Source organism: Pseudomonas sp. GD04091, from assembly GCF_029836165.1.
In the GTDB taxonomy this organism is placed as follows: Bacteria; Pseudomonadota; Gammaproteobacteria; order Pseudomonadales; family Pseudomonadaceae; genus Aquipseudomonas.
The window spans coordinates 1-57,671 of sequence record NZ_JAOEBG010000017.1 but is presented as its reverse complement, the minus strand read 5'-3'; the positions used below and the strand labels follow the sequence as shown (position 1 = coordinate 57,671).

The following is a 57,671-nucleotide window of genomic DNA, read 5'->3' as shown; positions in this document are numbered from 1 at the left end:
CGGGCCTTGCACACGCTTAAGGGCAGCGGACGCATGGTCCACGCAGAGGCCGTGGCGGAGCTGGCCTGGGGCGCCGAGCACCTGCTCAATCGAGTGCTGGAAGGACGCATCGTGCTCAGCCGCGAAGGGCTGGTGGCCCTGCAGCAGGTGTTCGCGCGCCTGCCTGACCTGCTGGCCGACTTCGCCGCCGGTCAACTGCCGGCCATGGTTGAAACCGAACAGCTGGCCGGCCACCTGCACGCCCTGGCGCTCAATGACGCGCGCGCCAATGCCCGCGTCGATGGGCTCGATCCGCAGTTGCTGGAGATTTTCCGCAACGAGGCCCAGACCCACCTGGCCGGGCTCGATGCCTTCCTGCAGGGCGGCGACCCCGAGGGCACGCCGGTCAGCGACAGCCTGCAGCGCGCCCTGCACACGCTCAAGGGCAGTGCGGCCATGGCCGGGGTGATGCCCGTGGCGGAGCTGGCCACGGCCCTTGACCGGCTGGTGCGCGAGTACAAGGGGCATCAGTTGCCCCTCAAACTGGCTGAAGTCGAACTGCTGGAAGCGGCGCGCGCGCTGTTCCACCTGGGGCTGGCGCAACTGGACAGCACGCCGCTGGCCGCCATCGCGGGGGCGGCGGAACTGATCGAGCAGGTCGGGCTGACGGTCGATGCCAGGCTGGCGCAGCTGCAGGCCGAGCCGCATCCGCCGCGACGAGCCCGGCGTGACCCGCAGCTGACCGCCACCTTCCTGACCATGGGCATGGACATCCTGCTCGACGCCGAGGCCCGGCTGGCGCATTGGCAGGGTGACCCCTCGCAGCACCACGAGCTGCAACTGCTGCTCGATGAAATGACCACCCTGGGCCACGGCGCGCATCAGGCCGAGTTGTGGCAGGTGGACGAGGTCTGTGAGGGCCTGCTGGACCTGTACGGCGCGGTGGAGGAGGGCAGCCTGGCGGTAACGCCGCGCTTCTTCGAGGTCGCCCGTCAGGCGCACGAAGCGCTTCTCGACCTGTTCGACGAGATCGCCGCCGGGCAGGACCCCAGTGCCCGCCCGGAATGCCTGGCGGCCTTGTACGGCCTGCTCGACGATGCCCTCGACCCGGCCGCCATGGGCCTGATCGGCGCTGACGCGGTGACGCCCCTGATCGTCGCGGGAGAGCTGCCGGACCCCGCTGTCGTCGAACTGTTCCTCGACGAGGCCGGGGACATCCTCGATGGCGCCAACCAGGCGTTGCAGCAGTGGAAGCAGGACCCGGACAGCGTCTCGGCGTTGTCCGTGCTGCAGCACGACGTGCTCACGCTGAAGGGCGGCGCGCAAATGGCGGCCATCGGGGCGGTCGAGGTGCTCGCCCAGGAGCTGGCGCTGCTCTACGAGGGGTTGGTGGATCGGCGCCTGGGCGCTGGGCCGGTGCTGTTCGAGCTGCTCAGGCGTAGCCATGGCGCCCTGGCCGACATGCTGCAGAGCCTGCGTCAGGGCCAGCCGCCGGTATCGGCGGTGGCGTTGCTTGGCGAGTTGCGGGAGTTCCGTCACGGCGCGCCGCCCCCGGGCGCGGTCGAGGCGTCGGCTGATCAGCAGGAGGCCGCCGGCGACAAGGAGCTGCTGGAGGTCTTCCTCGAGGAAAGCTCCGATATTCTCGAAAGCGCCGCCGAGTCTCTGGCGCGCTGGCAGGCCGATCCGCGCGGCACGGTCGAGGTGGAGAACTTGCTGCGCGACCTGCACACCCTCAAGGGCGGCGCGCGCATGGTCGAGATCGCCGCCATCGGCGACCTGGCGCACGAGTTGGAATTCCTCTACGAGCTGCTGGCCGCCGGGCGCCTGCCGCCGACGGCGCCGCTGTTCAGCCTGTTGCAGAACTGCCATGACCGCCTGGCGCACATGCTCGATGCCGCGCGCCTGGGGCAGCCGCTGCACGCGGCGACGGCGCTGATCGACTACATCCGCAACTTCTCCAGTGCCGCGCTGACCGACAGCGTCGCCGGCCAGCCCCAGGCCGAGTCGGCCCCCGCCGAGGCGCCTGCCGCCGCGCCCGAGCGGGCCGGGGACATGGTCAAGGTCGACGCTGAACTGCTGGACGACCTGGGCAACCTGGCCGGCGAGCATTCGGTGATCCGTGGCCGCATCGAGCAGCAGGTCAACGACGCCCAGTTCGCCCTCAACGAGATGGAAACCACGCTGGAGCGCATGCGCGACCAACTGTTGCGCCTGGATATCGAGACCCAGGGGCGGATTTCCAGCCGCCAGCAGCTTGAAGGCGACACCTATGACGATTTCGATCCGCTGGAGATGGACCGTCATTCGCAGTTGCAGCAGCTGTCCCGCGCCTTGTTCGAGTCGACGTCGGACCTGCTCGACCTCAAGGAAACCCTGCTGCAGCGTGCCCAGGAGGCGCACAGCCTTCTGCAGCAGCAGGCACGGGTCAACAGCCAGTTGCAGGAGGGCCTGACCGCCACCCTAATGGTGCCATTCGAGCGCTTGGTGCCACGCCTGCAGCGGGTGGTGCGGCAGGTGGCCAGCGAGCTGGGCAAGCAGGTCGAGCTGGTAGTCGGCAACGCCGAGGGCGAGCTGGACCGCAGTGTGCTGGAACGCATGGTCGCGCCGCTGGAGCACATGCTGCGCAATGCCGTCGACCACGGCCTGGAGTCGCGCGAGGCACGCCTGGCGGCGGGCAAGCCGGAACAGGGCACCATCCACCTGAACCTGCTGCACGAGGGCGCCGATATCGTCATCGAGATGAGCGACGACGGTGCCGGGGTGCCGCTGGAGGCCGTGCGCAACAAGGCGATCAAGCGTGGCCTGCTCGATCCGCAGGCACGTCTGAGCGACCACGAGATCCTGCAGTTCATCCTGCGCCCCGGGTTTTCCACGGCCGAAAAGATCACCCAGATTTCCGGGCGCGGCCTGGGCATGGACGTGGTCCATGAGGAGGTCAAGCAACTGGGTGGCTCGATGAGCATCGAGTCCAGCCCTGGCAAAGGCGCACGCTTCCTGATCCGCCTGCCGTTCACCGTGTCGGTGAACCGGGCGCTGATGGTCCACGTGGAGGACGAGCAGTACGCCATCCCGCTGAATACCATCGAAGGCATCGTGCGCGTTCCACCAGCAGAACTCGAAGCCTGCTACCGGCTCGATCCGCCGCGCTATACCTACGCCGGCCACGACTACGCGCTGCGTTATCTCGGCGAGCTGCTGCAGGGCAGCGGCCACTCCAGCCTGCTGGGCCAGAGCGTGCCGTTGCCCGTGCTGCTCACCCATTCCCATGAGCAGTCGTTCGCGATCCAGGTCGACAGCCTGTCGCCCAGCCGCGAGATCGTGGTCAAGAGCCTCGGCCCGCAGTTCGCTGCGGTGCCGGGGCTGTCCGGCGCGACACTGCTCGGCGACGGTCGGGTGGTGCTGATTCTCGACCTGCTCGGCCAACTGCGTGGCCAGCAACGGCGCCTGGCGCGGCTACCGGGGGCGGCGGGCAGCCGCCACGCGCTGACCGGACCGGCACCCCGGCGGCCATTGCTGGTGATGGTGGTGGACGACTCGGTGACCGTGCGCAAGGTCACCAGCCGCCTTTTGGAGCGTCATGGCATGAGCGTGCTGACGGCCAAGGATGGCGTCGATGCCATGGCGCTGCTGGAGGAGCATCGCCCGGATGTGCTGCTGCTGGACATCGAGATGCCGCGCATGGACGGCTTCGAAGTGGCTACGCGGATCCGCCGCGACGAACGTCTGAAACAGCTGCCGATCATCATGATCACCTCGCGTACCGGGCAGAAGCACCGCGACCGGGCGATGGCCATCGGCGTCAACGAATACCTCGGCAAGCCCTACCAGGAGTCGGTCCTGTTGCAGAGCATCGCCCACTGGAGCCAACCCCATGCTTGAACATATCGCCGGCCAGCGCAGCAGCCTGACGGGGCTGCTGTTGCCGTTGGGCGACCGCACCCTGGTGCTGCCCAACGTGGCGGTGGCCGAGCTGATCGGTCATCGTACCCTCGCCTGCGAGCCAGGCGAGCCGGCCTGGCACCTGGGTTGGGTCGACTGGCGCCAGCAGCGTTTGCCGCTGATCGGCTTCGAGGCCGCCTGCGGTGGTCAGACCGTCTGTGGCGAGCGGGCGCGGATCGTCGTGCTCAACGCCCTGGGCGATACCGGCCTGCGCTACCTGGCGGTGCTGCTGCAGGGTATTCCGCGTTCGTGCAAGCTCGACAGCCAGCTCAACTATGTGGACGTGCCGCTGGCGGGGCTGGAACTGGCGGCGGTGCAGGTGGGTGAGCAGGTGGCGCGGGTGCCGGATCTGGTGGGGCTGGAAAGGTTGGTGCGTGACGCGCAACTGCAACTTGCCGGTGGTTAGGATGTGATGCTGAGAGCCTCTTCCAGCAGGAACCCGCAGCGCCTCAGGAGGTCTTTGCTTGCATGTATTACGGTGAACGTTTCAACGCCTGGACCCACCTGGTCGGCGCGGTGCTGGCCTGCATCGGCGCGATCTGGCTGATCGTCGTGGCCGGCCTGCAGGGCGATCCCTGGAAGATCGTCAGTTTCTCCATCTACGGCTTCACCCTGCTGCTGCTCTACAGCATCTCCACCCTCTACCACAGCACCCGCGGGCGGGCGAAGCGGGTCATGCGCAAGCTCGACCACCTGTCCATCTACCTGCTGATCGCCGGCAGCTATACCCCGTTCTGCCTGGTGAGCCTGCGCGGACCGTGGGGCTGGAGCCTGTTCGGCGTGGTCTGGGGGCTGGCGCTGATCGGCATGCTGCAAGAGATCAAGCCGCGCTCGGAGGCGCGGATCCTGTCGATCGTCATCTACGCGGTGATGGGCTGGATCGTGCTGGTGGCGGTCAAGCCACTGCTGACCAGCCTGGGCGCGGCGGGTTTCGCCTGGCTGGCGGCCGGCGGCGTGTTCTACACCGTCGGCATCATCTTCTTCGCCTTCGACAGCCGGTTCCGCCACTGGCATGGCATCTGGCACCTGTTCGTCATCGCCGGCAGCCTGATGCACTTCGTCGCGGTGTTCTTCTACGTCAGCTAGAAGTCGCCCCACAACTGCTGGGCCACCGACAGCGCCACCACCGGCGCGGTCTCGGTGCGCAGCACCCGAGGGCCGAGGCGGGCGGCGTGGTAGCCACTGGCCTTGGCCTGCTCGACCTCGGCATCGCTCAGTCCGCCTTCGGGACCGATCAGGAAGGCCAGCTTCGCCGGCTTGTCATGGCTGGTCAGCGGCTCGGCCACCGGGTGCAGCACCAGCTTGAGGTCGGCTGCGGTGCGCTCGAGCCATTCGGCCAGGGTGAGCGGCGGGTGGATGACCGGCAGGGTGGAGCGACCGCATTGCTCGCAAGCGCTGATCGCCACCTGACGCCAGTGCGCCAGGCGCTTGTCGGCGCGTTCGTCCTTCAGACGCACTTCGCAGCGTTCGCTGACGATCGGGGTGATTTCGTTGGCGCCCAGTTCGGTGGCCTTCTGGATCGCCCAGTCCATGCGCTCGCCACGGGACAGGCCCTGGCCGAGGTGGATGTGCAGTGGTGATTCGGCCTGGCCGGGCAGGGCCTGGTCGAGGCTGACGCGTACGCTTTTCTTGCCGACTTCGAGCAACTGGCCGAGGTATTCCTGGCCGCTGCCGTCGAACAACTGCACGGCGTCGCCGGCAGCCATGCGCAGCACGCGGCCGATGTAGTGGGCCTGGGCCTCGGGGAGGTCGTGCTCGCCGAGGGCCAGGGGGGCGTCGATGAAGAAACGGGAGAGTCTCATGGTTCTACTCGGAATCTGAATGGGGGCATCGTCCCCTGTAGGAGCGGCCTTGCGTCGCGATAGGGCCGCAAAGCGGCCCCGGCAATTTCTGCTGCGAAGCTGAAAACCTGGGGCTGCTGCGCAGCCCTATCGCGACACAAGGCCGCTCCTACAGGGGCCGTGTGAAGGCATGGGTCTAGCCCGGATCGCGGAAATCGGGGTGGAAGCCGGCCGGCACCGCCACGCTGACGCTATCGCGGGTGGCAATGTCGATCCCTTCACTGGCCACCTCGGCCAGGAAGTCGATCTGCTCCGGGGTGATCACGTAAGGTGGCAGGAAATACACCACGCTGCCCAGCGGGCGCAGCAGCGCGCCACGGGTCAGGGCGTGCTCGAAGACTTTCAGGCCGCGACGTTCCTGCCAGGGGTAGGCGGTCTTGCTCGCCTTGTCCTGGACCATCTCGATGGCCAGCGCCATGCCGGTCTGGCGGATCTCGGCCACATGCGGGTGATCGGCCAGGTGCGCCGTGGCACTGGCCATGCGCACCGACAGGGCCTTGTTGGCCTCGATCACATTGTCCTGCTCGAAGATGTCCAGGGTCGCCAGGGCCGCGGCGCAGGCCAGCGGGTTGCCGGTGTAGCTGTGCGAGTGGAGGAAGGCGCGCAGGGTCGGGTAGTCGTCGTAGAAGGCCTGGTACACCTTGTCGGTGGTCAGGCAGGCGGCCAGTGGCAGGTAGCCACCGGTCAGGGCCTTGGACAGGCACAGGAAGTCCGGGCGGATGCCGGCCTGCTCGCAGGCGAACATCGTGCCGGTGCGGCCGAAGCCCACGGCGATCTCGTCGTGGATCAGGTGCACGTCGTAGCGGTCGCAGGCCTCGCGCAGCAGCTTGAGGTAGACCGGATGGTACATGCGCATGCCGCCGGCGCCCTGGATCAGCGGCTCGACGATCACCGCGGCTATGCTGTCGTGATGCTCGGCCAGGGTCTGTTCCATGGCTGCGAACATGTTTCGCGAGTGCTCTTCCCAGCCCATGCCCTCGGGGCGCAGGTAGCAGTCGGGGCTGGGTACCTTGATGGTGTCCAGCAGCAGGGCCTTGTAGGTCTCGGTGAACAGCGGCACGTCACCCACCGACATCGCGGCGATGGTTTCGCCGTGGTAGCTGTTGGTCAGGGTGACGAAGCGCTTCTTCTGCGCTTTGCCGGTGTTCTGCCAGTAGTGGAAGCTCATCTTCAGCGCCACTTCGATGCACGACGAGCCGTTGTCGGCGTAGAACACCCGGTCCAGGCCTGCGGGCGTCATGGCCACCAGGCGTTCGGACAGCTCGATCACCGGCTGGTGGCTGAAACCCGCGAGGATCACATGCTCCAACTGGTCGACCTGGTCCTTGATGCGCTGGTTGATGCGCGGGTTGGCGTGACCGAACACGTTGACCCACCAGGAGCTGACGGCGTCCAGGTAGCGCTTGCCCTCGAAGTCCTCGAGCCATACGCCTTCACCGCGCCTGATCGGGATCAGCGGCAGCTGCTCGTGGTCTTTCATCTGGGTGCAGGGGTGCCACAGGACCTTGAGGTCGCGTTGCATCCACTGATCGTTGAGGCCCATGGGCACTTCTCCTGGCGTTGCGGCTCGGTTTGACCGCGTAAGCCTAAGCAATGCCGGGGGGCAGGACAACCGCTCAATGACGCCAGGCCGGACGCCATTCCAGCTGACGAATGTGCACGATGCTCTGGGGCAATGTCGAGAGGGTCAGGCGGTCGAGCGGGCCGGGCACGTCATGCCAGAATGGCCCCAGGCTGCTTGGGCCTGGCGTGAACTCGATGTAGTTGCTGTCGTGCAGGGTCAGCCAGTAGGCCGTCGAGGCGGCGTTGCCCAGCGTGTTGATGTTCACCTCCAGCAGCAGGCAGTCGACGGTCTGGCCGAAGCGAATCTCGATATCGCTCTGGCCAAGGATGATCAACTCCGTGCCGATATGCCCTTCGTCGGATTCATAGCTCGAGCTGTAGGCGATACCGTTGGACACGATGCTCAGGCCCGTGGGCGTATGCCAGATGATTTCGGGCATGGGCGCCGAGGATGTCCACTTGGCGAAGTCTTCTGTGTAGATCACCGCTGAGCCCTCGGCCTGGTTCTGGTGTACCTGCCAAGCCTGCACCGCCTGACACCTTCGTGCTACTGACAAAAATGCCAGTTGCCAAAAGCACTTGATGTCACTGCGGTGGCAGGGTGGGCAGAGGTGACGTATTCTTAACGCATCTCCCCGGGGCGTTCTTCCCCGTATCTTCTATCGCTTCTCTAACCGGAGTTCGCCATCATGGCTGCTGCTTGGGTGCGCCTGTGCGCGTTGGTATTGATCGGGGTGTCCAGCGGTGCCGCGCTGGCCAAGGACAAGACGGCGATCGTCGTCGGTGGTGGCCTGGCAGGCCTGACCGCGGCCTACGAGCTGCAGAGCAAGGGCTGGCAGGTCACCTTGCTGGAAGCCAAGTCGGGCATGGGCGGGCGATCTGGCCTGGCCACCAGCGAGTGGATCGGCAACAGCAAGACCCAGCCGGTGCTCAACCAGTACCTCGAGCAGTTCAAGGTCGGTACCCTGCCGGCTCCCGAGTTCGTGCGCACCCCTGGCTACCTGATCGACGGCGAATACTTCAGCGCCGCCGACCTGACCGCCAAACAACCGGCGACGGCCGAGGCGCTCAAGCGCTACGAGAAGACCCTCGATGACCTGGCCCGCTCCATCGACGACCCGCTCAACCCGGCCGCCAACAGCACCCTGTTCGCCCTCGACCAGATGAACGTCTCCACCTGGCTCGACAAGCTGCAGCTGCCGGCCACCGCCCGTCAGCTGGTCAACCAGCAGATCCGTACCCGTTATGACGAACCGTCGCGCCTGTCGTTGCTGTACTTCGCTCAACAGAGCCGCGTGTACCGCAACGTCAGCGACCGCGACCTGCGCGCCGCGCGCCTGCCGGGCGGCAGCCCGGTGCTGGCTCAGGCATTCGTCAAGCAGCTCAAGACCATCAAGACCAGCTCGCCGGTGACCGCCATCGTCCAGGACAAGGACGGCGTGACCGTCAAGGTCGGTGCCGTCGGCTACCAGGCCGATTACCTGGTCATGGCCGTGCCGCTGCGCGCCCTGGCCAGGATCCAGATGACTCCGGGGCTGGATGGCCAGCACCTGGCCGCGCTGAAGGGTACCAACTACGGCTGGCGCGACCAGTTGATGCTCAAGTTCAAGAACCCGGTGTGGGAGAGCCGTGCGCGCATGTCCGGCGAGATCTTCAGCAACACCGGCCTGGGCATGCTGTGGATCGAGCCGGCGTTGAAGGGCGGCGCCAACGTGGTGATCAACCTGTCCGGTGACAACGCCCGCCTGCTGCAGGCCTTTGGCGACAAGCAGATGGTCGACCAGGTGCTGATCCGCCTGCATGCCTTCTATCCGCAGGCCCGTGGCGCGTTCACCGGTTACGAGGTCCGTCGCTACAGCACCGACGCGGGCACCGGCGGCGCCTACCTGGCCTACGGCCCGGGGCAGATCAGCAAGTACTGGCGCTTGTGGGAGCGCCCGGTGCAGCGTATCGCCTTTGCCGGTGAGCATACCGACGCGCTTTACCCTGGCACCCTCGAAGGCGCCCTGCGCAGTGGTCAGCGCGCCGCCAGTCAGGTCCAGGACCTGGCCGCGGGCAAGTCGTTCGACCCGGTCAAGGCCGCGCCGGTCGCCGCCGCGGCCGCAGCAGGGGCGGTAGGGGCCGCCGCGGCGAAGGACAAGGGCGGGTTCTTCTCCAACCTGTTCGGTGGCTCTTCCGACAAGGCCCCGGCCAAGGCGGAGCCGGTGAAGGCCGAGGAGCTCAAGCAGGACAAGCCGGGCTTCTTCTCGCGCCTGTTCGGTGGTGGCGACAAGCCAGAGGCCAAGGCCGCGCCGATCGCCAAGGCCGAGGAAGTCGCCCCTGCGCCTGCCCCCGCATCGGTCGCGCCGGCGCCTGTGGTCAAGGAGGAGCCGGTGAAACCGGCAGCCACCAAACCAGCTCCAGCCAAGCCAGCGGCCAAGCAGGCACACAAGCCTGCGGCCAAACCGGCGCCGGTGAAGAAGGCCGCCGCCAAGTCGGAGCCGGCCAAGAAGCCCGTAGTCAACAGTCAGGCCAAGGCCGGCTGACCTCCGTGTAGCAGCCATCGCGGGACCCCGCGATGGCGTCGGAACTTCCAAACGTCTATCGTTAATGTTTCCTTAATAGGAATCTTTCACACTAAATATCGGATTTCTCGATAATCCGAAGCAGTTTTTTGTGCTTTTATTCGATACGTCACGCGTTAGTCTGTGCACAGCTTTCACGGGGAAATACGCCAACATGCAACTGCGCAACTCACCTTCTCGCTATGGCCTGGTCAGCATCGTCCTGCACTGGGGTGTGGCGCTGGCGGTCTTCGGCCTGTTCGGCCTGGGGCTGTGGATGGTCGGCCTGGGTTACTACGACCCCTGGCGCAAGGCAGGTCCCGACTTGCACAAGAGCATCGGCCTGGTGCTGTTGGCGGTCATGTTGCTGCGTGTACTCTGGCGCTTGGTCAGCCCGCCACCGCCGGCTCCGGCCAACCATGGCAAGGTGACTCGCCTGGCCGCCAAGCTGGGCCACCTGGGGCTTTACCTGGGCCTGTTCGCGGTGATGATCGCCGGCTACCTGATTTCCACCGCCGACGGTGTCGGTATCCCGGTGTTCGGCCTGTTCGAGGTGCCGGCACTGGTCAGCGACCTGCCAGACCAGGCCGATACGGCCGGGGTGATCCATCTGTGGCTGGCCTGGGGCCTGGTGATCTTCGCCGTGCTCCACGGGCTGGCGGCGCTCAAGCACCATTTCATCGACCGTGACGCGACCCTCACCCGCATGCTGGGCCGCAAAGCTTGACTCTCACCCTCAATTGCATAGGAAGGAATAAAGGATGTTGAAAAAGACTTTTGCCGCTCTGGCGCTCGGTACCGCCCTGATCTCCGCCGGCCAGGCCATGGCTGCCGAGTACAAGATCGACAAGGAAGGGCAGCACGCGTTCGTCGACTGGAAGATCAGCCACCTGGGCTACAGCTTCATCCACGGCACCTTCAAGGACTTCGACGGCAACTTCACCTGGGACAGCGCCAAGCCCGAAGCCAGCAAGATCAGCGTCGACCTGAAGACCGCCAGCCTGTGGTCGAACCACGCCGAGCGTGACAAGCACATCGCCAGCAAAGACTTCCTCGATGTGAAGAAGTACCCAGAAGCCAAGTTCGTCTCCACCAGCGTCAAGTCGACGGGTGACAAGACCGCTGACGTAACCGGCGACCTGACCCTGCACGGCGTGACCAAGCCGGTCACCTTCAAGGCCGTGTTCAACGGTGAAGGCAAGGATCCGTGGGGTGGCGAGCGTGCCGGCTTCAACGCCAAGACCACGCTGAACCTGAACGACTTCGGTATCAAAGGCCCGGGCCCGACCTCCCAGACCCTGGACCTGGACATCAGCGTCGAAGGTGTGAAGCAGAAGTAATTAGCGGTAACTGAACGACCGAGGGGCCGCTACGCGGCCCTTTCGCGACACAAGGCCGTTCTCACAAGTTCAGCGCAGCCCTTTGGCGGAGCGCAGTACCTGTGGGAGCGGCCTTGTGTCGCGAAAGGGCTGCATAGCAGCCCCTCGGTGTTTCAATCAGCCCTTGCGGGTCAGCAGCGCCGGGCGCTCACCGCGTGGGCGGCTTGGCAGGTCGTCCAGTTGCTCGGGCGTCGGGTAACGGTCGAGCTTGGATTCCTTGCGGATGATCACCGGCGCGCTCTGCGATTCGCGCGGGTTGCGCACGGCCGGCTCCTGGCGGGGCGAGTCGTCGCGGCGGTTGCGACCGCCGTTATTGTCGCGACGGGCGCCGCCATTGCTGCCACCACCGTTGCGCGGGCGTTTCTCACCCGAGCCCGAACCCGAGCCTTGGCCTTGGCGCTGTTGACCATTGCCACGGCCCTGACCTTGCGCCTGGCCAGCGCCGCTGCGCTGCCCTTGGCCTTGTCCGCCGCTGCCACCGGGGCGGCGGTTGCGACCCTGGTTCTTGGCATTCTGGTAAGGGCTGACGTAGTCGGCGCGGTTGCCGAAATTGTCGACGTCGTCGTCCAGGAACTCTTCCGGATCACGATCGGCCGGTGCCGCTGGGATGGCCTTCTGGCCCTGCGCGGCCTGTTGCTGGCGTGGCTTCTTGTCACGCGGCTTGCGTTGCTGCTGGCCTTGCTGCTGTTTCTCGCCGGACTTGTCCTTGTCGGCCTGCTTCTCGCCTGCGGGCTTGTTGCGGCCCTTGTCCTTGCCTTTGTCCTTGCGTCCGCCACTGCCTTCCTTGCCGCCTTCGCCGCGAGGTTGCTGGTTGCGTCCGCCACGGCCGTTGTTCGGCTGGCGCTCGCGGACTTCCGGCTTTTCGGCCTCGACCGTCGAGGCGTCGAAGCCCATCAGGTCGCCATCCGGGATCTTCTGCCGGGTGACGCGCTCGATGCTCTTGAGCAGTTTCTCTTCGTCCGGCGCGACCATCGAGATGGCTTCGCCCGAACGACCGGCACGGCCAGTACGGCCGATGCGGTGAACGTAGTCTTCCTCGACGTTGGGCAGTTCGAAGTTGACCACATGCGGCAGTTGGTCGATGTCCAGACCACGGGCGGCGATGTCGGTGGCCACCAGTACGCGTACGGTGTTGGCCTTGAAGTCGGCCAGGGCCTTGGTGCGGGCGTTCTGGCTCTTGTTGCCGTGGATCGCCGCGGCGGTCAGGCCGTGCTTTTCGAGGTATTCGGCCAGGCGGTTGGCGCCGTGCTTGGTTCGGGTGAACACCAGCACCTGTTCCCAGGCGCCAAGGGTGATCAGGTGCGCCAGCAGGGCGCGCTTGTGGCTGGCCGGCAGGCGGTAGACACGCTGCTCGATACGCTCGACGGTGGTGTTCGGCGGCGTGACCTCGATACGCTCGGGGTTGTGCAGCAGCTTGTCGGCCAGGTCGGTGATGTCCTTGGAGAACGTCGCCGAGAACAGCAGGTTCTGACGCTTGGCCGGCAGGCGCGCCAGCACTTTCTTGACGTCGTGGATGAAGCCCATGTCGAGCATGCGGTCGGCTTCGTCCAGCACCAGGATCTCGACGTGGGAGAGGTCGACGCTACCCTGGCCGGCCAGGTCGAGCAGGCGGCCCGGGCAGGCGACCAGGACGTCGACGCCCTTGGCCATGGCCTGGACCTGCGGGTTCATGCCGACGCCACCGAAGATACAGGCGCTGATGAAGTTGAGGTCGCGGGCATAGACCTTGAAGCTGTCATGCACCTGGGCTGCCAGCTCGCGGGTCGGGGTCAGCACCAGGACGCGCGGTTGGCGCGGGCCGTGGCGTTGCGACTTGTCGGGGTGGCCGCCCGGGAACAGGCGCTCGAGGATCGGGAGCGCGAAGCCACCGGTTTTACCAGTACCTGTCTGGGCGGCGACCATCAGGTCGCGACCTTGCAACACGGCGGGAATGGCCCGCTGTTGCACCGGAGTGGGCTGGGTGTAGCCCGCTGCCTCGATAGCGCGGACAAGAGCCTCGGAGAGACCGAGGGAAGCAAAGGACATGGGCAATCCTGTTCTCGTGGGGGCTGGGCCCGATGGGGTGTTCTGCCTGGCGCGACGGGCATCGGAGGGATGCGATCGCGTCCGGTCCAGCTGGCGTTCACTGCGCATCCTGGATGCCTGCGGACGGGCACCGAAGGTGCACAGCTGCGGGTCGAGATGCCTGTTGCGAGGCCGAGCGTCCGGGCGTGAGCCGGGCGGGAAGGCCCGAGTATAACAGAGCAATCAGCGTGTGCTGCGTTCCTGCTGCTCAACGGCGAAAGGAAAACCCGGTTTACCGATGTAGCGGGCATTGATCGCGGCGTAGGCCGGCTCCTGCTTGAAGCGCCGCAGCTCGTCGCTGAACGCCTGGGCCAGCCGCTCTCGGCCGGGCTTGCGGGCCAGCCCCAGGTACTGCTGGCGATGACTGATCAGCAGCGGCAGCTCCTCGACTTTCTGCTCCAGCCCCAGCTGGCGGCTCAGGTAGCGACCGACCCGGCGGTCGGTCACCAGCAGGTCGATGCGCCCGAGCAGCAGCTTGCCGAAGTTGGCCTCGTGGCTGGGCGCCGGTTCGCGGCGAAACAGCGGTGAATCGGCGAAGCCGCTGCCATAGACGTAGCCAGGGGAGGTTCCCACGTTCAGGCCGGCGAGGTCCTCCAGCCGCTCGATGGGATGCGGGCGGGAGCGTGCCTGGTAGAGCACGAACTCGACCGGCGACATGGGTTCGTCCGGGTAGATCAGGAATGCCTGGCGCGATTCGACCTTGAAGATGTCCATCACGGCATCCGCCAGGCCCTGCTCGATCATCGCCAGGCAACGTTTCCAGGGCAGGAATTCCCACTGCACGTCGACGCCCAGGCGCCTGAGCACCTCGTTGGCGACTTCGTAGTCGATGCCTTTGGGCTGGCCGTTTTCCTGATAGATGTAAGGGGCCCAGTCATCGCTGACGATGCGCAGGCGTTCGGCATGGGCGGGCAGGCTCAGGCAGGCGAGCAGCGACAGCAGGAGGGAGGGGATGAGCGTGCGCATGGCGGGAGAGTACGCTGCAAGCTTTGCCAATGCCAGTGACCCACGGTCGCTGGGCGCGTTGCCGGCAACGCGAACGAACAAGGCTTTGATCTGCGCCAAAGCCTTGTTCATGACCGTCAGCGCGGCAGCTTCAGGTTGTTCCAGATCGCCAGGCTCGGTTCGGCCTGGTTGAGGGTGTAGAAGTGCAGGCCCGGCGCGCCGCCTTGCAGCAGCTGTTCGCACATGCGGGTGATCACTTCCTCGCCGAAGGCCTGGATGCTGGCGGTGTCGTCGGCATAGGCTTCCAGCTGCTTGCGGATCCAGCGCGGGATCTCGGCGCCGCAGGCGTCGGAGAAGCGCGCCAGCTTGCTGTAGTTGGTGATCGGCATGATGCCGGGCACCACCGGGATCTCGACGCCCAGCTGCTGCGCGCGTTCGACGAAGTAGAAATAGCTGTCGGCGTTGAAGAAGTACTGGGTGATGGCGCTGTCGGCACCGGCCTTGACCTTGTGCACGAAGTTGGCCAGGTCTGCCTCGAAGTTGCGCGCCTGGGGGTGCATCTCTGGGTAGGCGGCGACTTCAAGATGGAAGTGATCGCCGGTTTCCTGGCGGATGAACTCCACCAGGTCGCTGGCGTAGCGCAGTTCGCCGCTGGCCATGCCCATGCCCGATGGCAGGTCGCCGCGCAGGGCGACGATGCGCTTGATGCCGGCGGCCTGGTATTCGGCGAGCAGGGCGCGCAGGTCGTCCTTGCTGTCACCCACGCACGACAGGTGCGGGGCGGCGGGAACTTTCACCTCGCTTTCCAGCTGCAGCACGGTGTTGAGGGTGCGGTCGCGGGTCGAGCCACCGGCACCGTAGGTGCAGGAGAAAAAGTCGGGGTTGTAGCTGGCCAGCTGGCGGGCGACGCCCATCAGCTTTTCGTGACCGGCATCGGTCTTGGTGGGGAAGAACTCGAAACTGTAGCGGCGTTCTTGTGACATCTCTCGTTCCTTCGGCAGTGCGCCTGGGGCGTCTGCCTGCAAATAAAAGCCAGGACGGTGGGGGCCGGCCTGGCTCGGACATCGGATCGAAGCCGTGGCCTGCGCTGGACGCAGGCCACGCACCGCTTAGTAGCGGTAGGCGTCCGGCTTGAACGGGCCTTCGACGGTCACACCGATGTACTCGGCCTGCTGCGGGGTCAGCTGGGTGACCACGCCGCCGAAGCCGCGGACCATTTCCAGGGCCACTTCCTCGTCCAGCTTCTTCGGCAGCACTTCCACGGTCAGGCGCTCGGCCTTCTTCGCGGCAGGCAGTGCGGCGAACTTCTGCTCGAACAGGAAGATCTGCGCCAGGACCTGGTTGGCGAACGAACCGTCCATGATGCGGCTTGGGTGGCCGGTGGCGTTGCCCAGGTTCACCAGGCGGCCTTCGGCCAGCAGGATCAGGTAGTCGTCGTTCTGCGGATCGAAGGTGCCGGCGCCGGTGCGGTGGATCTTGTGCACCTGCGGCTTCACTTCTTCCCAGGCCCAGTGCTTGCGCATGAAGGCGGTGTCGATCTCGTTGTCGAAGTGGCCGATGTTGCAGACCACGGCGCGCTTCTTCAGGGCCTTGAGCATGTTGGCGTCGCAGACGTTGACGTTACCGGTGGTGGTGACGATCAGGTCGATGCGGCCCAGCAGGTCCTTGTTGATGCCGGCTTCGGTGCCGGTGTTGATGCCGTCCTTGAACGGCGAGACCACTTCGAAGCCGTCCATGCAGGCCTGCATGGCGCAGATCGGGTCGACTTCGGTGACCTTGACGATCATGCCTTCCTGGCGCAGGGACTGGGCCGAGCCCTTGCCCACGTCGCCGTAGCCGATCACCAGGGCCTGCTTGCCCGACAGCAGGTGGTCGGTACCGCGCTTGATGGCGTCGTTCAGGCTGTGACGGCAGCCGTACTTGTTGTCGTTCTTGCTCTTGGTGACCGAGTCGTTGACGTTGATCGCCGGGACCTTCAGCTCGCCCTTGGCCAGCATGTCCAGCAGGCGGTGCACGCCAGTGGTGGTCTCTTCGGTCACGCCGTGGATCTTGTCCAGCATGGCCGGGTACTTCTTGTGCAGGATCTCGGTCAGGTCACCGCCGTCGTCCAGGACCATGTTGGCGTCCCATGGCTGACCGTCTTTCAGGATGGTCTGCTCGATGCACCACTCGTATTCCTGCTCGGTCTCGCCTTTCCAGGCGAACACAGGAATGCCGGCGGCGGCGATGGCGGCAGCGGCCTGGTCCTGGGTGGAGAAGATGTTGCAGGACGACCAGCGTACTTCGGCGCCCAGGGCGACCAGGGTCTCGATCAGCACGGCGGTCTGGATGGTCATGTGGATGCAGCCGATGATCTTCGCGCCCTTGAGCGGTTGCTCGGCTTGGTATTTGCGGCGCAGGCCCATCAGCGCGGGCATTTCCGATTCGGCGATGATGACTTCCTTGCGGCCCCAGTCGGCCAGGGAGATGTCGGCGACCTTGAAGTCGGAAAAACCTGCAGGCGTGTTTACAGCGCTCATCGAGAGCCTCCATTCGTAGTGTGCGAATGGGCGCCGTTGTGCGTTGAGCGTCCGCTTGCGCGAACAACGCCCCGACCGAGCCTGACAGGACGAACCTGCTGCAGCGCCCCTCGGTCGGGTGGCGGGATGGCCACCACAGCGGGTGACCATGTGAAACGGCGAGATTATAGCCAGGGCCGTGTGACACACCCAAGACTTTCTGTCGATTAATCGAGACGATAGTCGATGTTCAATGGAGGGTGACCCAGCGGTCTGCCATCATTAGCGCACGTCAGCCAAGCAGGTCAGGAGTACAGATGAACTTTCACACCCGCAAATGGGTTAAACCCGAAGACCTCAACCCCAACGGCACGCTGTTCGGCGGCAGCCTGTTGCGCTGGATCGACGAAGAAGCGGCGATCTACGCCATCGTCCAGCTGGGCAACCAGCGCGTGGTGACCAAGTACATCTCGGAGATCAACTTCGTCAGCGCCTCGCGCCAGGGCGACATCATCGAGCTGGGCATCACGGCCACTGAATTCGGCCGCACCTCGATCACACTCAAGTGCGAAGTGCGCAACAAGATCACCCGCAAGGCCATCCTGACCGTCGACAAGATGGTCTTCGTCAACCTGGGCGAGGATGGTTTGCCGGCCGCCCACGGGCGTACCGAGATCAAGTACATCCAGGACCAGTTCCCCGATTCGGCTGTCGAGTAAACGCTCTGGGGGGCTGCTGCGCAGCCCTTTCGCCGGCAAGCCGGCTCCCACAGGGATCGCGCCAGCCTGCAGAGCGACGCGCTCGGGGTGGGAGCCGGCTTGCCGGCGAAAGGGGCGCAAGGCGCCCCCGGCGGCATCAAGGCTGTGTGCTGACCTTGCGCACCACCTTGCCGACCGTCAGCCCCTGCACCAGGATCGACGACAGCACCACGATGTAGGTGATCGACAACAGCAGGTCGCGCTCGTCGCCCTGCGGTAGCGACAGCGCCAGGGCCACCGACACGCCACCACGCAGGCCACCCCAGGTCAGCACGCGAATGGTGCCCTGCGGCACGCTGCGCCAGCGGCGCAGCAGCATGATCGCCGGCGCCACGGTCAGCAGCCGCGACGCCAGCACCGCCACCGCCAGCACCCCGCCCGCCGCCAGGTGCAGCCAGTTGAACGGCAGCAGCAACAGCTCCAGGCCGATCAGGGCGAACAGCAATGCGTTGAGCATGTCGTCGATCAGTTCCCAGAAACCGTCCATGTAGCGACGGGTCATGTCGTTCATCGCCAGGTTGCGGCCCAGGTTGCCGATGATCAGGCCGGCCACCACCATGGCGATCGGCGCCGAGACGTGCAGTTCGTAGCACATCGCCGAGCCACCGATGACCAGCGCCAGGGTCAGCATCACTTCGACCTGGTACTGCTCGACGCTCTTGATCATGCGATAGGTGGCGTAGCCGATCAGGCCACCGAAGGCGATGCCGCCGAGGGCCTCGCGGGCGAACAGGATGGCGGTGTCGGCGACGCTCGGGGTCTCGCCCAGCTGGATGATGCCCAGCAGCACGGTGAACACCACCACCGCGGTGCCGTCGTTGAACAGCGATTCGCCGACGATGGTGGTCTTCAGCGGTTTGGAGGCGTTGGCGGTGCGTAGCGCGCCGAGCACGGCGATCGGGTCGGTCGGCGAGATCAGCGCGCCGAACAGCAGGCAGTAGATCAGCGGCACGTGCCAGCCAAACAGAGCGAACACCCAATGCGCCAGGTAGCCGATCACCACGGTGGCGATGAGTACGCCGAGGGTGGCCAGCAGGCCGATCGGCCAGCGGTAGCTGCGCAGGTCGGCAAGGTTGACGTGCAGGGCGCCGGCGAACAGCAGGAACGACAGCATCCAGTGCATCAAGAGGTCGTTGAAGTCGATCTGATTCATCAGGCCTTCGACGCGTTCTTCCAGGCCGGGGAAGCCGATCAGGCTCAGGCCCTGCAGGATCAGGGAGAACAGCAGTGCGGTGACCATCACGCCGATGGCCGGCGGCAGGCCGATGAAACGGTAGTTCACATAGGTGAGGAGGGTGGTGAGGCAGATAAACGCGGCAACTAGTTCAAGCATCCCGATTCCTGTGACAGTGGCTTCCAAGTCGTTTCCCGAGTGACTCGGGCAGTTCTTGGATGATCTGACGTGGCGCTCGGGACACAGGGTTTGACCGGATTAATCCAAATCGTTCCCATCTGAAGGGTGGATCGCATACCCTGTGGCGCGGCTTGTCGGGACGCTGAACCGCCATGAACACGGGCGCGGCCCGCGCCATCCGCCGCGTATGCAGCTTCGCGGGCAAGCCCGCTCCCACAACTAAGGATAAGAAGGCGTGCTGGCAACATCCCTCGTACTGGTCGCGGCCCTGCTCCACGCCACCTGGAACACCCTCATCAAATTCAGCGGCGAGCGCCTGCTGGTGATCGCCAGCATGGACCTGGTGGCATTGGTGTTCGCCGTGCTGGCGGTGGCCTTCGTCGATTTTCCTCCCGCGCAAATCTGGCCCTGGCTGCTGGCCTCGGCACTGGCCGAGCAGCTGTACCGCTACCTACTGATCAAGGCCTACCGGGTCGGCGATCTGGGCCTGGTCTATCCGCTGATGCGTGGTTTGTCGCCTTTGGTGGTGCTGGGGCTGACCCTGGCCTTCGCCGGCGAGTCGCTCAGCCAGCAGCAGATCATCGGCATCCTGTTGATCCCCTGCGGCATGGCTTGCCTGTTGTGGCAGGGCGGTGGCGGCGATCGCCTGCCCTGGTCGATGCTGCCGGTGGTGGCGCTGATCGGCCTGTGCATCGGCTGCTACACCTGGTTCGACGGTCAGGCCGTGCGGCTGTGGGGCAAACCGTGGGACTACCTGGTGTGGCTGACCTTGCTCAGTGCCTGGCCGTTTCCGCTGGTGGCCGGCGTGGCGCGGCGCGCGCCGTTCGTGGCGTTCTGGCGCACCCAGTGGCGCCTGGGCCTGGCGGTGGGGCTGTGCGTGCTGTTCAGCTACGCTCTGGTGCTGTGGGCCATGCACCTGGGGTCGGTGGCCGAGGCGGCGGCGCTGCGCGAGCTGAGCGTGATCCTGGTGGTGCTGTTGGGCATGCGCTACCTCAAAGAACCTTTTGGCGGACCGAGACTCCTAGCTTGCGGGCTGGTCCTGGCAGGCATGCTGGTGATGAAGCTCTGAACCGATCCTCTGTGAACAAGGAGTCCTGTCCATGACCGTTGCCCTGTGGTGCATCCTCATCGCCCTGTGCCTGCCGCCGCTGTGTGCCTTGATCGCCAAGGTCAGCAGTGGGCGATTCGGCTTGCGTGACAACCACGACCCGCGGGCTTTCCTCGAGACGCTGTCCGGCCTGCCCAGACGGGCGCACGCGGCGCAGCAGAACAGCTTCGAGGCGTTCCCGGCGTTCGCCGCGGCCGTGCTGGTGGCGGATATCGTCGGCAATGCCGAGCAGGTGACCCAGGACGTGCTGGGCGTGCTGTACATCACCAGCCGCCTGCTCTACATCATCTGCTACCTGGCGGACTGGGCAGCGCTGCGTTCGGTGGTGTGGTTCGCAGGGTTGGCGCTGATCGTGTCGTTCTTCGTCGTTTCGATCTGAAACCGAGTTGCCTCCTTCGCGGGCGAACCCGCGAAGGGGCGGCGCCGATCAAGGCACCTTCGGCACTTCGGGCAAGGGCTGCCCCTTGGGCCACAGCATCCAGATCTGCCCCTGCTGCTTCATGTTGCCCGCCAGTTCCCCAGCCTCGGGCCCGGTGCCCCAGAACAGGTCCGCGCGTACCTCGCCGGTGATGGCGCCACCGGTGTCCTGGGCGCCGACAGGGCGCACCACCGGGCTGCCGTCCGGACGGGTGGTGGACAACCACAGCAGGCTGCCCAACGGAATCACCTTGCGGTCGATGGCCACGCTGTAGCCGGCGGTCAATGGCACGTTGAGCGAGCCGCGCGGACCTTCGTTGCTGTCCGGACGGGTGCTGAAGAACACGTAGCTCGGGTTGCTGGCCAGCAGTTCCGGGACGCGTTGCGGGTTGGCCTGGGCCCAGGCGTGGATGCTGCCCATGGTCACCTGTTCCTTCGGCAACTGACCCTGGTCCACCAGCCAGCGGCCGATCGGGCGGTAGGGGTGGCCGTTCTGGTCGGCGTAACCCAGCCGCAACTGGCGGCCGTTTTCCAGCTGGATGCGGCCCGAGCCCTGGATCTGCAGGAACTGCAGGTCCATCGGGTCGGTCAGCCAGGCCAGCACCGGCGCCTTGGCGCCGTCGCGGTTGATCACCTCGGCGGTGTCGTAGGGCTTGAGCACCCGCCCTTCGAGGCGCCCGCGCAGGCGCTTGCCCTTGAGCTCGGGGTACACGCTGGCGAGGTCGACCACGATCATGTCCTCGGGCACGCCGTACACCGGCACATGCGCGCTGTCACTGCGCGCCAGGCTGCCGGGATAGACGGGCTCGTAGTAACCGGTGATCAGGCCGCTGGCGCTGTTCTGCGCCGAACGCAGGCCATAGACCTCAAGGTTCTGTTCGAGGAAGGTGCGCACCTGGGCGGCGCTGGCCGTTGCCGACCCTGCCGCTTCGCAGGTGGCGGCCCAGACTGGGTCGCGCTTGAGCTTTTCGCAGCCATTGCGCCAGGCGTAGAAGCCGGCCAGCAGGTCCTCGTCGCTGACCTGAGGCAAGTCCTTCCAGGTGGCTGGTGCGTAGGTGGCGATGGCATGGGGTTCGGGCTTGGCGCTCTCGCCGCCGTTGCAGCCGGCCAGGAGCGCCAGGGCGGGCAGTGCCCAGGCGAGGTGGCGCAATGCAGATTTCATGTGTTCGATCCTGTGTGGGGCAAGCATGAAGATTCGCCCCTGTTTTCTGTGTGGCTATTGGTCTTTGCCCAAGGGGCGGCGATACTGGCCGCCCGTTTTCCTGGCCGAAGAGACCGTGATGTTCAAGCGATTGACCGTAGTACTGCTCGCCGCCCTTGCCCTGAGCGCCTGCGATGGCGTCGATCCCAACTCGCCGCTGGGCCAGCGCAAGGCGATCTTCAAGCAGATGCTCAAGACCAGCGAGGACATGGGCGGCATGTTGCGTGGCCGGTTGCCGTTCGACGGGGCGAAGTTCGCCGACGGCGCGGTGAAGCTCGATACCCTGGTCCATGAACCTTGGCAGCACTTCCCGCAGGTCCGCGACGACGGTGACAGCAGTGCGCGTGCAGAGGTCTGGGAGCGTCAGGCGCGGTTCCACGACCTGGCCCGGCAGCTGGAGGGGGTCACCGGCGAGCTGGTCGCGGCGACTCGCGGCCAGCCGCTGGACGCCGCGCAGGTGAAGGCGCCGATGGACAAGGTCGAGGCGGCGTGCAAAGCCTGTCATAGCGAGTTTCGCAATCACTGAGCCGAGGGGCTCTCGTGGGAGTGCTCGCACAGGATGGCGTTGGGCTAGCGCTCGAGTTCGTCCACGGCTTCCTGCAGTTCCTTCTTGGCCTCGGCCAGCTTGTCCTTGCGCTTGTTGATCTTCTCCGCGTCACCTTTCTTCATGGCCTTGTCCAGGTCCTTGGTGCGCTGGTTCACTTCGTGACGGGCGTCGAGCACCTTCTGCTCGCGCTCCTTGCGCAGACCGGCGTCGGTGCAGTGCTCGGTGACTTCGCTCAGGGCCTTTTCCAGGCCGGCCTGCTGGGCGCTGTTGCCATGGGCGCGGGCTTGTTCGATCTGTTCACTGATGGCCTGGCGCTTGGCCGCGCAGCCGGTCAGGCCCGGCTGCTCCTCGGCGGCCAGCAGCGGGCTGGCGGCGAAACCGAGCAGGGTGGACAGGGCGAGGGACGAAAGCAGTTTCATCGGGGGCTCCATTCGGGGCGGGGCGGCAGAAAGCGAAATGCTGCCCTGATCCGCGCAAATTAGAAACCCTCGATTGCATGGGCACGCAGTTGCAGGGCCAGCGCCTGCACCTGCTCATTGGCGAAAAACGCCTGCAACTGGCCGGCTCGGCCGGGTCCTACACCGGGTTCGGCAAGCCATTGCTCGATGTTTCTGGAGGCCAGGGTGGACCAGTCCATCTCCAGCCTCACGCTGGCCGGAGCGGGTAGGCCCATGCCGCGCAGCCAGCGTTCGAATGGCTGCCGGCGCCCCAGTTCGAAGGCTTGCAGTAGCTGGTCTGCACGTGCCCGGGCAATGCCCGGCACGCCGAGCAGGTCGTCGCGTTCCAGTTTCAGCCAGTCGGCCAGGGTGGTGACCCGTCCACTGTCCAGCAAGGTTTTCCACAGGCCTGGGCCGGTGCCTGGCATGTCCAGGCCTTGCTTGCCGCTCAACCAGGTCAGTCGTGCAAGGAACTGTTGCTGGCAGGCAGCGCTTGCCGTCCAGCAGCTCAAGGGGTGATGCGCCGCAGGGTCCGGCGCAGGCACGGCGGGGCGCACCGGGCTGCGGTGAACCACGCTCTCCAGGCGTGGAATGGTCAGCCCGGCCAGGCTCACCGCGACCTGATCGCCCGGGCGGATGTCCAGCCGCTGCCAGCGGGCCAGCGAGCCCAGGCTCACCTGGCCGATCCGCCGGTCGTCCACGGTTACCGGCTCCAGTTGCAGCAAGGGTGTGATGCGCCCGGTGCGCCCGATGCGAAAGTGAACGTCGCGAACCTGTGCCAACACCTGGCGCAAGGGATACTTCCAGGCCGCTATCCAGTACGGCGCCTGAGCCCGCCAGCGTCGCGCGGGAGGGCGACTGCCCTGGCGCAGGATCACGCCGTCGGTGGCGAAGGGCAGTGCGTGGCGATACCAATGTTGGCGCCAGTACGCGGCGTCGTCGAAGCCGTCGATGGCCACGCTCAGGCGCTGGCTGTCGCTGAAGCCCAGCGCGGCCAGGCGTGCCAAGCGCTCGGCCTGGGTGTCCGGTCCGTCCGGCCAGTCCCAGACGAACAGGCCGATGCCCGCGCCCTGTTCCTCCGTCAGTTGCCTGCGCGCCAGCAGGCCGGCGATGACGCTGCGGGCATTGGCGCCGCCGGCCTCGACTTGCACGTGATCGTCCAGGCGCCAGTACAGCTCGCCCTGGAACACCGTATCCAGCGGCTGGGGCAGTTGGCGCACGACGCTGCCCAGCACGGCGATGTGGCGGCTCCAGTCATGCCCCTGGGTACCGTCGCCTCGGCTGAGCAGGCGTACCAGACGGCCTTGCCGGTAGATCAGCGAGACGGCAACGCCATCCACCTTTGGCTGGATCCATACCTCCTGCCTGCCATGCAGCCAGCGGCGCACGGCCTGTTCGTCGGCAAGCTTGCCGACCCCGGTATGGGCCACGGGATGGGCCACCGTGCCACGGGCGCTAGCCAGCGGATTGTCACCCGTATCGGGCAGGGCGGAGCAGGCCTGCAGGTCCTGCAGACGCTGGCGGCTCTGGTCATAAAGCTCGTCGGCCACCAGCGCCACGCCCTGGCGATGGTAGTGATCGTCCCAGCGGGCGAGGGTCAGGCGTAGTTGCCTCACTTCCTTGTGGGCGCGCTCTTCGGGCCAGTCGGGACAGGTTCGAGCGCCAGCAGGCAACCAGGGAAAGAACAGCAGCAACAGCAGTAGCCCGAACGGCATGGCCGGCATCCTTGCGGGGCGGAAAGGAATGCTCAGCCTAGGCATTGGCGCCAAAGCGCGTGGCGGCGGATTGTCAGTCGATATGTCATGAAAAAGCCCCTGCCGATCGCTCGGCAGGGGCTTTCCTGTACCGCTGTGGGACCTATTACAGGCCGGCGGCGTCGCGCAGGGCGGCAGCGCGGTCGGTGCGCTCCCAGGTGAAGGTGGTGAAGGTGTCGTCACCCACGGTCTTCTGCTGCGGGGTACGACCGAAGTGACCGTAGGCAGCGGTTTCCTGGTACATCGGGTGGAGCAGGTCGAGCATGGTGGTGATGGCGTATGGACGCAGGTCGAAGCATTCGCGCACCAGCTGCACGATCTTTTCGTCGGAGACCTTGCCGGTGCCGAAGGTGTTGATCGAGATGGAAGTCGGCTGGGCCACGCCGATGGCGTAGGACACCTGGATCTCGCAGCGCTCGGCGAGGCCCGCGGCAACGATGTTCTTGGCCACGTAGCGACCGGCGTAGGCGGCGGAACGGTCGACCTTGGACGGGTCCTTGCCGGAGAACGCACCACCACCGTGACGGGCCATGCCGCCATAGGAGTCGACGATGATCTTGCGACCGGTCAGGCCGCAGTCGCCCACCGGGCCACCGATGATGAAGTTGCCGGTCGGGTTGATGTGGTACTGGGTGTCCTTGTGCAGCAGTTCGGCCGGCAGGGTGTGCTTGACGATCAGCTCCATCACCGCTTCCTGCAGGTCTTTCTGCGAGACTTCAGGATTGTGCTGGGTGGACAGGACGACGGCGTCGATGCCGACCACCTTGCCGTTTTCGTAGCGGCAGGTGACCTGGGACTTGGCGTCCGGGCGCAGCCACGGCAGCAGCTTGGACTTGCGTGCTTCGGCCTGGCGCTCGACCAGGCGGTGCGAGAAGCAGATCGGCGCTGGCATCAGCACATCGGTCTCGTTGCTGGCATAGCCGAACATCAGTCCCTGGTCGCCGGCGCCCTGGTCTTCGGGGCGCGAGCGGTCGACGCCCTGGGCGATGTCCACCGACTGCTTGCCGATGATGTTCATCACGGCGCAGGTGGCGCCGTCGAAGCCGACGTCGGAACTGTTGTAGCCGATGTCGATGATCACCTTGCGCACCAGCTCTTCCAGGTCGACCCAGGCCGAGGTGGTGACTTCACCGGCGATGATGGCGACACCGGTCTTGACCAGGGTCTCGCAGGCCACGCGGGCGTACTTGTCCTGGGCGATGATGGCGTCCAGCACCGCGTCGGAGATCTGGTCGGCGATCTTGTCCGGATGCCCTTCGGACACGGACTCGGAGGTGAAAAGGGAGTATTCGCTCATCTCGATGGGTTCCTGAAATTTACCGATGTTGTGTGTCGCCAGCGGCCCGCTGGAAATGCCGGACCTGGATCTGGAAACCGTTACGCAAGCCTACGTAGAGGCTGTCCCCCGGGACCAGCCCCGCCACGTTGGCCCAACGGGCCAGGTCGTCCTGCTCGAAGCCCAGCCAGAGGTCGCCGCAGGCTTCGCGCGCCCACCCCTGGTCATGGCTGCACAGCTCGGTGACCAGCAGGCTGCCGCCTGCCTTCACCCGTTTGGCCAGCAGGCGCAAGGCCAGGGCCGGGTCGCTGAAATGGTGCAGCACCATGTTCAGCACAACGCAGTCGGCTTTTACATCCGTTGCACCCAGTGCATCGGCCAACTGCAGGTTCACGTTGTTCAGTTGATGGCGCTCGCAGACCTGGCGGGCCAGCTCGAGCATGGTCGGGCTGTTGTCCATTGCCGTGACCTGTTCGAAGCGCCTGGCCAGGTCGGGCAGGAAGCCGCCGTCGCCGGGGCCCACCTCCAGGGCGCTGGCGCCGTCGTCGAAGCTGAGCTTGTCAAGCAGTGCCAGCAGGCTTTCGCGGTACTGTGGCAGCCCGGCGATCAGGTCCTGCTGGGCGCGGAACTTCTCTTCCACGCGCAGGAAGAAGTCCTGGCTGGTTGCCGCGCGGCGCTGCTGGACCTGGGCGATGCGCGCCTGCACGTCCTGCGGCAGTGCGAGGTCGTCGACCTCCACGAGCAGCGCCGAATGCAGGCGACCACCGAGGCGTTGGCTGTCGGGCAGGGCGCGGCGATAGAAAATTGCATTGCCTTCGCGGCGGGTCGCCACCAGGTCGGCCTGGGCCAGCACCTTCAAATGGTGGCTCATGCCCGACTGGCCGATATCGAAGATCTGCGCCAGTTCCAGCACGCCGAACGAATCGTTGGCCAATGCGCGCAGCACGTTCAGGCGCAGGGGGTCGCCGCCGGCCTTGCACAGGGCAGCCAGTTCGTCGCTGCGTTGTGGGGTGATGGACGCATTGAGGTTCATGGGGCGGGAGTCTAGACAGGGGATGCTGTCGTCGCAATAGCAATATCAAAAAGTTTTGATATTGGCTGATCAGTGGTTTCCAGGGCTCCCTCGTGGGAGCGGGCTTGCCCCGCGATGGCGTCAGATCCGGCGCAGGAGGGGCCAGGGCTGGCGCCATCGCGGGGCAAACCCGCTCCCACAACCCCGCTTTTTTACTCTTTTCCCAATCAATCACAGGAAAAAAGCCCGAGTGCGACCATACGTCATTGCCCCCGGGCCCCCAGTGGGCGAAAATGGCCGCCTTTTTTCGTTTCACTACTAATTCAAAGCCCCAGGAGACTCAGCGATGCCCAGCCGTCGTGAACGTGCCAACGCCATTCGTGCCCTCAGCATGGATGCCGTGCAAAAGGCCAACAGCGGCCACCCAGGTGCCCCCATGGGCATGGCGGATATCGCCGAAGTGCTTTGGCGCGACTACCTGAAGCACAACCCGAGCAATCCAAGCTTCGCCGACCGCGACCGCTTCGTGCTGTCCAACGGCCACGGCTCGATGCTGATCTACTCGCTGCTGCACCTGACCGGCTACGACGTCACCATCGATGACCTCAAGTCGTTCCGCCAGCTGCACAGCCGCACCCCGGGTCACCCGGAATTCGGCTACACCCCGGGCGTCGAGACCACCACCGGCCCGCTGGGCCAGGGCCTGGCCAACGCCGTGGGCTTCGCCCTGGCGGAAAAAGTGCTGGCCGCCCAGTTCAACCGTGAAGGCCACAACGTCGTCGACCACAACACCTACGTGTTCCTCGGCGACGGCTGCATGATGGAAGGCATCTCCCATGAAGTCGCCTCGCTGGCCGGCACCCTGGGCCTGAACAAGCTGATCGCCTTCTACGACGACAACGGCATTTCCATCGACGGCGAAGTGCACGGCTGGTTCACCGACAACACCCCGGCGCGCTTCGAGGCGTACAACTGGCAGGTGATCCGCAACGTCAACGGTCACGACGCCGACGAGATCAAGATGGCCATCGACACCGCTCGCAAGAGCGACCGTCCGACCCTGATCTGCTGCAAGACCATCATCGGCTTCGGCTCGCCGAACAAGCAGGGCAAGGAAGATTGCCACGGCGCGCCGCTGGGCAACGACGAAATCGCCCTGGCCCGCAAGGAACTGAACTGGAACCACGGTCCGTTCGAGATTCCCGCCGACATCTACGCCGAGTGGGATGCCAAGGAAGCCGGTGCCAAGGCCGAGGCCGAGTGGAACCAGCGCTTCGATGCCTACGCCAAGGCCCACCCGGAGCTGGCGGCCGAGTTCAAGCGCCGCACCGCCGGTGACCTGCCAGCCGACTTCAGCGAGAAGGCCCAGCAATACATCAACGAAGTCGCCGCCAAGGGCGAGACCATCGCCAGCCGCAAGGCCAGCCAGAACACCCTGAACGCCTTCGGCCCGCTGCTGCCGGAATTCCTCGGTGGCTCGGCGGACCTCGCCGGTTCCAACCTGACCCTGTGGAAAGGCTGCAAGGGCGTCGAGGCCAATGACGCCAGCGGCAACTACGTGTTCTACGGCGTGCGCGAATTCGGCATGACCGCGATCATGAACGGCGTCGCCCTGCACGGCGGCCTGGTGCCTTACGGCGCCACCTTCCTGATGTTCATGGAATACGCGCGCAACGCCGTGCGCATGTCGGCGCTGATGAAGCAGCGCGTGATCCACGTCTACACCCACGACTCCATCGGCCTGGGCGAAGACGGCCCGACCCACCAGCCGATCGAGCAACTGACCAGCCTGCGCAGCACGCCGAACCTGGACACCTGGCGTCCGGCCGACGCGGTCGAGTCCGCGGTGTCCTGGAAAGCCGCCCTGGAGCGCAAGGACGGCCCGTCGGCGCTGATCTTCTCGCGTCAGAACCTGCAGCATCAGGAACGCAACGCTCAGCAGATCGCCGATATCGCCCGTGGCGGCTACGTGCTGAAAGACTGCGCCGGCGAGCCTGAGCTGATCCTGATCGCCACCGGTTCCGAAGTGGGCCTGGCCGTGCAGGCTTTCGACAAGCTGACCGCGGAGGGCCGCAAGGTCCGCGTCGTGTCGATGCCGAGCACCAGCGTGTTCGACGCCCAGGACGCCGCGTACAAGCAGTCGGTCCTGCCGCTGGAAGTCGGTGCGCGCATCGCCATCGAAGCTGCTCACGCCGACTTCTGGTACAAGTACGTCGGCCTCGAGGGCCGCGTGATCGGCATGACCACCTACGGTGAGTCGGCGCCGGCCTCCGCGCTGTTCGAGGAGTTCGGCTTCACCCTGGACAACATCCTGGGTACCGCCGAAGAGCTGCTGGAAGACTGATTCAGACTGTGCGAGGCGAGGGCGTTGCCCTCGTTTCGCGACACAAGGCCGCTCCTACAAGGTATGGCGTACACCGTACCCTGTAGGAGCGGCCTTGCGTCGCGATGGGCCGCAAAGCGGCCCCAAAAGCCATCATGCGTTAGCGAGCCATCGAATGCCCCACCCGCGTCCCTACAAAGTTGCACTCAACGGTTACGGCCGCATCGGCCGCTGTGTCCTGCGCGCACTGTTCGAGCGGGGGGCGAAGGCCGGTTTCGAGATCGTCGCGCTGAACGACCTGGCCGACCAGGCCAGCCTGGAATACCTGACCCGCTTCGACTCCACCCACGGGCGTTTTCCCGGTGAGGTGAAGGTCGATGGCGACTGCCTGCACATCAATGGCGACTGCGTGAAAGTGCTGCGCAGCGCCACCCCGGAAGGCATCGACTGGGCCGCGCTGGACATCGACCTGGTGCTGGAGTGCTCGGGTGCCTATCACACCCGTGCCGATGGCCAGCGCTTTCTTGACGCCGGCGCGCCCCGGGTGCTGTTCTCCCAGCCCATGGCCAGCGAGGCGGATATCGACGCCACGGTGGTCTACGGTGTGAACCAGGACTGCCTGACCGGTCGTGAGCTGCTGGTGTCCAATGCCTCCTGCACCACCAACTGCGGTGTGCCGCTGCTGCGCGTGCTGGACCAGGCCTTCGGCATCGAGTACGTGCAGATCACCACCATCCACTCGGCGATGAACGACCAGCCGGTGATCGACGCCTATCACCACGAAGATCTGCGCCGCACCCGCTCGGCGTTCCAGTCGGTGATCCCGGTGTCCACCGGCCTGGCGCGTGGCATCGAGCGCCTGCTGCCGGAACTTGCCGGGCGAATCCAGGCCAAAGCGGTACGCGTGCCGACCGTCAACGTGTCGTGCCTGGACATCACCCTGCAGACCGCCCGCGACACCAGCGCCGAGGAGGTCAACCGGGTGCTGCGCGAGGCCGCCCTGGACGGCCCGCTGAAAGGCTTGCTGGCCTACACCGAGCTGCCCCACGCCAGCTGTGATTTCAACCATGACCCGCATTCGGCGATCGTCGATGCCAGCCAGACCCGTGTCTCAGGCCCCCGCCTGGTGAACCTGCTGGCCTGGTTCGACAACGAATGGGGGTTTGCCAACCGTATGCTCGACGTTGCCGAACACTATCTGCACGTCGTTCACCCAACCCGCAGCAAACAGCCCTGAAGGACTGCATTCATGACCGTGTTGAAGATGACCGACCTCGACCTGCAAGGTAAGCGCGTACTGATCCGCGAAGACCTCAACGTCCCTGTGAAGGACGGTGTGGTAACTAGCGACGCGCGTATCCTGGCAGCGCTGCCGACCATCAAGCTGGCCCTGGAGAAGGGCGCGGCGGTAATGGTCTGCTCGCACCTGGGCCGCCCGACCGAAGGCGAGTTCTCCGCCGAGAACAGCCTCAAGCCGGTCGCCGACTACCTGAGCAAGGCCCTGGGCCGTGACGTGCCGCTGGTCGCCGACTACCTCGACGGCGTCGAGCTCAAGGCCGGTGACCTGGTGCTGTTCGAGAACGTGCGCTTCAACAAGGGCGAGAAGAAGAACGCCGACGAGCTGGCGCAGAAATACGCAGCCCTGTGCGACGTGTTCGTGATGGACGCCTTCGGCACCGCTCACCGCGCCGAGGGTTCCACCCACGGCGTCGCCAAGTTCGCCAAGGTCGCCGCCGCCGGCCCGCTGCTGGCTGCCGAGCTGGATGCCCTGGGCAAGGCGCTGAAGGCCCCGGCCAAGCCGATGGCGGCGATCGTCGCCGGCTCCAAGGTGTCGACCAAGCTGGATGTGCTGAACAGCCTGAGCGCGGTCTGCGACCAGCTGATCGTCGGTGGCGGCATCGCCAACACCTTCCTCGCCGCCGCCGGACACCCGGTTGGCAAGTCGCTGTACGAGCCTGACCTGGTCGAGACCGCCAAGGCCATCGCCGCCAAGGTCAGCGTGCCGCTGCCGGTGGACGTGGTGGTCGCCAAGGAATTCGCCGAAAGCGCCGAAGCCACCGTCAAGGCCATCGCCGACGTGGCCGCCGACGACATGATCCTGGACATCGGCCCGAAAACCGCCGAGCAGTTCGCCGAGCTGCTGAAGACCTCGAAGACTATCCTGTGGAACGGCCCGGTCGGTGTGTTCGAATTCGACCAGTTCGGCAACGGCACCAAGGTCCTGGCCAAGGCCATCGCCGACAGCGCCGCGTTCTCCATTGCCGGTGGCGGTGACACCCTGGCGGCCATCGACAAGTATGGCGTCAGCAAGGAAATCTCCTACATTTCTACCGGTGGCGGCGCGTTCCTCGAGTTCGTCGAGGGCAAGGTCCTGCCTGCCGTGGCAATCCTGGAAGAACGGGCCAAGGCCTGAGAGTGAAGGCGCCTGGCAAAGGGAGCGACCTGATGGTCAAGCAATTGCCTGTGATGATCGTGGCCGTGTTGCTGGGCGCCTGTTCCAGCAACAAGGGCAGCGAGGCCGATCCGGCGCAACCGCCCAAGGGCGGTTGCTACCAGTCCCAGTGGCAGGCCGAGACGGTACCGGTGATCAACAAGCGCCTGGGCCCGGATGGCCTGGAAAAGTACGACGACGAGCACCAGCGCAAGGCGCCGGGCTGCCCTTGATCGGGTACTGGGCAACCAAGCCTGGGTTTTGTGGTCTTGGAAGAGGGTCCGCGCAGCGGACCCATGACGAGGTTTTAGGATGAAAGCGCTTCTGGCCGCATTGGCCCTGGCGACCCTGGCAGGCTGCTCGCTGCTGCAGCCGGCCCAACCCGCCCCGGCGGACAACTGGACCCGCTGGGTCTGCGACAGCCAGGCCGAAGTGCTGTGGCGTTTCGCCGACGCGCAGCAGGACGCGGTCGATGTACGCCTCGGCGGCGGCGACCAGGTCTACCGGCTCAAGTCCGAGCCGGGCGCCTCGGGCGCGCTGTACAGCGATGGCATGCTGGCCTTCCACACCAAGGGCGACGAAGGCCTGGTGTACTGGGTGGCGACCAACGATCTGATTGGGCGGGGCTGCAAGGCACCGTGACTGGCCGGGCCGCCAAGGTGGCCCACACTACTTGAACAGCAACCGCCCCTGCGGCAGGCTTGCACGAAACAAACGACGCTTGTCGGGAGAGAGATACACCATGGCACTCATTAGCATGCGCCAGATGCTGGACCACGCCGCCGAGTTCGGATACGGCGTTCCGGCTTTCAACGTCAACAACCTCGAGCAGATGCGCGCCATCATGGAAGCCGCGGATGCCACCGACTCCCCGGTCATCGTCCAGGCCTCGGCCGGCGCCCGCAAGTACGCCGGTGCCCCGTTCCTGCGTCACCTGATCCTGGCGGCCATCGAAGAGTTCCCGCACATTCCGGTGTGCATGCACCAGGACCACGGCACCAGTCCCGACGTGTGCCAACGTTCCATCCAGCTGGGCTTCAGCTCGGTGATGATGGACGGCTCGCTGAAGGAAGACGGCAAGACCCCGTCCGACTACGACTACAACGTCCGCGTGACCCAGCAGACCGTGGCGTTCGCCCACGCCTGCGGCGTGTCGGTGGAAGGCGAGCTGGGTTGCCTGGGCAGCCTGGAAACCGGCCAGGCCGGTGAAGAAGACGGCGTCGGCGCCGAAGGCATCCTGGACCACAGCCAGATGCTGACCGACCCGGAAGAGGCCGCCGACTTCGTCAAGAAGACCCAGGTCGACGCCCTGGCCATCGCCATCGGCACCAGCCACGGCGCCTACAAGTTCACCAAGCCGCCAACCGGCGACATCCTGGCCATCGACCGCATCAAGGAAATCCACAAGCGCATCCCCAACACCCACCTGGTGATGCACGGTTCGTCCTCGGTGCCGCAAGAGTGGCTGAAGATCATCAACGAATTCGGCGGCGACATCAAAGAGACCTACGGCGTGCCGGTCGAAGAGATCGTCGAAGGCATCAAGTACGGCGTGCGCAAGGTCAACATCGACACCGACCTGCGCCTGGCTTCCACCGGTGCCATTCGCCGCTACATGGCTGCTCACCCGAGCGAGTTCGACCCACGTAAGTTCTTCGCCGAGACTGTGAAGGCCATGCGTGACGTGTGCATCGCCCGTTACGAAGCCTTCGGCACCGCCGGTAACGCCTCGAAGATCAAGCCGATCTCCCTCGAAGGCATGTTCCAGCGCTACGCCAAGGGCGAGCTGGCGGCCAAGGTCAACTGATCCGGCGCCGTTCGACAAGAAAACCCGCAGTCATGCGGGTTTTTTTGTGCCTGCCGATCATGAGCGGCGCTGGCGCAAGGTTCACGCATCGCTCGGAGCGTATCGTGCTTATACCGTTAGTCGGCTAACGTCCCTTCCGATGGCTTATAGCCATCCGTGGGCATTGCGTCTTCGAGGGTCGAGTCTAGAGTAACAATCGGATCCAATCGCGAGTCGCAGTCGGACTTACAAGAGAAGCAGCATGGATGGCGCTTATTCACAAACACCGGAAAGCAGCTCAGTGCTGCTGGTGGTAGACGATTACCCGGAAAATCTCATCAGCATGCGGGCCTTGCTGTCGCGCCAGGATTGGCAGGTGTTGACCGCCAGCTCGGGGACGGAAGCCTTGAGCGCCCTGCTCGAACACGAGGTGGACCTGGTCCTGCTGGATGTACAGATGCCCGAGATGGACGGCTTCGAAGTCGCCCGGCTGATGCGTGGCAGCCAGCGCACGCGGCTGACCCCGATCATCTTCCTCACCGCCAACGAGCAGTCCGACGCCGCTGTGCTCAAGGGCTATGCCAGTGGCGCGGTGGACTATCTGTTCAAACCCTTCGATCCGCAGATCCTCAAGCCCAAGGTCCAGGCGCTGCTCGAGCAGCAGCGCAACCGGCGCATGTTGCAGCGCCTGACCCGTGAGCTGGAGTCGGCGCGGGCATTCAATGCCTCGATCCTGGAAAACGCCGCCGAGGGCATCCTCGTGGTGGATGAGTCGGGCACCATCGGCTTCGCCAACCCTGCCATTTCGCGACTGCTCGATGCCCCTGTGGACAAGTTGCAGGGCGCCCATGTGCTGGAGCTGATCCAGCTGCCCTGCGCCAACCTGTGGCAGGAGTCGGACTTCTATCGGGCTTACCTGGGGCGGCAGATTTTCCGCGTCCACGATGCCCAGCTGCGCACGCTTGGTGGCCAGCTGGTGCCGGTGGCGCTGTCCTGCGCGCCGTTGCCGGCCGAGCAGAAGGCCATGGTGGTGACGGTGCTGGACATGTCGGTGGTGCACAGCCTGCACCAGCAGCTGGAGCATCAGGCGGTGACCGATCCGTTGACTGGCCTGCTCAATCGCCGTGGTTTCTATCAGGCCGCCGAGAGCGTGTTGCTGCGCAGCGAGCGATCTGACAAGGCCCTGGCCCTGATGTACATGGACCTGGACGGCTTCAAGCGGATCAACGACCTGCTCGGCCATGATGCAGGTGACAAGGTGCTGCGCTGGGTGGCCGACCAGCTCAGGGAGTGCCTGGGCAGCGAGGCGCTGCTGGCGCGCATGGGCGGCGACGAGTTCACCGCGTTGTTCGATGGCTTGCCATACCCCGAACAGGCGGGGCGCCATGCCGAGAAGCTGCTGGAGCGGATGTCCAGCTTTCAGCAGGTCGATGGCCTGGACGTCAACCTGGGGGTGAGCATCGGTATCGCCACGTATCCCGATTGCGGCGCCACCGTAGAGGGCTTGCTGCGCGCCGCGGATGCGGCGATGTACGCGGCCAAGCAGGCCGGGCGGCAGCAGTACCGGTTCTATGACCAGGAGCTCAATGGCCGGGCGCGTTCCCGGCTGATGCTCGAGGACAGTGTGCGCACGGCCATCGAGCAGAACGACTTCACGCTGGTCTATCAGCCTCAGGTGGCGTTCGCCGATGGTCGATTGCGTGGTTTCGAAGCCTTGTTGCGCTGGCAGCATCCGAGTGTCGGTGATGTACCGCCTGGATTGTTCATTCCCTTGCTGGAGGAAGCGCGCCTGATCAATCGTCTGGCCAGCTGGATCTACCGCAAAGGCGCAGTGCAGCGCCGGGCCTGGGGCGAGCGCTTCGGCCCGCAACTGGTGCTGGGTATCAGCCTCAGCCGTGCCCAGTTCACCATGCCCGGGCTGGTCGACGAGCTGGCGCGGGTGATCGACGAACACCAGTTGCAGCCAGCCCAACTGGAGGTGGAGGTGGCCGAGACCTCGCTGATGTACAACATCGATGCGGCGGTGAAGCAGCTGCACCGGCTGCGCGAGCTGGGTATCCGCGTGGCACTGGACGACTTCGGCGCCGGTGACTGCTCGCTGCGCATGTTGCGCGACCTGCCCATCGACACCCTCAAGCTCGATCGGCATCTGGTGGCGCGCTTGCCCGGCTCTGCGACGGACATCGCCCTGGCGCGCAGCGTGCTCGGCCTCTGCGCGGCCTACGGCATCACCGTGATCGCCGAAGGCGTGGAGACCCAGGCCCAGGCCGAATGGCTCAAGGACAGCGGTTGCGCGTACGTTCAGGGCTTCCTGGTCGCCCGGCCACTGACCGCCAGCGATGCCGGCAACTTCCCGGCGGTTTTCCCATGGACGCGTTGATTGGCTAAACTCGCGTTTCCTCGTGCCGACCACCTGCCATGACCGCCTTACGCTATCTGCAAGCCTATCCACCGCACCTGCAAGAGCAGGTGCGCCAGATGATCGCCAGTGATCGCCTGGGCGATTACCTGCGCCAGCGCTATCCCGAGCGCCATGCGGTGCAGAACGACAAGGCGCTCTACACCTACGCTCAGGAACTCAAGCAGCAGTACCTGCGCAGCGCGCCGCCGCTGGACAAGGTGCTGTTCGACAACCGCCTGGACCTCACTCACCGGGCCCTCGGCCTGAACACGGCGGTATCGCGGGTGCAGGGCGGCAAGCTCAAGGCAAAGAAGGAGATTCGCGTCGCCTCGCTGTTCAAGGACGCCGCGCCGCAGTTCCTGCGCATGATCGTGGTGCATGAGCTGGCGCACCTGAAGGAGCGCGATCACAACAAGGCCTTCTACCAGCTCTGCCAGCACATGGAGCCGGACTACCATCAACTGGAATTCGACCTGCGCGTCTACCTGACCTATCGGGAGCTGCCGGGCAACACCTGAGGGACAAGCACCCCATGACCACGGAAGTGAGCAAGACCCGCAGCAGTTTCTACCGCCGCCTGTACGTGGCCTGGCTGATCGACAGCCAGACCGCCACCAGCGTGCCGGCGCTGATGGAGGCCACCGGCATGCCTCGGCGCACGGCCCAGGACACCATCGCCGCCCTGGCCGACCTGGATATCGTCTGCGAGTTCGAGCAGCAGGCCGGGGCACGCAACCACGCCGGGCATTACCGCATTCGCGACTGGGGGGCGATCGACAAGCAGTGGATCATCCAGCACCTGCGGCAGATTCGCGATGTGCTGGGGTATCCGTAAGCATCGCGGGGCAAGCCCGCTCCCACGCTGATCGGTGGGAGCGGGCTTGCCCCGCGACAACGTTTTCAGCGTTTGCGCATGCCGATATGTGCAATGTCGTCCTCGAGGTATTCCTCGCCTACCGCTTCGAAGCCATGGCGCGCATAGAACTTCTGCAAATGCGCCTGCGCCGACAGATACACCGGCACCCCGGGCCAGCAATGCCCGGCGGCCTCCAGCCCTTTCATCAGCAACGGATGCCCCAGCTTCAGGTCGCGCGCGGCGGGCGCGGTCACCACACGGCCAATCACCACCTCGCCCTCGTGCGCCTGCGGATCGAGCAGGCGCAGGTAGGCGACCAGGCGCTCGTCCTCCCAGCCCATGAGGTGCAGGGTGTCGCCGCACAGATCCAGCCCGTCGACTTCCTGGTAGGCGCAGCGCTGCTCGACCACGAACACCTCGGTGCGCAGTTGCAGGATGGCGTAGAGTTGTTCCTTGTCGAGGTCGCTGTGGTGCTTGCAGATCCAGTCGATGGACATGGTTGTCGGCTCCTTGGGTTGGCGGTCGATCATCGCAAATCCCGCCGTCGGGCACGAGACTGACCTTGCAACGAAACCTTCGGCCAAAATAGAGGCACATTGACATTATCGTCCGCTGTCGCCGGGAGATGGCTTGTGTAATCTGCAGGATCTGTTGCTTGTAGAGATCGCCAGTCATCAGCGTGGGACCCCAACTGCGAAAGGATTTGAGCATGCGGCCACTGCTTTGCGTTCTTGGATTGCTGGGACTGCTGTGCGCAGGGCCGGCCCTGGCCCACGGTAAGCTGCGGCTGGTGGCCGACAGCTGGCCGCCTTTCACCGACACCGGCATGCCCGGTGGCGGCCTGGCCACCAGTATCGTCACCACCGCGCTCAGCCGCGCGGGCTACGTCGTCGAGTTCGAGGAGGTGCCCTGGGCCAGGGCGCTGATGGGCGTGGGCGAGGGGCGCTACGATGTGCTGATCAACGCCTGGTACAACGATGAGCGCAAACGGATCGGGCAGTTCTCCGCGCCCTATCTGGTCAACCGCATCCGTCTGCTCAAGCGCCAGGACGAGTCATTCACCTATCAGCGCCAGTCCGATCTCTACCCCTACACCATTGCCGTGGTGCGTGATTACGCCTACTCGCCGGCGTTCGACAGCGACGAGCGGCTGAACAAGGTGCCGGTACGCAACTTCTCGTCGGCGGTGCGCATGCTGGCGGCCGGCCGGGTGAACCTGGCGGTGGAGGACGAGTACGTGGCGCGCTACAACCTGCAGCGCGAGCCGCAGGAGGTGCGGGAGGGGGTGGCTTTCGTCGATCCGCCGCTCAGTGAGAACAACCTGCACATCCTGGTAAGCCTCAAGCACCCGGAGCACCGCAAGATCGTGGCCCGCTTCGAGAAGGCCATCGCCGCGATGAAGGCCGACGGCAGCTACGACCGCCTGTTGCGCCAGCATGGTTTCTGATCGCGGGGCAAGCCCGCTCCCACGTTCCGCGATCAGGTGGGTTGACCTTCCTTGATCAGATGCCCGGCCAAGGTCCGCAATGACCCCAACTGGCGGCAGATCAGCGCCAGCTGCGACTGCACCAGCCGCTGGTGCTCGTCCAGCTCCTCGGGCATCTGTTCCAGGGCATTGGCCAGCGCTTCCTCGGCATCGCTGTGGATCGCCACCGGCAAGCGTGCCGCCAGGCCGTTGGCGATTTCGTCCAGGCTCGTGGCCAGGGTCTTTCCGGCGCCATCGATCAATTGCTCATGGACCTCTGCCGGCAATGCCGTGTCGCGGTGGGCGCCCAGCCCGGACAGATAGCTGAGCAAGGTGTGCGACAAGACCAGGAAGCGGAAGCCGACATCGGCCTCCTTACGGAAGTGCCCAGGCTCCATCAGCATGTTGGCCAGGGTGGTGGACAGTGCCGCGTCGGCGTTGTGCGCGTTGCGCCGGGCCAGGCGGTAGGCCAGGTCGTCGCGTTTGCCGTGGGCGTACTGCTGCATGATCTGGCGCAGGTATTCGCTGGCGCAGGCCAGGGTGTTGGCCAGCACCCTGTTCAACCGTCGGCCCTGCCAGTCGGGCAGGAACAGGAACACCGCCAGGATCGCGATCAGGCTGCCGACCAAGGTATCGAACAGGCGCGGCAGGAACAGGCCGTAGCCGTCGCCGATCTGGTTGAAGCAGAACAGCACCATCAGGGTGATCGCTGCCGTGGCCAGGGTGTAGCGGGTGGTGCGGTTGACGAAGAACACCACCCCGGCGACCACCGCGAAGGTCGACTGGACCAGTGGGTTGGGGAACAGGTCGAACAGCGCCCAGCCCACGGTCAGGCCGATGGCGGTACCGATGATCCGCTGCACCAGCTTGCGCCGGGTGGCGCCATAGCTGGGCTGGCAGACGAACAGGGTGGTGAGGATGATCCAGTAGCCTTGCTTCGGATGGATCAGGTGCACCATGCCATAGCCCACCACCAGCGCCAGTGGCAGGCGCAGGGCGTGGCGGAACAGCAGCGAGGTGGGCGTGAGCTGGGTGCGCAGGCGCTTCCAGACATCCTTGATGTTGCGTGGCGAGCGGTCGAGCAGGCTGCTGTCGCTGGCGTCGGCCAGGCTGTCGGGGTTGCTGGCGGCGCTCAGCAGGCGGTCCAGTGTGGCCAGGTTGGCGGCCAGCGCGCGTAGCGAGCGCAGCAGGCTGCGCCAGGCCGGGTTGTTCTGGCTGCGCAGGTGCTCCAGTGAGGCATTGAGGTCTTCCAGGGCCTCGGGGTAGCCGCTGGCCAGGACGAACGGTTGGCGCAGGCGGATCGAGCGCGCCAGTTCCTGACAGGAGGATCCTTGCTTGCGCAGTAGGCGCTGGCAGCGGAACATCACGTCGCTGTGGAAAAAGGCATCGGTGAGGGCGTTGTACGGGTAGTGCGAGGCGCTGACCCGCTCGTGGATGTCCTGGGCCAGGAAATAGAGCTTGAGGTAACGGCTGACCTTGGAGTTGGGCTGGCTGTTGCCGACCCGGTGCAGAATGATTTCCTTGGCGGCGTTGAGCGCGGCCACCACCTTGCCGTTCTGCTTGGCCAGTTCCAGGCGGGTGGCCTCGACGTCGAGGGTGCGGACCGGCTCGAACAGACTGGCCTTGAGCTTGAGATAGCTGCCCAGCTCGTAGAACAGCCTGGCCAGGCTCTGCTGCACCGGCTGGTTGGAAAACAATGCTTGCCACAGCACCGACAGCAGGCCATACCAGGCGGCGCCAGCCACCAGCAGCAAGGGTTCGTGCCAGAAGTCGCTGACCTCGCCGCCGCGCTGGTCCACGCCGATCATGGTGTAGACCGAGAGGATCAGCGTGGCCGAGGCGATTGCGCCATAGCGTTCGCCCAGCGCGCCGAGCATGGTCAGCGAGAAGGCCGCCAGGGCCAGCGCGATGACGAAGATCCAGGGATAGGGGAACAGCAGTTCCACCGATAGCGCGGCGATGGCGAAACACACCAGGGTGACGGCCAGGGCGCTCAGGCGGCCCTGCCAGCCATCGTCGGTCTCGGCCAGGGCGCTGGCGATGATGCCGAGGAATAGCGGGATCAGCAGGCTCATCTCGTTCTGGTACCAGCACCAGGCCATGCTGCCGGTGAGGGCGATGGTCACGCGGATGGCGTAGCTGAACTTGTCTTGGCCCCACAGGCGACGCAATGAATGGCGGAACGAGCTCGATGACATGATGGCCCTGGGCTGAGATCGGTTGAATACCTTTGAGGCCGTCTGGGGCCGCTGTGCGGCCCTTTCGCGACACAAGGCCGCTCCTACAGGAGATCGCGTCCCTCTGCAGGAGCGGCCTTGTGTCGCGAAAGGGCTGCGCAGCAGCCCCGAACAATGGCGCTCCAGCACAGACCAGCAAGAAGCGTTCCGTGCTGCTGAATGGATTCTACTCTACACGAACTGCGCCGCCGCGTTGGCCGATGCCCAGGCCCACTGGAAGTTGAAACCGCCCAGGTGCCCACTCACATCCAGCACCTCGCCGATGAAGTACAGCCCTGGGGTTTTCAGCGATTCCATGGTCTTGGACGACACCTCGCGGGTGTCTACGCCACCGAGGGTCACCTCGGCGGTGCGATAGCCTTCGGTGCCCGCCGGCACCACCTGCCAGGCTGACAGTTGCTCGGCGATCTGGGTCAATTCTGCCGGTGTGTACTGCTTCAAGGGTTTCGAAACGAACCACTGCTCGGCCAGCAGGTTGGCCAGCTTGCGGGTGAACACCTCGCCCAGCACGGTCTTCAGCTCGCTGTTGGGGCGCTCGACCTGCTGGCCCTGCAGCCACTCCAGCGCGTCGCGATCGGGCAGCAGGTTGATCTCCACGGTATCGCCGGCCTCCCAGAACGACGAGATCTGCAGGATCGCCGGGCCGCTCAGGCCGCGGTGGGTGAACAGCAGGTTCTCGCGAAAGCTGGTGCCATTGCAGCTGGCGACGCAGTCCAGCGAGGTGCCCGACAGCTCGGTGCACAGTGCCTTGAGCTGGGGCTCGGTGATGGTGAACGGCACCAGACCGGCGCGGGTCGGCAGCAGCTCATGGCCGAACTGACGGGCCACCTGGTAGCCGAACCCAGTGGCGCCGAGTGTCGGGATCGACAGGCCGCCGGTGGCGATCACCAGCGACTGGCAGGCGAACGGACCGGCGCTGGTCTGCAGGGTGTAGCCGCCCTCGGTCTTGTCGATGCGTTCGATGCTGGTGTTCATGCGCAGCTCGGCGCCGGCCTCGTCGCACTCGGCCAGGAGCATGTCGAGGATGTCGCTGGACTTGTTGTCGCAGAACAGCTGGCCGAGCTTCTTCTCGTGGTACGGCACGCCGTGCTTGCGCACCAGCTCGATGAAGTCCCACTGGGTGTAGCGGGCCAGCGCCGACTTGCAGAAGTGCGGGTTGTGCGAGAGGAAGTTGGCAGGCTCGGTGTACATGTTGGTGAAATTGCAGCGCCCGCCGCCGGACATGAGGATCTTCTTGCCGGGCTTGTTGGCGTGGTCGAGCAGCAGCACCCGGCGCCCGCGGCGGGCGCTGAGCTGGGCGCACATCAGGCCGGCGGCGCCGGCGCCGAGGATGATCACGTCGGTGGAGTGCACGAAATTACCTCTTGGAGAGTCTGGGGCTGCTGTGCAGCCCATCGCGACACAAGGCCGCTCCCACAGGGAACCGTGTACACAGGGCCTTGTGGGAGCGGCCTTGCGTCGCGAAAGGGCCGCAAGGCGGCCCCAAAATAGGTCAGACGATACGGACTTTCAGGGCACGACCCTTGATCTTGCCGCTGTTCAGCCGCTGCATGGCCTGCTTGGCCACCGCCCGCTCCACGGCCACGAACGCCACGAAATCGAAGATGGCGATCTTGCCCACCTGCTTGCCCGGCAGCCCGGCATCGCCGGTCAGTGCGCCGAGGATGTCGCCCGGGCGCAGCTTGTCCTTGCGCCCGGCGCCGATGCACAGGGTGGTCATCGGCGGCAGCAGCGGCTCGCCGCCCTTGCTCTTGAGATTGTCCAGCTGCTCCCAGCGCAGCGGCTTGTTCTGCAGGTCCTCGATGGCCTGGGCGCGGTGGCCCTCGGCCGGCGCCACCAGGCTGATCGCCACGCCTTTCTCGCCGGCGCGGCCGGTACGGCCGACGCGGTGCACGTGGATCTCGGCGTCACGGGCCAGCTCGACGTTGATCACCAGGTCCAGGCCGTCGATGTCCAGGCCGCGTGCGGCCACGTCGGTGGCCACCAGCACCGAGCTGCTGCGGTTGGCGAACAGGGTCAGGACCTGGTCGCGGTCACGCTGCTCCAGGTCGCCGTGCAGGGCCTGGGCGACGATGCCCTTGGCGGTCAGGTGGGTGACCAGGTCCTCGCACTGCTGCTTGGTGAAGCAGAACGCCACGCAGGACTGCGGACGGTAGTGGCCGAGCACACGGGTCACCGCTTCCAGGCGCTGCTGCGGGTCGATCTCGATGAAGCGCTGCTCGATCTGGCTGTCGCTGTGCAGCGCCTCGACCTTGACCTGCTGCGGCTGGCGCATGAAGTCCTTGGCCAGTTGCTCGATACCGGTCGGGTAGGTGGCGGAGAACAGCAGGGTCTGGCGGCGCGACGGGGTCTTGCCGATGATGCTGGCGATGGCGTCGAAGAAGCCCATGTCGAGCATGCGGTCGGCTTCGTCCAGTACCAGGGTGTTGAGCCCGTCGAGCACCAGGGTGCCCTTGTCCAGGTGCTGCTGGATGCGCCCCGGGGTGCCGACGATGATGTGCGCGCCGTGCTCCAGCGAAGCGATCTGCGGGCCGAGCGAGACGCCGCCGCACAGGGTGAGGATCTTGATGTTGTCCTCGGCGCGGGCCAGGCGACGCAGCTCCTTGGCCACCTGGTCGGCAAGCTCCCGGGTCGGGCACAGCACCAGGGCCTGGCAGCCGAAATAGCGCGGGTTGATAGGGTTGAGCAGGCCGATGCCGAAGGCGGCGGTCTTGCCGCTGCCGGTCTTGGCCTGGGCGATCAGGTCCTGGCCCTTGAGGATGACCGGCAGGCTCTGGGCCTGGATCGGTGTCATCGAGGCGTAGCCCAGGGCGTCCAGGTTGGCCAGCATGGCGGCGGACAGCGGTAGGGTGGCAAAGGCGGTGGTTTCAACGGTCACGAGGCGGGCCTGCGGCTGAAGCGAAAAATGTCGCACAGTCTACCAGCCTCGTGGCCATTCGCCCTACGACTCCACGTGATGTTCCGGACGACGGGCGCGCCTTCCGTCTGTCGGAGACAGCTGAAGGAAGATCGCCGCCGCCAGCATGGCCATCACGCCGATGGTGACGAAGGTCAGCTGGAACGCACCCAATGTGCTCTGCACGCCCTCGGCACTGCCGGCTGCGGTGAAACCGCCCAGCAACGCGCCGGCGCAGGCCACGCCCAGGCTCAGCGACAGCTGCGCGACCACCGACAGCAGGCTGTTGCCGCTGCTGGCGCTGGCATCGTCCAGGTCGATCAGGGTCACCGTGTTCATCGCCGTGAACTGCATCGAGTTCACCGCCCCCAGCAACGCCAACTGCACCAGCAGCAGGGCATAGGGCGTGTGCTCGTCGACCAGCCCCAGGCTGGCCAGCAGGATGCCCAGCAGCAGGGTGTTGCCGGTGAGCACGATGCGATAGCCCAGGCGCTCGATCAAGGGGCGGGCGATGGACTTGGCGACCATCGCCGCCGCCGCCAGGGGGATCATGCTCATGCCGGCCTGGGATGGCGAGTAGCCCAGCGCCACCTGCAGCAGCAATGGCACCAGGAAGGGTAGGGCGCCGCTGCCCAGGCGGGCGAACAGGTTGCCGAGGATGCCGATGGCGAAGGTCCGCACGCGGAACAGCGACGGTGAGAACAAAGGCTCCGGGTCACGCCCGGCGCGCAGCCAGTAGGCGGCCAGGCAGGCCATGCCGGCGAACAGCAACAGCATCACCCGCAGGTGTGGCAGGTGCAGTTCGCCCAGGCCTTCCATGGCGATGGTGATCAGCACCATCGCCGCGCCGAACAGCAGGAAGCCCGGGCCATCGAAGCTGGTGCGTTCGGCGCCGCGCAGGTCGGGGATGAACTTCCATACCGCGTAGCAGCCCAGCGCGCCCACCGGCAGGTTGATCAGGAAGATCCAGTGCCAGCTGAGGATTTCGACCAGCCAGCCGCCCAGGGTCGGGCCGAGCAAAGGCCCGAGCAGGCCGGGGATGGTGATGAAGCTCATGATCCGCACCAGCTCCGAGCGCGGATAGGCGCGCAGCACCACCAGCCGCCCGACCGGCAGCATCAGCGCGCCGCCCAGGCCCTGGATCACCCGGGCGAGGATCAGCATGCCCAGGCTGTTGGCCATGGCGCACAAGAGCGAGCCGAAGCTGAACAGCAGGATGGCGCTGAAGAAGATGCGCTTGGTGCCGAAGCGGTCGGCGATCCAGCCCGAGGCCGGGATCAGCAGGGCCACGGTGAGCATGTAGGCGATGATCACCCCCTGCATGCGCAGCGGGTCCTCGGCCAGGGAGCGGGCCATGGCCGGCAGCGCGGTGTTGAGGATGGTGCCGTCGAGCGACTGCATGAAGAAGGCGATGGCCACCACCCAGGGAATCCAGCGGGCGGTGACGGGGTCCAGCGGGGCACGGTCGGGCATGGGTTACCTCAATGTCCTGTGTTGCCTGGGCCGGCCTCATCGCCGGCAAGCCGGCTCCCACAGGGGCAGCGCATGCCGGCTGCTGTGGGAGCTGGCTTGCCAGCGATGAGGCCAGTCCTGCCGATCACAATGTCAGGGTCAGCCCTTTGACCAACGCCCCCGGCAGATGACTCGACCCGGTGCTGCGCTGCCCGTAGGTGCTGGTCGAGAGGATCATCTCCCGTTCCTGGGTCAGGTCCTCCAGCTGGCTGCCCAGCAGGCTGTACAGGCTGTCGTCGAAGCGCATGGTGCTCACCGGCCCCTGGATCTGGCCGTTTTCCACCCAGAACGTGGCGAAGCGGGTCAGCCCGGTCATGCGTGCGGCGGGCAGGTCCGAGTAGTTCAGGTACCACAGGTTGCTGATGTACAGCCCGGTGCCCAGGCGCTCGAGGATCTGCGCGCTAGGCAGGTTGCCCGGCGCCAGGCTCAGTGCGCACGGCGATTCGTAGCTGTCGGCGCCATTGGCCTGAAGTGTGAACTCGGCGGCGCTGCGAGCGCTGACCAGACGCTCGCGTGCCAGGCCCTGGCCAATCAGCAGCAGGTCGCGGCGCGGCGAGCCCTCGTCGGAGAACGTCGGGCTCAACGAGCCGCTGACCTGTTCGCTGAAACTCACCAATGAGCTCAGTCGTGCATCGCCGTTATACAGGCGTTGTAGCGGGCTGTTCCCTGTGGCCAGGGCCTGGGCGGAGAAACCACCCCAGCAGAGCATGCCAGCAATCTCGTCCATCGCCGCTGGCGCCAGGTAGGCACGGTAGCTGCCGGGCTTGAGGGTGACGGCCGGGCGGCCCAGGTGTTCGAGCTGTTCGCGGGCCTGGCGCAGGCGCGCGGCGAATGTTTCGCCGCTCCAGGACTGCCCGGCATAGTTGGCCTTGACCGCCTGGCCGTTGGCGTGGAACAGGCTCCAGTCGAAGTTGAAACTGTTGGCCTGGTGCCAGCCGAAGGCCCCGAAGGAACTGGCGAAGCCCCGGCAGATGGGGCCGGCGGCGTAGATGCCGACCAGGTCCAGGTCGCCGGCCTCGTGTTCGACCAGGGTCAGCACGTCATCCAGCTCGGGCAGTGGCTGCTCCAGCAGACTGTGGCTGCGCCAAGCGCTCTGATCGAGGCTCAGGTACGGGTCGACCGGCAGCAACGGCAGGGTCTGACGCAGTTGCCCGAGGCCGTCGTGCAGGCGCTGGCGATCCAGCTCGGCGTCATCGCCCAGGGTGATGTGCTGCTCGGCCTGGCGGCCGTCGCGGATCAATCGCAACTGCACGCTGGCCTGGGCGACCAACCCGGCCTGGCGCACCTTGGCATGGTTGAAGCGTACAAACTGCGAATGCTCGGCGTTGTAGCCGAGGGTGAACTGCTCCTCGGGCAGCACCGCGTCGCGAAGGGCGCCAAGCAGGTCCTCGAAGCGTTGTTGATACGTGCTCATCAGGCGTCTCCCCCGAATACGTCGATCTGGCGGAACACGCAGGCGGGCGATGCGTGACCGACCCGCACCACCTGGTTGGGCTCGCCCTTGCCGCAGTTGGGCGTGCCGAGCACCTGGAAGGTGCTGCTGTCGCCCACGGCCGAGAGGTTGCGCCAGAAGTCGGCTGATATGCCCCGGTAGTTTGGGTTCTTCACCACGCCCTTGAGTTCGCCGTTTTCGATCAACTGCCCCCACTCGCAGCCAAACTGGAACTTGTTGCGTGCATCGTCGATGGACCAGGAGCGGTTGGTGCGCATCAGGATGCCGTGCTCGATGCCACTGACCAGTTGCTCGAGCGACTGGTCGCCCGGCTCGATGTTGAGGTTGGCCATGCGGTCGATCGGCGCGCGGTTCCAGTTGCAGGCGCGACTGTTGGCCACGCCGTCCAGCCCCGAGCGCAGCTGCGACAGCGCACCGCCGAGGGGGCGAACCAGCAGGCCGTCGCGGATCAGGAACTGCTTGCTGGCCGGGGTGCCGTCGTCATCGAAGCTGTAGCTGGCCAGCTCCTCGCGAAGGGTCGGGTCGAAGGTCACGTTGAGCAGCTTCGAGCCGTACTGCAGATGGCCGAAGTCGCTGGCTTTGACGAAGCTGGTGCCGGCGTAGTTGCGCTCATCGCCCAGGATGCGGTCCAGCTCCAGCGGGTGGCCGATGGATTCGTGGATCTGCAGCATCATCTGGTCGGGCATCAGCAGCAGGTCGCGCCGGCCGCTCGGGGTGTTGGGCGCCAGCAGCAGCTGCAGCGCCTCGTCGGCCACGCGCCGGGCCGCGCCGACCAGGCCGCAGCGCTCGATCACCTCGAAGCCGCCTTGCTGGCCGAAGTTCTCCCGGCCCAGGCTACGGCTCTGGCTGTCCTGGCCGTCGCTGGCGGTGACGCCCAGGCCCGGGTAGACGAAGCGCTGGGCATGGCGCAGCTCGGCGCCGGCGGAGTTCAGGTAGGTCTGCTCGACCACGCTGATGCCCAGGCTCGCCTGCCAGTCCACCAGGCGTTCGTCTCGGGGCACGCTGGCCGATTCGGCGGCCAGCAGGTCCAGGCAGTCGGCGAGGTTGGGCAGGGGCTGTTCGAAATTGGGCGAGACATGGTCGTGGTGCCCGCTCGGGGCCGGTTGGCCGCTCAGGTCGAGCAGGCTGCTGGCCTTGATCCGCCGGGCCAGCGCCTCGGCCTGCTCCAGGGCGCGTTGCAGCCCGGCTTGCGAGAGGTCGGCGGTGGCCGCATAGGCCTCGACGCCATCGACCCGCACGGTGAGCATGGCGCCTTCGTCCTGGCTGAAGAAGGGCGGCTCGGCGACGTTGCGCCGTACCGACAGTGACTGATGCGATTGCTTCACATGGCGAAGCGAGAACAGTTCGGCCGTGCTGCGCAGCGCGTTGAAGCGCTGGCGCAGCAGGGTGCTGGAGTCGAACATCGGAAACCTCCGTGTGTGCGGTGGTTCCCCCCTAGAACCACCCCTCTTGCATGGCGAGGCAGGTGTCGTCGTGGGCCTCGAGCAAAGCGAGGTCATTATGGCAGCCCGGCACTTCCCAGGTGAGGAAATAACGCGCGGCCTGGAGCTTGCCCAGGTAGAAGTCGCGGTCGCTGCCCTTGAGCAGGCCGACCTCGGCATGGATGGCCTGCTCCAGCCAGCGCCAGCCGATCACGCAGTGGCCGAACACCTTGAGGTACAGCGCCGAGTTGGCCAGCGCGCCGGCGACCTTGCCGGCGGCCAGGTCGCCGAGCAGGGCGAGGGTCACGCTCTGCAGGCGGTTGACCAGGTGCTCCAGGGGCTGGCGCAACGGATCGAGGTTCGGGTGATGGCTGGCGCGCTCGCAGGTGCCGGCGATCAGGCGGATCAGTTGCTTGAGCCCGGCACCGTTGTTCTGCGCCAGCTTGCGCCCGAGCAGATCGAGGGACTGGATGCCCTCGGTACCCTCGTGGATCGGGTTGAGGCGGTTATCGCGGTAGTACTGCTCGACCGGGTACTCGCGGGTGTAGCCGTGGCCGCCAAGGATCTGGATCGCCAGTTCGTTGGCCTTCAGGCAATACGCCGAGGGCCAGGACTTGACGATGGGCGTGAGCAGGTCGAGCAGTTCCAGGGCCTGCCGGCGCGCGTCTGCATCCGCTGCGGTGTGGGTGTCGTCGAACAGCCGGGCCGCGTACAAGCCAAGGTCGAAGGCACCCTCCACGTAGGCCTTCTGTGCCAGCAGCATGCGCTTCACGTCGCTGTGCTCGACGATCGGCACGGCGGGGCTCTGCGGGTCCTTGTTGTCCGGTAGGCGGCCTTGTGGACGTTGACGGGCGTATTCCAGTGAATACAGGTAACCGGCGTAGCCGAGCATCACCGCGCCCATGCCGACGCCGATACGCGCCTCGTTCATCATCTGGAACATGCAAGCCAGGCCCTGGTGCGGCTGGCCCACCAGGTAGCCGACGCACTGGCCGTTGTCACCGAAGTTCAGCGCCGTGGAGGTGGTGCCGCGCCAGCCCATCTTGTGGAACAGCCCGGCCAGCAGCACATCGTTGCGCGGGCCCAGGCTGCCGTCGGTGTTGACCAGGTACTTGGGCACGATGAACAGCGAGATGCCCTTCACCCCAGGCGGCGCGTCCGGCAGCTTGGCCAGGACCATATGCACGATGTTCTCCGACAGTTCGTGATCGCCGCCGGAGATGAAGATCTTGTTGCCCTTGAGCCGGTAGGTGCCGTCGCCTGCGGGTTCGGCGCGGGTGCGGATATCGGCAAGGGAAGAGCCGGCATGGGGCTCGGTCAGGGCCATGGTGCCGAAGTAGCGGCCCTCGATCATCGGTTGCAGGAACAGGCGCTGCTGTTCGTCACTGCCGAAGCTCTCGATCAGGTTGGCCGCACCCATGGTCAGGAACGGGTAGGCCGTGGTGCCGGCGTTGGCGGCCTGGAAATGGGCGAAGCAGGCTTGCGACACCAGGCTTGGCAGCTGCATGCCGCCGACTTCGAAGTCGCGGTTGGCGTTTAGGAAGCCCGCTTCGAGGAAAGCGTCCACCGCCGGCTTCACTTCCGGAATCAACTCTGCGCGACCGTCCACGTAGCGCGGCTCGTTTTCATCGCCCTTGCGGTTGTGCGGGGCGAAGTACTTCTCGGCGATGGTGCGGGCGGTGCTCAGCGCGGCGTCGAAGGTCTCGCGGCTGTGTTCGGCGAAGCGCGGGCGCTGGGTCAGGGCCTCGGCGTCGAGGACTTCGTAGAGTTCGAAGGCGAGGTTGCGGCTGCTGAGGAGTTGCTCGGACATGGCGGCATTCCTGGTTCGGGATGCAGCGAGTCTAGGCAAGGTGATGGGGCAGGGGACAGGTTAATTGGTTTGGGTGATATGGGTTTAGAAGGCAGCGTTTTCGGGGGGGATTGGGTGAGGACTGCCAGGTGTTCGTCGAGAGTTCTTCAGCGCCTGTGAGATCGAGCGCCGCCCGCGCGGCGCATCGCGACGCAAGGCCGCTCCTACATCTGTTTCGGGCCAATGAGTCCTGTGAAAGTACCGCTGCCCGCCTTGGCGCATGCCTTGAACCATGTGGGGCGGCAGCAACGCCCACGCTGAAATTGTGTCGAGCCAACAAGGCGGACCAGGTAATGGCACAGGAGAGACTGGCCCGAAACAAATGTAGGAGCGGCCTTGCGTCGCGATGCGCCGCGCGGGCGGCGCTCGATTTCAAACGCGCTGCAAGGCTTTCGCCCAGCGCTTGGACGCCCTCATGCGATCGTAGCTATGGACCTGGAAACGCTGGATCTAAGGGTTACCTCCGTCGCGTTTCCTACGTAAATCCCGAGACTTCCCCTATTCCATGTAGTCCATTTCCCAAACATACTTCTGCCCCCTTTCAAGCCATTGCGGTGCTCTGGGTTGGCCTCTAGTCTCGGACGGTCGCTGCACAATCAGCGACCGACTTTGACAGGTCGATTATCAAGAGCTTACTCAACGGCTTTGCCCTTTATGGCGGCTGTATGTGGGGCACTTCGCGTGCGCCGGGGTTTTGCTCTTGCTGACCGGTCTGTCAACCCATGTACAGCTGCCACCTTCTTGTTTGACAGCAACGGGTGGTGGTCCCACTTGATCAGCAAGAGGTAGCTATGTTGAAGATTGTCCCCGATCCACCCCACAACCCTCATTCCCTTGAAGACACCCTCATCCAGGCCACCGAATACGCCCTGTGCGCCTTGACCGTGGCCCATCACGCCGTACAGCTCAAACCCAGGTCGCCGGCTGCCGTGTTGATGATGGCGTCGATGCATGAAATGGAGTCGCTGCGTGTGTTGCTTGAAGCGGCATTGATCCAGGTGCAGATGCCGGCGCAGGCGCCGACGTTGCACTAGGCCGCGAGGCATGTGTTGCCTGGTCGGGCCCTTTCGCGGGTAAACCCGCTCCCACAGGTTCATCTGTGCCTTGGAGCCTGCGCCGTACCTGTGGGAGCGGGCTTGCCCGCGAAGAGGCCCGCACAGGCACCAACCATTTCAGGGAGAATAATCATGACCACAGAAGACACCCACACCACTGTCGGCAAGACCAAGTTCTACCAGGGCGAAGGCCAGACCGACCCGCTGTTCTGCATCGAACCCGGCATCCCCTGCCAGCACGCCCGCGACCAGGCCTCGGAGCTGATGGGCTGCGTACGCGACCTTGGCATGAAGCACTGAGACTGGTGCTGCCAGTGCCGGCCTCTTCGCGGGCAAGCCCTACGGGGGCTTGAAGATGATGAAAAACCTGTAGGAGCGGCCTTGTGTCGCGATGGGCTGCGCAGCAGCCCCGGGATTTCAGCGTTGTTGCAAAGATCGCCGGGGCCGCTTTGCGGCCCTTTCGCGACGCAAGGCCGCTCCTACAGAGGGCGCACCAAGTTGAGAAATCTCAGCAAGACAGTTGCTCCCACAAAAAAGGAGAGCCTGAGCTCTCCTTTTCCGTTCAACGACTGTCAGCGTCAGCCGATGGTCATCAGGCTGGCGTTACCGCCTGCCGCTGCGGTGTTAACACTCACCGCCCGCTCGATCACCAGGCGCTCCAGGGCGATCTGGTGATCGCCGCTCGACAGCCCATGCACACCGACGATCGCGCCGGCACGCTTGGCCACCTGCTCGCAGACGCCGCGCAGCTGGTCGGAGTGACCGTGGTGGATGACCGCGTCGAACGCCACGTCGTCCTTGCTCCAGTCGGCCACCAGCTTGATCTTCGCTTGCAGCTCCTTCGGCAGACGGCCGCGCACGGTCTTGGCCGGCTCGCCGTCCTGGAACACCGCCGAGCTACCCACGGCCAGTACCGCCGCCAGCTGGGCCAGCAGGTCGGCCTCGTTGTCGGCCAGGCACAGCACGTGTTCGCGCGGCAGCACGCTGTAGGTGTTGCGCTCGCCGGTCGGGCCTGGCAGCACGCGGGTGATGCCGCTCTGCGACTGCTCGGCGAACTGCTCGCACAGCGCGGCCAGGTCGCTCATCTGGCTGCTGGCCGCCCAGGTCTTGAGGGTGGTCAGCGGCTTGAGCTGCAGGTCGCGCAGGGTGGTGTCGGCCTGGCTGCGCGCATCGTCGGCCTGGAAGTGACGGGCGATGGCGTCGGCCGGGCGGGTCGACAGCAGGCGGTACAGGTACAGCGGGCCGCCGGCTTTCGGGCCGGTGCCCGACAGGCCTTCACCACCGAACGGCTGCACACCGACCACGGCGCCGACGATGTTGCGGTTGACGTACATGTTGCCGGCGTTGACGTTGTCCACCACCTTGGCGATGGTCTCGTCGATGCGGGTGTGCACGCCCAGGGTCAGGCCGTAGCCGGAAGCGTTGATCTGCTCGATCAGCTGGTCCAGGTCCTTGCGGTTGTAGCGCACCACGTGCAGCACCGGGCCGAAGATTTCGCGCTTGAGCTCGTCGAAGCTTTCCAGCTCGATCAGGGTCGGCATCACGAAGGTGCCGCGCTTGATCTCTTCGCCCTCGGCGATGGCCACCTGGTAGACGGTGCGGCCTTTGTCGCGCATGCCCTGGATATGCTTCTCGATGCCGGCCTTGGCTTCGGCGTCGATCACCGGGCCGATGTCCACGGACAGGCGCTCAGGGTTGCCCAGGCGGCTTTCGGCCATGGCACCTTTGAGCATTTCGATCACGCGGTCGGCGGAGTCTTCCTGCAGGCACAGCACGCGCAGGGCCGAGCAACGCTGGCCGGCGCTGTCGAAGGCCGAGGAGACCACGTCGATCACCACCTGCTCGGTCAGCGCCGAGGAGTCGACGATCATGGCGTTCTGGCCGCCGGTCTCGGCGATCAGCGGGATCGGACGGCCCTGGTTGTCCAGGCGCCCGGCGATGTTGCGTTGCAGCAGGCGGGCGACCTCGGTGGAACCGGTGAACATCACGCCCTTGACGCGTTCGTCACCGACCAGGCCGGCCCCGACGGTTTCACCCTGGCCTGGCAGCAGTTGCAGCACGCCTTCGGGGATGCCGGCTTCCAGCAGCAGGCGCACGGCCTGGGCGGCGACCAGCGGGGTCTGTTCGGCTGGCTTGGCCAGTACCGGGTTGCCGGCGGCGAGGGCCGCGGCGACCTGGCCGGAGAAGATCGCCAGCGGGAAGTTCCACGGGCTGATGCACACCACCGGGCCCAGTGGGCGGCAGCTGTCGTTGCGCAGATCGTTGCGTGCCTGCACCGCGTAGTAGCGCAGGAAGTCCACGGCCTCGCGCACCTCGGCGATGGCGTTGGCGAAGGTCTTGCCGGCTTCGCGCACCAGCAGGCCCATCAGCGGCTGGATGTCGGCTTCCATCAGGTCGGCGGCGCGTTCGAGGATCGCGGCGCGCTCGGCCGGCGGGGTGGCCTGCCAGATCGGCGCGGCGTTCAGCGCGCACTGGATGGCGTTGTCGACGTCGGCGACGGTGGCTTCCTGCACGTGACCCACGACATCGCGGTGGTCGGCTGGGTTGAGCACCGGCGCGGCCGGCTGCTCGCTGGCGGCGCAGGCCAGCAGCGGGGTGGCTTTCCAGTCGTTGTGGGCGGTGGCCAGCAGGGCGCAGGACAGCGACGCCAGGCGGTGCTCGTTGGCCATGTCGATGCCGGCCGAGTTGGCCCGATCGCTGCCGTACAGATCACGCGGCATCGGGATGCGCGGATGTGGCAGGCCGATGCTGCCTTCCTGGGTGCCCATGCGCTCGATGCTGGCGACCGGGTCGGCGACCAGCTCCTGGATGGAGATCGAGTGGTCGGCGATGCGGTTGACGAACGAGGTGTTGGCGCCGTTTTCCAGCAGGCGGCGGACCAGGTAGGCCAGCAGGGTTTCGTGGGTGCCGACCGGCGCGTACACACGGCACGGACGGTTCAGTTTGCCCTCGGAGACCTTGCCCACGACTTGCTCGTACAGCGGTTCGCCCATGCCGTGCAGGCACTGGAACTCGTACTGGCCCGGGTAGTAGTTCTGCCCGGCGATGGTGTAGATGGCCGACAGGGTGTGGGCGTTGTGGGTGGCGAACTGCGGGTAGATGGCTTCTGGCACGGCCAGCAGCTTGCGGGCGCAGGCGACGTAGGACACGTCGGTGTACACCTTGCGGGTGTAGACCGGATAGCCTTCCAGGCCCTCGACCTGGGCGCGCTTGATCTCGCTGTCCCAGTAGGCGCCCTTCACCAGGCGGATCATAAGGCGGTGGCGGCTGCGCTTGGCCAGGTCGATGACGTAGTCGATCACGTACGGGCAGCGCTTCTGGTAGGCCTGGATGACGAAACCGATGCCGTTCCAGCCGGCCAGCGACGGCTCGAAGCACAGGCGTTCGAGCAGGTCCAGCGACAGCTCCAGGCGGTCGGCTTCCTCGGCGTCGATGTTCAGGCCGATGTCGTACTGTTTGGCCAGCAAAGTCAGCGACAGCAGGCGCGGGTACAGCTCGCTCATCACGCGCTCGTACTGGGCGCGGCTGTAGCGCGGGTGCAGGGCCGAGAGCTTGATCGAGATGCCCGGGCCTTCATAGATGCCACGGCCATGCGAGGCCTTGCCGATCGAGTGGATCGCCTGCTCGTAGGAGGCCAGGTACTTCTGTGCGTCGTGCTCGGTCAGGGCGGCTTCGCCGAGCATGTCGTAGCTGTAGCGGAAGCCCTTGGATTCGAACTTGCTGGCATTGGCCAGGGCCTCGGCGATGGTCTCGCCGGTGACGAACTGCTCGCCCATCAGGCGCATCGCCATGTCGACGCCCTTGCGGATCATCGGCTCGCCGCTCTTGCCGATGATGCGGGTGAGCGAGGAGGTCAGGCCGGATTCGTTGTGGGTGCTGACCAGCTTGCCGGTCAGCAGCAGGCCCCAGGTGGCGGCGTTGACGAACAGCGACGGGCTGTTGCCCAGGTGCGGCTGCCAGTTGCCGGTGCTGATCTTGTCGCGGATCAGCGCGTCACGGGTGCCCTTGTCAGGGATGCGCAGCAGGGCTTCGGCCAGGCACATCAGCGCCACGCCTTCCTGGGACGACAGCGAGAACTCCTGCAGCAGGCCCTGGACGATGCCGGCGCGCCCGCCAGCGCTCTTCTGGTTGCGCAGCTTGTCGGCCAGGCTTGCGGCCAGCTTGTTGGTGGCTTCGGCCTGGGCGGCCGGCAGGCGCGCCTGCTCCAGCAGCATCGGCACCACTTCCTGCTCGGGGCGGCGGTAGGCGGCGGTGATCGCCGAGCGCAGCACCGACTGCGGCAGGATGCTTTCGGCGAATTCCAGGAAGCACTGATGGGCGTGGTCGGCGGCGACTTCGCCGGCGTCGTCGCCCGCGGCGGCATGGCCGTTGAGGTCGTTCAGGGTGGCGCCACCCTCGAGCTTCTCGAGATAGTTGAAGATCGCTTGCTTGATCAACCAGTGCGGCGTGCGGTCGATGGACTGCGCAGCTGCTTTGAGTCGCTCACGGGTCGGGTCGTCGAGTTTGACCCCAAGGGTGGTCGTCGCCATTTCTTATCCTCGTTATTGGCCACGGGTGTGGCCTAAGCTGGCGGCAAGATTAGCTGTAGGAGAATTCGGGTGCAACCGGGTGCAACCCGAAATTACCAGGGTAAAGGTGCAACTCGTCTGAAGGATATTTCCGTACCGCTGAAATGGTCGTTCTTGGTGCTTTTTCTTATGGAAAAGGCTGTGTTTGCTCCGAAAAGGAGCAAAAAGTGAGCTTTATCCGAAAATCCACAGCGGGGTGCAACTTGCAAATGAAAAATGGTTGCACCTCGTTCATGTTGTTGCATAGGATGCGCCGCCTGGGTGCAACCGTCGTCACACGCGGTGGTCGCAAGAGATAAAAACAACGCCAGGGCACAACTCATGGGCAATCCACTAACGATCACCTTCGTGGTCTACATTGCGGCAATGGTGCTGATCGGCTTCGCCGCCTATCGCTCCACCAAGAACCTTTCCGACTACATTCTCGGCGGCCGTAGCCTCGGCAGCGTGGTTACCGCGCTTTCCGCCGGCGCATCGGACATGAGCGGCTGGCTGTTGATGGGCCTGCCGGGCGCCATCTACTTCGCGGGCCTTTCCGAGGCCTGGATCGCCATCGGCCTGACCGTCGGCGCCTACCTGAACTGGCTGTTCGTCGCTGGCCGTCTGCGGGTGCAGACCGAGCACAATGGCGATGCCCTGACCTTGCCGGACTACTTCTCCAGCCGCTTCGAAGACCAGACCGGTCTGCTGCGGATCATCTCGGCGATCGTCATCCTGGTGTTCTTCACCATCTACTGCGCCTCCGGCATCGTCGCCGGCGCCCGCCTGTTCGAAAGCACCTTCGGCATGTCCTATGAGACCGCGCTGTGGGCCGGTGCCGCCGCGACCATCGCCTACACCTTCGTCGGTGGTTTCCTGGCGGTGAGCTGGACCGACACCGTGCAGGCCTCGCTGATGATCTTCGCGCTGATCCTGACGCCGATCATCGTGCTGATCTCCACCGGTGGCTTCGACACCACCTTCATGGCCATCGAGGCGGTGAACCCGGCGCACTTCGACATGTTCAAGGGCGCGACCTTCATCGGCATCATCTCGCTGATGGGCTGGGGCCTGGGCTACTTCGGCCAGCCGCACATCCTGGCGCGCTTCATGGCCGCCGATTCGGTCAAGTCGATCGCCAATGCCCGCCGCATCTCCATGACCTGGATGATCCTGTGCCTGGGCGGTACCTGTGCCGTCGGCTTCTTCGGCATCGCCTACTTCTCGGCGCACCCTGATCTGGCCGGTCCGGTCACCGAAAACCACGAGCGCGTGTTCATCGAACTGGCCAAGATCCTGTTCAACCCGTGGATCGCCGGTGTGCTGCTGTCGGCCATCCTGGCGGCGGTGATGAGCACCCTGAGCTGCCAGCTGCTGGTGTGCTCCAGCGCCCTGACCGAGGACTTCTACAAGTCGTTCCTGCGCAAGAACGCCTCGCAGACGGAGCTGGTCTGGGTCGGTCGCCTGATGGTCCTGGCCGTTGCCCTGATCGCCATCGCCATGGCTTCCAACCCTGAAAACCGTGTGCTGGGCCTGGTGGCCTACGCCTGGGCCGGCTTCGGTGCCGCCTTCGGTCCGGTGGTGCTGATCTCGGTGCTGTGGAAGGGCATGACCCGCAACGGCGCCCTGGCCGGTATCGTGGTCGGCGCGCTGACCGTGATCCTGTGGAAGAACTACGTGGGCCTGGGTCTGTACGAGATCATCCCAGGCTTCCTGTTCGCCAGCATCGCGATCTTCGTGGTGAGCAAGCTGGGCAAACCGTCCGGCAGCATGGTTTCGCGTTTTGAAACCGCTGATGCGGCGTACCACGCCGACAAGTAACGCCTGCTGGACCGGCGTCTGCTTTTTCGCGGGTAAACCCGCTCCCACAGGTCTTTCACTGGCCTTGTGGGAGCGGGTTTACCCGCGAATGCTTTAACACCGACCGCCGCACCTGACGACTCCCTCGCGACAAGGTAAACTTGTCGCCCCCGCAGGAGTCCTCATGAACTATCGTCACGCCTTCCACGCCGGCAATCATGCCGACGTCCTCAAGCATATCGTGCTCACCCGCCTCATCGCCCTGATGTCGCGCAAGGAGCAGCCGTTCGCCTACATCGATACCCATGCCGGCCTGGGCCTCTATGACCTGCAGGGCGACCAGGCGAGCCGTACCGGCGAATACCTGGAGGGCGTGGCTCGCCTGTGGAACCGCGACGACCTGCCGGGAGCGACCGCCGACTACCTGCGCATCATCAAGCGCCTGAACCAGGATGGCGAGCTGCGGTACTACCCGGGCTCGCCGGAGCTGGCGCGCCGCCTGATGCGTCAGCAGGACCGGGCCCTGCTCAACGAGAAGCACCCTGAAGATGGGGCATTGCTCAAGGACAACATGAAGAAGGATCCGCGGGTCACCGTGCACCTGGGCGAAGGCTGGCACATTCCGCGGGCCCTGCTGCCGGTGCAGGAAAAGCGCGCGATCATGCTGATCGACCCGCCGTTCGAGCAGGCCGACGAGCTCAAGCGCTGCTGTGTGGCGATGAAGGAGGCGATCGGTCGCATGCGCCAGACCGTCGCGGCCATCTGGTACCCGATCAAGGATCAGCGGTCGCTGACCCGTTTCTATCAGGACCTGACCAGCACCGGCGCGCCGAAGCTGCTGCGGGTCGAGCTTTACGTGCACCATCAGGACAGCCCGCAGGGCCTGAACGGTTCGGGCCTGGCCATCGCCAACCCGCCGTGGGGCCTGGAAGACGAACTCAAGACGTTGCTGCCGTGGCTGGCCAAGGAACTGGCGCAGACCGCCGGCAGCTTCCGCATGGACTGGCTGATCGCCGAGTAAGCC

General features: G+C 65.6%; 45 protein-coding genes, 1 pseudogene and 1 riboswitch (1 of these 47 running past the window's edge). Of the genes and pseudogenes, 24 read left to right on the top strand and 22 right to left on the bottom strand.

What is annotated here, in order from left to right; genetic code table 11:
• The 3 genes from N7422_RS19100 to N7422_RS19090 form a co-directional block, all read left to right on the top strand.
• Positions 1–3,858: the 3' portion of an Hpt domain-containing protein gene (locus tag N7422_RS19100; protein ID WP_279807987.1), read on the top strand. 1,434 nt of this gene lie to the left of the window's left edge; the window shows 3,858 of its 5,292 coding nt (coding positions 1,435–5,292); its start codon lies beyond the left edge, outside the window; its stop codon occupies positions 3,856–3,858.
• On the top strand, positions 3,851–4,324 hold the full coding sequence (locus tag N7422_RS19095; RefSeq protein WP_279807986.1) for a chemotaxis protein CheW: 474 nt from the start codon (positions 3,851–3,853) through the stop codon (positions 4,322–4,324). The genes N7422_RS19100 and N7422_RS19095 overlap by 8 nt, the downstream gene beginning before the upstream one ends.
• A 62-nt stretch (positions 4,325–4,386) precedes the next feature.
• The gene (locus tag N7422_RS19090) at positions 4,387–5,004 is read left to right on the top strand and encodes a hemolysin III family protein (RefSeq protein ID WP_279807985.1); all 618 of its coding nucleotides are present in this window, start codon (positions 4,387–4,389) and stop codon (positions 5,002–5,004) included.
• On the opposite strand, the gene N7422_RS19085 is transcribed toward N7422_RS19090, so the two are convergent.
• From N7422_RS19085 to N7422_RS19075, 3 genes are all read right to left on the bottom strand, one after another.
• Entirely contained in the window at positions 5,001–5,720 is a 720-nt protein-coding gene (locus N7422_RS19085; RefSeq protein ID WP_279807983.1) for a 16S rRNA (uracil(1498)-N(3))-methyltransferase, read from the bottom strand. The genes N7422_RS19090 and N7422_RS19085 overlap by 4 nt on opposite strands.
• 175 nt (positions 5,721–5,895) lie before the next feature.
• Complete coding sequence (locus N7422_RS19080) at positions 5,896–7,302, bottom strand: adenosylmethionine--8-amino-7-oxononanoate transaminase (protein WP_279807982.1); 1,407 nt, start codon at positions 7,300–7,302, stop codon at positions 5,896–5,898.
• Between the two features lie 73 nt (positions 7,303–7,375).
• Positions 7,376–7,852, bottom strand: coding sequence for a hypothetical protein (locus tag N7422_RS19075; protein WP_279807981.1), 477 nt, complete (start codon positions 7,850–7,852; stop codon positions 7,376–7,378).
• 159 nt (positions 7,853–8,011) lie between these two features.
• Here N7422_RS19075 and N7422_RS19070 point away from each other — a divergent pair, with 159 nt between their 5' ends.
• From N7422_RS19070 to N7422_RS19060, 3 genes are all read left to right on the top strand, one after another.
• Entirely contained in the window at positions 8,012–9,847 is a 1,836-nt protein-coding gene (locus N7422_RS19070) for a flavin monoamine oxidase family protein (RefSeq protein ID WP_279807980.1), read from the top strand.
• Between the two features lie 193 nt (positions 9,848–10,040).
• A complete protein-coding gene (locus N7422_RS19065; RefSeq protein ID WP_279807979.1) occupies positions 10,041–10,592 on the top strand; it encodes a cytochrome b in 552 nt (183 codons plus the stop codon).
• Positions 10,593–10,626: 34 nt separating this feature from the next.
• A complete protein-coding gene (locus N7422_RS19060; protein WP_279807978.1) occupies positions 10,627–11,205 on the top strand; it encodes a YceI family protein in 579 nt (192 codons plus the stop codon).
• Between the two features lie 156 nt (positions 11,206–11,361).
• Here N7422_RS19060 and N7422_RS19055 read toward each other — a convergent pair whose 3' ends face one another.
• From N7422_RS19055 to ahcY, 4 genes are all read right to left on the bottom strand, one after another.
• Positions 11,362–13,269 carry a DEAD/DEAH box helicase gene (locus N7422_RS19055; RefSeq protein ID WP_279807977.1) on the bottom strand — a complete coding sequence of 636 codons (1,908 nt, stop codon included), beginning with the start codon at positions 13,267–13,269 and terminating at the stop codon, positions 11,362–11,364.
• 222 nt (positions 13,270–13,491) lie between these two features.
• Positions 13,492–14,274, bottom strand: a complete 783-nt coding sequence (locus N7422_RS19050; RefSeq protein ID WP_279807976.1) for a transporter substrate-binding domain-containing protein — start codon at positions 14,272–14,274, stop codon at positions 13,492–13,494.
• Positions 14,275–14,390: 116 nt separating this feature from the next.
• Entirely contained in the window at positions 14,391–15,236 is an 846-nt protein-coding gene (gene metF, locus N7422_RS19045) for a methylenetetrahydrofolate reductase [NAD(P)H] (RefSeq protein ID WP_279807975.1), read from the bottom strand.
• A gap of 126 nt (positions 15,237–15,362) precedes the next feature.
• Positions 15,363–16,772: an adenosylhomocysteinase gene (ahcY, locus tag N7422_RS19040; RefSeq protein ID WP_279807974.1), complete on the bottom strand. Its 1,410-nt coding sequence runs from the start codon at positions 16,770–16,772 to the stop codon at positions 15,363–15,365.
• 21 nt (positions 16,773–16,793) lie between these two features.
• Positions 16,794–16,890, bottom strand: a riboswitch (S-adenosyl-L-homocysteine riboswitch).
• A gap of 178 nt (positions 16,891–17,068) precedes the next feature.
• On the opposite strand from ahcY, the gene N7422_RS19035 reads away from it, so the two are divergent.
• On the top strand, positions 17,069–17,470 hold the full coding sequence (locus tag N7422_RS19035; RefSeq protein WP_003257757.1) for a hotdog domain-containing protein: 402 nt from the start codon (positions 17,069–17,071) through the stop codon (positions 17,468–17,470).
• Between the two features lie 136 nt (positions 17,471–17,606).
• Here the strand turns inward: N7422_RS19035 and N7422_RS19030 are convergent, their stop codons facing one another.
• Complete coding sequence (locus N7422_RS19030) at positions 17,607–18,842, bottom strand: sodium:proton antiporter (RefSeq protein ID WP_279807973.1); 1,236 nt, start codon at positions 18,840–18,842, stop codon at positions 17,607–17,609.
• Between the two features lie 256 nt (positions 18,843–19,098).
• On the opposite strand from N7422_RS19030, the gene N7422_RS19025 reads away from it, so the two are divergent.
• Both N7422_RS19025 and N7422_RS19020 read left to right on the top strand, forming a co-directional pair.
• Entirely contained in the window at positions 19,099–19,932 is an 834-nt protein-coding gene (locus N7422_RS19025) for a DMT family transporter (RefSeq protein WP_279807972.1), read from the top strand.
• Positions 19,933–19,963: 31 nt separating this feature from the next.
• Positions 19,964–20,350 (top strand): MAPEG family protein, encoded by a 387-nt coding sequence (locus N7422_RS19020; RefSeq protein ID WP_279807971.1) that lies wholly within the window; start codon positions 19,964–19,966, stop codon positions 20,348–20,350.
• 48 nt (positions 20,351–20,398) lie between these two features.
• On the opposite strand, the gene N7422_RS19015 is transcribed toward N7422_RS19020, so the two are convergent.
• Complete coding sequence (locus N7422_RS19015; protein WP_279807970.1) at positions 20,399–21,550, bottom strand: MltA domain-containing protein; 1,152 nt, start codon at positions 21,548–21,550, stop codon at positions 20,399–20,401.
• A 118-nt stretch (positions 21,551–21,668) separates the two neighbouring features.
• Here N7422_RS19015 and N7422_RS19010 point away from each other — a divergent pair, with 118 nt between their 5' ends.
• Entirely contained in the window at positions 21,669–22,115 is a 447-nt protein-coding gene (locus N7422_RS19010) for a cytochrome c (protein WP_279807969.1), read from the top strand.
• A 44-nt stretch (positions 22,116–22,159) separates the two neighbouring features.
• Here the strand turns inward: N7422_RS19010 and N7422_RS19005 are convergent, their stop codons facing one another.
• From N7422_RS19005 to N7422_RS18990, 4 genes are all read right to left on the bottom strand, one after another.
• Entirely contained in the window at positions 22,160–22,555 is a 396-nt protein-coding gene (locus N7422_RS19005) for a DUF1090 domain-containing protein (protein WP_279807968.1), read from the bottom strand.
• A gap of 59 nt (positions 22,556–22,614) precedes the next feature.
• Entirely contained in the window at positions 22,615–24,288 is a 1,674-nt protein-coding gene (gene ligB / locus N7422_RS19000; RefSeq protein WP_279807967.1) for an NAD-dependent DNA ligase LigB, read from the bottom strand.
• Positions 24,289–24,433: 145 nt separating this feature from the next.
• Entirely contained in the window at positions 24,434–25,624 is a 1,191-nt protein-coding gene (gene metK, locus N7422_RS18995; protein WP_110734773.1) for a methionine adenosyltransferase, read from the bottom strand.
• 19 nt (positions 25,625–25,643) lie between these two features.
• The gene (locus N7422_RS18990) at positions 25,644–26,636 is read right to left on the bottom strand and encodes a metalloregulator ArsR/SmtB family transcription factor (protein ID WP_279807966.1); all 993 of its coding nucleotides are present in this window, start codon (positions 26,634–26,636) and stop codon (positions 25,644–25,646) included.
• Positions 26,637–26,961: 325 nt separating this feature from the next.
• On the opposite strand from N7422_RS18990, the gene tkt reads away from it, so the two are divergent.
• From tkt to N7422_RS18945, 9 genes are all read left to right on the top strand, one after another.
• Entirely contained in the window at positions 26,962–28,959 is a 1,998-nt protein-coding gene (gene tkt, locus N7422_RS18985) for a transketolase (RefSeq protein WP_279807965.1), read from the top strand.
• Between the two features lie 154 nt (positions 28,960–29,113).
• On the top strand, positions 29,114–30,175 hold the full coding sequence (gene epd / locus N7422_RS18980) for an erythrose-4-phosphate dehydrogenase (protein WP_279807964.1): 1,062 nt from the start codon (positions 29,114–29,116) through the stop codon (positions 30,173–30,175).
• A gap of 12 nt (positions 30,176–30,187) precedes the next feature.
• Positions 30,188–31,351 (top strand): phosphoglycerate kinase, encoded by a 1,164-nt coding sequence (locus N7422_RS18975; RefSeq protein ID WP_279807963.1) that lies wholly within the window; start codon positions 30,188–30,190, stop codon positions 31,349–31,351.
• A gap of 32 nt (positions 31,352–31,383) precedes the next feature.
• The gene (locus N7422_RS18970; RefSeq protein ID WP_279807962.1) at positions 31,384–31,602 is read left to right on the top strand and encodes a hypothetical protein; all 219 of its coding nucleotides are present in this window, start codon (positions 31,384–31,386) and stop codon (positions 31,600–31,602) included.
• 79 nt (positions 31,603–31,681) lie between these two features.
• On the top strand, positions 31,682–32,011 hold the full coding sequence (locus N7422_RS18965) for an MliC family protein (RefSeq protein ID WP_279807961.1): 330 nt from the start codon (positions 31,682–31,684) through the stop codon (positions 32,009–32,011).
• Between the two features lie 100 nt (positions 32,012–32,111).
• The gene (fba, locus tag N7422_RS18960; protein WP_279807960.1) at positions 32,112–33,176 is read left to right on the top strand and encodes a class II fructose-bisphosphate aldolase; all 1,065 of its coding nucleotides are present in this window, start codon (positions 32,112–32,114) and stop codon (positions 33,174–33,176) included.
• Between the two features lie 241 nt (positions 33,177–33,417).
• Complete coding sequence (locus N7422_RS18955; protein ID WP_279807958.1) at positions 33,418–35,535, top strand: EAL domain-containing protein; 2,118 nt, start codon at positions 33,418–33,420, stop codon at positions 35,533–35,535.
• A 38-nt stretch (positions 35,536–35,573) separates the two neighbouring features.
• Entirely contained in the window at positions 35,574–36,074 is a 501-nt protein-coding gene (locus N7422_RS18950; RefSeq protein WP_279807957.1) for a M48 family metallopeptidase, read from the top strand.
• 14 nt (positions 36,075–36,088) lie between these two features.
• Positions 36,089–36,391: a winged helix-turn-helix domain-containing protein gene (locus N7422_RS18945; RefSeq protein ID WP_217852246.1), complete on the top strand. Its 303-nt coding sequence runs from the start codon at positions 36,089–36,091 to the stop codon at positions 36,389–36,391.
• 65 nt (positions 36,392–36,456) lie between these two features.
• On the opposite strand, the gene N7422_RS18940 is transcribed toward N7422_RS18945, so the two are convergent.
• Positions 36,457–36,909 carry a GNAT family N-acetyltransferase gene (locus N7422_RS18940; RefSeq protein WP_279807956.1) on the bottom strand — a complete coding sequence of 151 codons (453 nt, stop codon included), beginning with the start codon at positions 36,907–36,909 and terminating at the stop codon, positions 36,457–36,459.
• 212 nt (positions 36,910–37,121) lie between these two features.
• Here N7422_RS18940 and N7422_RS18935 point away from each other — a divergent pair, with 212 nt between their 5' ends.
• Positions 37,122–37,859 carry a transporter substrate-binding domain-containing protein gene (locus N7422_RS18935; RefSeq protein WP_279807955.1) on the top strand — a complete coding sequence of 246 codons (738 nt, stop codon included), beginning with the start codon at positions 37,122–37,124 and terminating at the stop codon, positions 37,857–37,859.
• Positions 37,860–37,891: 32 nt separating this feature from the next.
• Here the strand turns inward: N7422_RS18935 and yccS are convergent, their stop codons facing one another.
• The 7 genes from yccS to N7422_RS18900 form a co-directional block, all read right to left on the bottom strand.
• Positions 37,892–40,075: a YccS family putative transporter gene (yccS, locus tag N7422_RS18930; protein WP_279807954.1), complete on the bottom strand. Its 2,184-nt coding sequence runs from the start codon at positions 40,073–40,075 to the stop codon at positions 37,892–37,894.
• A gap of 210 nt (positions 40,076–40,285) precedes the next feature.
• Complete coding sequence (locus N7422_RS18925; RefSeq protein WP_279807953.1) at positions 40,286–41,467, bottom strand: NAD(P)/FAD-dependent oxidoreductase; 1,182 nt, start codon at positions 41,465–41,467, stop codon at positions 40,286–40,288.
• A gap of 139 nt (positions 41,468–41,606) precedes the next feature.
• A complete protein-coding gene (dbpA, locus tag N7422_RS18920) occupies positions 41,607–42,944 on the bottom strand; it encodes an ATP-dependent RNA helicase DbpA (protein ID WP_279808036.1) in 1,338 nt (445 codons plus the stop codon).
• A gap of 111 nt (positions 42,945–43,055) precedes the next feature.
• Complete coding sequence (gene mdtD / locus N7422_RS18915) at positions 43,056–44,483, bottom strand: multidrug transporter subunit MdtD (protein WP_279807952.1); 1,428 nt, start codon at positions 44,481–44,483, stop codon at positions 43,056–43,058.
• Between the two features lie 124 nt (positions 44,484–44,607).
• Positions 44,608–45,936: a TldD/PmbA family protein gene (locus N7422_RS18910; RefSeq protein ID WP_279807951.1), complete on the bottom strand. Its 1,329-nt coding sequence runs from the start codon at positions 45,934–45,936 to the stop codon at positions 44,608–44,610.
• The gene (locus N7422_RS18905) at positions 45,936–47,378 is read right to left on the bottom strand and encodes a TldD/PmbA family protein (protein ID WP_279807950.1); all 1,443 of its coding nucleotides are present in this window, start codon (positions 47,376–47,378) and stop codon (positions 45,936–45,938) included. Before N7422_RS18905 ends, N7422_RS18910 begins: the two co-directional genes overlap by 1 nt.
• Before the next feature lie 31 nt (positions 47,379–47,409).
• A complete protein-coding gene (locus tag N7422_RS18900; protein WP_279807949.1) occupies positions 47,410–49,206 on the bottom strand; it encodes an acyl-CoA dehydrogenase in 1,797 nt (598 codons plus the stop codon).
• Positions 49,207–50,036: 830 nt separating this feature from the next.
• Between N7422_RS18900 and N7422_RS18895 the strand changes: the two genes are divergently transcribed.
• Positions 50,037–50,279: a hypothetical protein gene (locus N7422_RS18895; RefSeq protein ID WP_046854291.1), complete on the top strand. Its 243-nt coding sequence runs from the start codon at positions 50,037–50,039 to the stop codon at positions 50,277–50,279.
• A 153-nt stretch (positions 50,280–50,432) separates the two neighbouring features.
• Positions 50,433–50,585, top strand: a pseudogene (locus N7422_RS18890) (DUF3077 domain-containing protein); the annotation flags it as partial.
• Between the two features lie 293 nt (positions 50,586–50,878).
• Here the strand turns inward: N7422_RS18890 and putA are convergent.
• Positions 50,879–54,829: a trifunctional transcriptional regulator/proline dehydrogenase/L-glutamate gamma-semialdehyde dehydrogenase gene (putA, locus tag N7422_RS18885; RefSeq protein WP_279807948.1), complete on the bottom strand. Its 3,951-nt coding sequence runs from the start codon at positions 54,827–54,829 to the stop codon at positions 50,879–50,881.
• A gap of 360 nt (positions 54,830–55,189) precedes the next feature.
• On the opposite strand from putA, the gene putP reads away from it, so the two are divergent.
• Positions 55,190–56,668 carry a sodium/proline symporter PutP gene (gene putP / locus N7422_RS18880; RefSeq protein ID WP_279807947.1) on the top strand — a complete coding sequence of 493 codons (1,479 nt, stop codon included), beginning with the start codon at positions 55,190–55,192 and terminating at the stop codon, positions 56,666–56,668.
• 163 nt (positions 56,669–56,831) lie between these two features.
• On the top strand, positions 56,832–57,668 hold the full coding sequence (gene rlmJ, locus N7422_RS18875; protein ID WP_279807946.1) for a 23S rRNA (adenine(2030)-N(6))-methyltransferase RlmJ: 837 nt from the start codon (positions 56,832–56,834) through the stop codon (positions 57,666–57,668).
• The last annotated feature ends 3 nt before the right edge of the window (positions 57,669–57,671 follow it).

Bases quoted from the DNA above. Each gene is read 5' to 3' on its own strand.
- N7422_RS19095 (WP_279807986.1), top strand. From the start codon at position 3,851: ATGCTTGAACATATCGCCGGCCAGCGCAGCAGCCTGACGGGGCTGCTG.
- N7422_RS19090 (WP_279807985.1), top strand. From the start codon at position 4,387: ATGTATTACGGTGAACGTTTCAACGCCTGGACCCACCTGGTCGGCGCG.
- N7422_RS19085 (WP_279807983.1), bottom strand. From the start codon at position 5,720: ATGAGACTCTCCCGTTTCTTCATCGACGCCCCCCTGGCCCTCGGCGAG.
- N7422_RS19080 (WP_279807982.1), bottom strand. From the start codon at position 7,302: ATGGGCCTCAACGATCAGTGGATGCAACGCGACCTCAAGGTCCTGTGG.
- N7422_RS19070 (WP_279807980.1), top strand. From the start codon at position 8,012: ATGGCTGCTGCTTGGGTGCGCCTGTGCGCGTTGGTATTGATCGGGGTG.
- N7422_RS19065 (WP_279807979.1), top strand. From the start codon at position 10,041: ATGCAACTGCGCAACTCACCTTCTCGCTATGGCCTGGTCAGCATCGTC.
- N7422_RS19060 (WP_279807978.1), top strand. From the start codon at position 10,627: ATGTTGAAAAAGACTTTTGCCGCTCTGGCGCTCGGTACCGCCCTGATC.
- N7422_RS19055 (WP_279807977.1), bottom strand. From the start codon at position 13,269: ATGTCCTTTGCTTCCCTCGGTCTCTCCGAGGCTCTTGTCCGCGCTATC.
- N7422_RS19050 (WP_279807976.1), bottom strand. From the start codon at position 14,274: ATGCGCACGCTCATCCCCTCCCTCCTGCTGTCGCTGCTCGCCTGCCTG.
- metF (WP_279807975.1), bottom strand. From the start codon at position 15,236: ATGTCACAAGAACGCCGCTACAGTTTCGAGTTCTTCCCCACCAAGACC.
- ahcY (WP_279807974.1), bottom strand. From the start codon at position 16,772: ATGAGCGCTGTAAACACGCCTGCAGGTTTTTCCGACTTCAAGGTCGCC.
- N7422_RS19035 (WP_003257757.1), top strand. From the start codon at position 17,069: ATGAACTTTCACACCCGCAAATGGGTTAAACCCGAAGACCTCAACCCC.
- N7422_RS19030 (WP_279807973.1), bottom strand. From the start codon at position 18,842: ATGCTTGAACTAGTTGCCGCGTTTATCTGCCTCACCACCCTCCTCACC.
- N7422_RS19020 (WP_279807971.1), top strand. From the start codon at position 19,964: ATGACCGTTGCCCTGTGGTGCATCCTCATCGCCCTGTGCCTGCCGCCG.
- N7422_RS19015 (WP_279807970.1), bottom strand. From the start codon at position 21,550: ATGAAATCTGCATTGCGCCACCTCGCCTGGGCACTGCCCGCCCTGGCG.
- N7422_RS19010 (WP_279807969.1), top strand. From the start codon at position 21,669: ATGTTCAAGCGATTGACCGTAGTACTGCTCGCCGCCCTTGCCCTGAGC.
- N7422_RS19005 (WP_279807968.1), bottom strand. From the start codon at position 22,555: ATGAAACTGCTTTCGTCCCTCGCCCTGTCCACCCTGCTCGGTTTCGCC.
- ligB (WP_279807967.1), bottom strand. From the start codon at position 24,288: ATGCCGTTCGGGCTACTGCTGTTGCTGCTGTTCTTTCCCTGGTTGCCT.
- metK (WP_110734773.1), bottom strand. From the start codon at position 25,624: ATGAGCGAATACTCCCTTTTCACCTCCGAGTCCGTGTCCGAAGGGCAT.
- N7422_RS18990 (WP_279807966.1), bottom strand. From the start codon at position 26,636: ATGAACCTCAATGCGTCCATCACCCCACAACGCAGCGACGAACTGGCT.
- tkt (WP_279807965.1), top strand. From the start codon at position 26,962: ATGCCCAGCCGTCGTGAACGTGCCAACGCCATTCGTGCCCTCAGCATG.
- epd (WP_279807964.1), top strand. From the start codon at position 29,114: ATGCCCCACCCGCGTCCCTACAAAGTTGCACTCAACGGTTACGGCCGC.
- N7422_RS18975 (WP_279807963.1), top strand. From the start codon at position 30,188: ATGACCGTGTTGAAGATGACCGACCTCGACCTGCAAGGTAAGCGCGTA.
- N7422_RS18970 (WP_279807962.1), top strand. From the start codon at position 31,384: ATGGTCAAGCAATTGCCTGTGATGATCGTGGCCGTGTTGCTGGGCGCC.
- N7422_RS18965 (WP_279807961.1), top strand. From the start codon at position 31,682: ATGAAAGCGCTTCTGGCCGCATTGGCCCTGGCGACCCTGGCAGGCTGC.
- fba (WP_279807960.1), top strand. From the start codon at position 32,112: ATGGCACTCATTAGCATGCGCCAGATGCTGGACCACGCCGCCGAGTTC.
- N7422_RS18955 (WP_279807958.1), top strand. From the start codon at position 33,418: ATGGATGGCGCTTATTCACAAACACCGGAAAGCAGCTCAGTGCTGCTG.
- N7422_RS18950 (WP_279807957.1), top strand. From the start codon at position 35,574: ATGACCGCCTTACGCTATCTGCAAGCCTATCCACCGCACCTGCAAGAG.
- N7422_RS18945 (WP_217852246.1), top strand. From the start codon at position 36,089: ATGACCACGGAAGTGAGCAAGACCCGCAGCAGTTTCTACCGCCGCCTG.
- N7422_RS18940 (WP_279807956.1), bottom strand. From the start codon at position 36,909: ATGTCCATCGACTGGATCTGCAAGCACCACAGCGACCTCGACAAGGAA.
- N7422_RS18935 (WP_279807955.1), top strand. From the start codon at position 37,122: ATGCGGCCACTGCTTTGCGTTCTTGGATTGCTGGGACTGCTGTGCGCA.
- yccS (WP_279807954.1), bottom strand. From the start codon at position 40,075: ATGTCATCGAGCTCGTTCCGCCATTCATTGCGTCGCCTGTGGGGCCAA.
- dbpA (WP_279808036.1), bottom strand. From the start codon at position 42,944: ATGCTGGCCAACCTGGACGCCCTGGGCTACGCCTCGATGACACCGATC.
- mdtD (WP_279807952.1), bottom strand. From the start codon at position 44,483: ATGCCCGACCGTGCCCCGCTGGACCCCGTCACCGCCCGCTGGATTCCC.
- N7422_RS18910 (WP_279807951.1), bottom strand. From the start codon at position 45,936: ATGAGCACGTATCAACAACGCTTCGAGGACCTGCTTGGCGCCCTTCGC.
- N7422_RS18905 (WP_279807950.1), bottom strand. From the start codon at position 47,378: ATGTTCGACTCCAGCACCCTGCTGCGCCAGCGCTTCAACGCGCTGCGC.
- N7422_RS18900 (WP_279807949.1), bottom strand. From the start codon at position 49,206: ATGTCCGAGCAACTCCTCAGCAGCCGCAACCTCGCCTTCGAACTCTAC.
- N7422_RS18895 (WP_046854291.1), top strand. From the start codon at position 50,037: ATGTTGAAGATTGTCCCCGATCCACCCCACAACCCTCATTCCCTTGAA.
- putA (WP_279807948.1), bottom strand. From the start codon at position 54,829: ATGGCGACGACCACCCTTGGGGTCAAACTCGACGACCCGACCCGTGAG.
- putP (WP_279807947.1), top strand. From the start codon at position 55,190: ATGGGCAATCCACTAACGATCACCTTCGTGGTCTACATTGCGGCAATG.
- rlmJ (WP_279807946.1), top strand. From the start codon at position 56,832: ATGAACTATCGTCACGCCTTCCACGCCGGCAATCATGCCGACGTCCTC.